Source organism: Chitinophagaceae bacterium (assembly GCA_016713085.1).
Lineage (GTDB): Bacteria > Bacteroidota > Bacteroidia > Chitinophagales > Chitinophagaceae > Lacibacter.
Map to the genome: position 1 here is coordinate 1,731,029 of JADJPV010000001.1, position 57,671 is coordinate 1,788,699.

Below are 57,671 nucleotides of genomic sequence, written 5' to 3' on the forward strand. Positions count from 1 at the left end.
TGTGTTGGAAATTGTTTATACAGTTTATACATCAGCAGCATATCATCGCCACTGGCAATATGATCCACATCTTTAAAACCATTCACTTTATAAAAGGCGTCTTTGCTGTAACAGAGATTAGCGCCATTACACATGCTGTGAAAACCGGCAGCAACTGATGCTCCCGTAATTCCCTGCAGACTTAAAAAGTCCAGCGACTGAAATAATTTAATGAAAGAGCTTTCTTCTTTCATGGCCACAGGTGCCGCAATAAAAACAATAGGCTGTTGTTCAATAATAAAAGCAAAGTTGAGTAGCCAGTTAGCAGGAACAATACAATCAGCATCTGTTGTAACAATGTATTTCCCTTTGGAATGCTCAACACCAATTTCAATCGCTTTCTTTTTATACGAGTTGATCTTTTCTTTTACCACATCTTTCAATTGTATAACTTTTACTCCTGCAAATTGCTGTGCAGTTGCGACTGTTGCATCATCACTGAAATCATCCATCACAATTACTTCATACAGGTGTTTGGGATAATTCAGTTGCTGAATAGATTGTAAACAGTCAGCAATATTTTTTTCTTCATTACGTGCCGGTATAAGAATGCTGAAACTGGTTGCCGGCTGAAAACTGGCTGAAGGTTTTGTAAGTACAAGTTTCTTCCACCAGCTTTTATACAGTAAAAGCAAAATGGTATAAGGAATCAATAAAAAAATGCTGATCAGCAACCAGAGCATGGGTGCAAAATAATCATTCATCGTTCAGCAGCGAAATAATGAAGGCGGCATGTTTTTCCGTCAGTAACCGGTGACCGCTTTGCAACTCATGCACATGAATCCATTCTTTCGATTCTTTCTGAAAGCGGTATCCATTCTTTGCTGGAATAACACGGTCATATGATCCAAATACAAGGTGAAGGGGAATTCTGTGTTCGGCAATATTTCTTTTTATCTGCTGCAGATTGGGTCTGAACTTCCGCATGGTTGTCCAGATGCGGTAAAGATCATCTCTCACTTTCTTTTCATCAATGTAACGGTGCACATACTTGGCTACACCGCTGTTTACCCATTTTCTGCGGTTCATCTGGTCAATAAAAAAGCCAAACCAGTGGGGATGCTGCATGGTGTATTTAAACAAACCATTGCCGAGCCATGTTTGGGTTGCCAGCCAGTACCAGCCATTAACGTTTAATCCATCCGGAGCCAGTAATACAGCTTTTTCTATTTTCTGCGGAATGCATTCCAGCAAACTCAAGCCAACCCTTCCTCCCATGCTGAAACATAAAAGATGAATGCTGCGGTGGTTAAAATCAGGGATCATCTGTTCAAGCAAACCAATGAATTCTTTTACAGGGAAAGTGAGCTTGTTCTTCCATTTTGTTTCTCCATGCCAGGGAAGATCAATAGCATAGATGGTGTAAACATCACTGATATATTTTTCAAGAAAGGAAAACGTTTCAGCTTCTTCACCAAATCCATGCAAACAGAGCAAAATCTTATTGCCTTTGCCACCTGTGAGGTAAGAAAACGAAGACTGATTATATGAAATGTATTGACGTTCCAAGTAAGTATTCGCTAAATTAAAATTAAAAGTGCGAACAGATTCTTATTTAATGATTCCTGAAATTAGATTTGCACTCATTTATGGCCCGTAGCAAAAGAAAAATATCTAAGACTCTTCCCTGGATCATTATTATTCTTGTTTTTTCAACAGGAGGTTTTTTGGTTGGCCGTAACTGGTGGCTTGAAAAACAGGCTGGTTTGATCCGTTACAGGGAGTTTGGCATTCCCATTCCTTCCAATTACAGTTTGCATGGAATTGATGTAAGCCGTTATCAGCAGATTATCAATTGGGATGCGGTAAAAGCCATGAATGTGCAGGAAACGAAAATTCATTTTGCTTTTATTAAGGCAACGGAAGGGAATGACAATACTGACTTCTATTTTAAACGTAACTGGCGTAAAGCAAAAGATGCTGAAATGATTCGGGGAGCCTATCATTTTTTTATAGCGTCAAAGGATGGTACCATGCAGGCAAGAAATTTTATCAATAAAGTAAAACTGCAAAGCGGTGATCTGCCACCGGTACTTGATGTTGAACAGACGAATGGCGTGAGTAAAGCCATTTTACAGCAACGGGTAAAGGCATTTTTATATGCCGCTGAACTGGCCTATGGTGTAAAGCCTGTTATTTATACCAATGCCGATTTTTACAAAGCTTATTTAAGTGAAGAGTTTGATGACTATCCGTTGTGGGTGGCGCATTACCTGCGGCCTTCTGAACCACGCATCAGCAGGGACTGGCATTTTTGGCAGCATAGTGAAAGAGGCAGGGTGAATGGTATTTCCGGTAAGGTTGATTTCAATGTATTTAACGGCGACAGCACTGATTTTGCAAAGCTTCTGATGAAATAACTATTTTTGTAATTATTAAAATTAAAACACATGAAGAAATTGTTTGTAATCGCAACCTGTATTTTCCTGGTAAACATTGTTGGTGCTCAAAATAAAACGGCTAACAGTATTGACTATAAAACAGCAGTTGGTATAAAATTGTGGAGTGGTGCAGGTATAACATTGAAAACATTCATCAGTGAAAAAAATGCATTGGAGTTTATCGGTTACTTTGACCGCTATGGTACACGCATTACAGGTTTGTATGAAATACATGGCAATCTTACTACCGAGGGAGGGTTAAAATGGTATATTGGTGCAGGCGCACATGTGGGTTTATACAGGGAGTAACAGCAGTAGGTATTGATGGCGCAGTTGGTTTGGATTATAAATTCAGTAACCTGCCGGTGAACATTGCACTTGACTGGCAGCCCAGTCTTGAATTTGGGAGTGGCGATAGAAATGGGTTTCATGGTAACTGGGGCGGACTTGCTGTACGTTATACATTGTAAAAAATAATTCTGCAGAAAAGCTGTTGTACAATTTGTACAGCAGCTTTTTTATTTGCTTAATTTGTACACCTAAACGAATGTAGTATGAGTGGGATGGAACCTGAAGTGCAGGAATTTTTGAAACGGATTGCACAAACCGTATCAGTAAGTTTATTATTCTTTCTGTTGCACATGACCGTTGGTATTTATTTTAACTGGGCTTTTTTTGAAGGCAGCCCACGTATTGGTAATATCATTTACTATCTTGTTTTTCTTGCATCACTTGCCGGGTTGATTTATTTTTATTACAGGCTGTGGAAGGGGAAATTATAATTGTTTTAGCCAGCTGGATTATTTCTATTTGGCTTTCGTTGCGTCGCACACTTGTACGCTTTGTATTCTTATTCATTGCAAAAAATCGCATACATTGAAGAGCTGGCTTCTGCACTCAGGATTCAACTCTTTTAGCCTTTTTTCTTACGTAAAGCATACATAATTTTAAAATGACTAACCCAAATAACAAGTACAGCAATCCATTTAATAAAAAGTATAAATAAGGATGATCTTTGAATAAGTATCCTGGGATTTCAAAAAAACCTATATCAATATGCCAGCCTTTTTTTGAATTGCCTAGTAGAGTTAACCCATAAACCAGTAAAAGGCTTACCAGTGAATTTAACCAATGAAATCCATATTTGCGTATTTTATAACCTGAATAAATGGATACAATAATTAAAGTAATAACCCCGGCAAATCCTGACATAATAATGAGACTTGTAAAACTAACCAGATCAATCCCACTTACCTCCATTGATTCTTTTGGGTCAGAACTGACTAATGCATTAACAATTTTTATATCAGCAAGAAAAACTAATTTCTGAACAGCTAAGGATAATAATTTAAGAATAATACTAAGTAGCAATACTACAATAAGATTTAGTTTGTATTTACTAAATATAGTGAGCATCCAAATAAATTAGTTTTTATCTCCCGGATTCAAAATCACCGGCGTATTTCCCTTTCCCATAATTATAATCTTTGCATTGGGTGATTTGCTTAATTCAAGATTTGCTTTAATACTTTCATACTGCAATTGCCTGTCGGTTAAGCTTTCGCTGATGATGCGCTGGTAATCGGCAATACCCTGTGCTTCCACACGCTTACGTTCAGCTTCCTGTTTTTCTTTTTGTAATACAAACTGCATTTTCTGCGCATCCTGTTCAGCATTGATCTTTTGTTCAATGGTTGCTTTTACGCTGGCAGGTAAAGTAATATTGCGTACAAGCAGATTTTCAAGAAACAATCCTCTTTTTTTAAAATCATCTTCAATGTTTTTAAAAATGCGTGATTGAAATTCATCACGCTTGGTTGAATACAACGCTACTGCATCGTAATAAACAGCATTGTCCCTGATACGTGTACGGGTAAGCGGACGAACAATCTTGTTTTCATAATCTTCTCCTGTTTCTGAAATTAGCTTTGGAGCATCAACCGGAATTACACGATATAAGACAGACAGATCAATGGTTACTTCCAATCCATCAGCAGTAAGCACCCGGATAGCATCATCGCTTGCTTTATTTCCTTCGTCATGTACACCACTCATGGTATAGTTGAGCGTTTTCGTATCCATTTTAATTACTTCAACTAACGGATTCACAAAGTTCAATCCGCTTGGCAGAGTACGGCTCTGCACTTTCCCAAATAGTTTTTGAACTCCAACATATCCTGCATCAATCTGCACAATACAGGAAGTAAGAAGTCCTATCAGTATAACAACAAATCCAAGTGTGCGGATCAGTTTCCCGAATTTCTGAAGCGGACTGTCAGCTTTTGCCACAGCAAAGCCAACTGCAACGGCAATCAAACCAAGAATAAGGAGGAACATAGTATGAATATTTAGTGATATCGTGAAAGTGCAACAAGGTACAGGAAAGAAAATCAAAAAAACATGATCTTCAACTGCTGTGATCGGCAACAATCAACCACTGTCCTTTAATTTTTTTGAACAATAAGGTATAATGACCGCCAATATCACCATCCTTATCTCTTTTTAAATGCCATTTGCCAATTACATAGTATGCATCGGGAGCAAGTTTTGTGAGTTTCACAATATCAAAACTCAGTTCGCCCATGGCATCCATGTCGGGATAACTTTTGCGGTAGTTGGCCAGTGTTTGATCGTAGCCATAAGTAACACCGCTTTTGCCGATAAACATCAGCGAGTCGCTTTTCCAGTAACCATTCATTTATTATGAAATTACGCAAAAGCAGAAATGCTTTGCTGAAAAAGAAAAGCGGCTCATTGAGCCGCCTTTCTTTTTAATTGTTTCCCCATTTTTTCTTTTTGAGGAATTCAATACTTTTTTTAATAGATTGCTCTTCAGGCATGGTGTAAGCTTCCTGCTCAACAAATGCATATTTTAAGCCTGATAGTTTTTTCTCTGCAAAAATGGGAGCAAAGTCAATCGTACCATCGCCAACCTGTGTACTTTCCTTATCGCCTTTGGAATTGGTGGTCATATCTTTTACATGCCACATGGTAAATCGGCCGGGATATTTCTTAAACCAGTCAATTGGTTTTTCTCCGGCAAACACAACCCAGTAAAGATCAAACTCAAAATCAACCATACCCGGATCAGTTTGTGTTAACAGCAATTCTAAAAACTGTTTTCCTTCATCTACTTTCTTAAACTCAAAATCGTGGTTATGATAGGCCAGTTTCATTCCGGCAGCCTTTGTAAGCTCAGCAGTTTTATTGATTGCTTCAAGATATTTTTTAAATCCATCCCCATTCCTGTACTGATCATTTGTATACGGAACTGTTACATACTCATTACCCATAATGGTTGCAGCTTCTGTAATGGCTTTCCATGCATCTGTATTTCCATTAATCACTGAGTCAGGTATTCCGTAATGTCCGCTGGGCGATGTTAATTTGTTTGCATCAAACATGGCTTTAAATTCTGTTGGCGTTTTTCCAAAGAACGTTTTGCCATCAAATCCGTACAGTTCAATCTGGTTATAGCCTGCTTTGGATATATATTCAATTGTTGATGTAAGATTCTTGCTGACATCGTTGCGGACAGTATATAACTGAAGTCCGTATTTTTTTTCAGCTGCAGGATCAGCACAGGAAACCATAGGTAAGCCTGCCAGAGAAAAACCCGCTGTTAATGCTGCTGAGGTTCTTAAAAATTCTTTACGGTTGTAAGACATAATCGTTTGATATTTCATTCCGTCTGACGCCCTCATCTGACGGAATTGTTAGAATTGTTTATGCATCAAACGAGGGCGTCAGATGCGGCAGTTCATTTCTTATTCAGCCCATGCTTTATCTCCTTTTGCATAAGGGAATGCACCATCATATTTACCCGGTACAGGAATATGACGTAATGTTTCTGTCATTCCTGTTTTGGAAGTAAAGAAACCCATCAGTGTTAACTGCTTCATCATTGTATAATAATGGCTGGGCGATCCCTCAAACTCTGTTTGATCTTTCCAGGCAAGTGTACTGTTTTTCTTTTCATGTTCTTCACGCAGAGGCTTATCCGTTTCATTGCGTTTTTCATTGAATTCTTTTGCTTCTTTTTCAAGACTGATCAATAAATCATGCCGTTGTTCTGGAGTAGATTCCATAAATGATTTGCTGTGCATTTTGTTACAGGCCTCATCCAGAGCTTCAATACCTTTCATGAAAGCAGTCTGTTGTTTTTCTGTATAACAATCGGTCACCATTACTTTCATAAACTCACCAACCTGTGCTGCCTTTGCACCAGGTGTTGTTGTGGCGGGAATAATGGTTTCACTTACTTCATCAAGCAATGCAATATTGGAAGCGGTAAAACCTGCTTCAGCTTTCGTACCTGTTTTACAGCCATTCAAAAAAAAGCTGCCACCAATTACCGCTCCACCTGTAGCTAAAGCCACCATTTTTAAAAGCTCTCTGCGATCCATAGTATTTATTTTAAACGTTTAAAATTAATATCAAACAAATTCAATCTATCGGTTTTTCAAATTCTATATTCACATTGTAATCTCAAGATACCAAGCTCCCCTTTAGGGGTTGGGGGCTTAGATATTTCCTTTTTTTAATTCCTTCACTGCAAAGTCAGCAGCCCTTGCTGTTAATGCCATATAAGTTAAAGATGGGTTTACGCAGGATGAGCTTGTCATACATGCTCCATCTGTAACAAATACATTGGGAGCATCCCATACCTGGTTATTGCCATTCAATACAGAAGTTTTTGAATCATGGCCCATACGTGCAGTTCCCATTTCATGAATCCCATGCCCCATAGCATGACCTGAGTCATAGGTGTTAATATTTTTTACTCCACCTGCTTCAAGCATCGCTACTAGTTCTTCTTTTATGGCAGCACGCATTTTTATTTCATTTTCTTTCAGTTCTGCATCCATTGCCAGTACCGGTAATCCCCATTTATCTTTTACTGTTTTATCTAACGAAATTTTATTTTCATGATAAGGAAGTATTTCACCAAAGCCAGTTGCCCCCATTCTCCAACTGCCAGGTTCTGTTAATGTTTCTTTTAACTGATTGCCGATATTCATTTCTGCAATTTCTCTGCCCCACCCATGTCTGCCTGCACTGCCCTGGTATCCGAAACCTCTTAGAAAATCTCTTTTTTTATCGCCGGGAATATTGGCGAACCGTGTAATATAAAATCCGGCAGGACGACGGCCATATTCTGTTTTGTCTTCATAACCATCAATATCGCCGCCGGCACCAAGGTTATAATGATGATCCATTAAATTATGACCAAGTTCACCGCTGCTGCTGCCCAAACCACCCGGCCATATATCAGTGGCTGAATTAAATAACAACCAGGTTGAATTTAATGCCGAGGCGCAAACAAAAATTATTTTGGCTTTGTACTCGTAGGTTTTATTGTCCATTGTATCCAAAACTTCAACACCTGTTGCTTTCTTTTTGTCTTTATTGTACAGAATTTTTGTTACCAGTGATAAGGGTCGTACAGTGAGGTTGTTTGTTTTCATTGCTGCCGGAAGGGTAGAAGATTGTGTACTGAAATATCCTCCAAACGGACAGCCCTCCCAGCAACGGTTGCGGAACTGGCAATTGGTTCTTTCATTATGTGGCACGGTAATATTGGCTACACGACTGTTGATTAAATGACGTTCCCCTTTATAAAAGCTTTTAATCTTTGCGGCTACATCTTTCTCAATTAAATTTAATGGAACCGGTGGCATAAATTGTCCATCAGGTAAATAAGGCAATCCTTCCAATGAGCCACTGATGCCTGCAAATTTTTCTACATGATCATACCAGGGTGCAATGTCCTTATAGCGGATGGGCCAGTCAACACCAAAACCGTCTTTTGCATTGGCTTCGAAATCAAGATCGCTCCAGCGATAACTATGCCTGCCCCATAAAACAGAACGGCCTCCCATGCGGTAAACCCTCCACCAGGTAAATGGTTTTACTTCCGTATAAGGAGAATCTTTTTCATTGGCCCATGCATCCATCACTCTTTCATTCGCTGCCCATCCACGATGAATAACTTGATAATCCTGTTTTTGCTGTTGCGTTGTATCACCCCGGTGCTCAAATTCCCATGGCATTTTTTTGGCAGAGTTATAATCTTCGATGTGTTTATGTTCGGCACCACGCTCCAGCATCAATACCTTCAGCCCTTTTTCACAAAGTTCTTTTGCTGCCCAGCCGCCACTGATTCCGGAGCCTATAACAATTGCATCATATGTATTATCTGCCATGCTGAATAAATTGATTATTTACATGCTTAAAGATTTCCTTTCTTTAATTCCTTCACAGCAAAATCAGCAGCTCTTGCTGTTAATGCCATATAAGTTAAAGATGGATTTACACAGGAGGCACTGGTCATACATGCCCCATCAGTAACAAATACATTCGGTGCATCCCATACCTGGTTATTGCCATTCAGTACAGATGTTTTAGGGTCACGACCCATACGTGCAGTTCCCATTTCGTGTATACCCATACCAACTGCATATCCATCATCGTGTACTTTTACATCTTTAACTCCCGCAGCTTCCAGCATTTCTTTTGCATCGTTCATCATATCAATCCGCATCTTCTTTTCATTTTCTTTAATCTCTGCATTGAATGAAAGAACAGGAAGGCCCCATTTATCTTTTACATTTTTATCGAGTGTGATTTTATTATCATGATAGGGAAGCATTTCACCAAAACCGGTAATGTTAATTGACCAGTCATCATTTGGTTCACTCATTATTTCTTTCAGATTTGCTCCAATTGTTAATTCTGCCACATGCGATCCTCTGCCACGCCCGGCACCGCCCTGGTAACCAAAGCCACGCAGGTAATCTCTTTTGTCATCATAAACATTTCTGAAACGTGGAATATAAATACCGGTTGGTCGGCGTCCAAAGAGATACTTATCACTGAAACCCTCCACTTTACCACCGGCACCGCAACGGAAATGATGATCCATTACATTATGTCCAAGTTCACCACTGCTGCTCCCTAATCCGCCTTCCCAAACATCAGTAGCAGAATTCATTAATATCCATGATGAGTTTAATGCAGAAGCACAGACAAAAACAATCTTTGCTTTATACTCATAGGTTTTGTTTGATTCTGCATCAATGATTTCAACACCGGTTGCTTTCTTTTTGTCTTTATCGTATAAAATTTTTGTAACAATAGAAAACGGACGGAGTGTAAGATTTCCTGTTTTCATTGCAGCAGGTAAAGTAGCAGCCTGTGTACTGAAGTAACCACCAAACGGGCAGCCTCTTGCGCAACGGTTCCGGTATTGACAATTCGTTCTTTCGTGATGCGGCTGTGTAATATTTGCACTGCGGCCAATAATAAGATGACGCATTCCTTTATAATGTGCTTCCAGTCTTTTCTTTACTTCTTTCTCTGCACAGTTAAGTTCCATGGCCGGCATAAAATCTCCGTCTGGTAAAACATCCAAACCTTCTTTGCTCCCCTGTATACCTGCAAATTTTTCTGCATAACTATACCACGGAGCAAGTTCATCGTAACGGATGGGCCAGTCAACAGCAATGCCTTCTTTGGCATTGGCTTCAAAATCCCATTTGTTGAAACGGTAACTCTGTCTGCCCCACATCAATGAACGGCCGCCTACATGATAACCACGAAACCAGTCGAAACGTTTTTCTTCTGTATATGGATGGTCAATATCACTGCACCACCAGTCAAGGGTCATTTCATTTAATGGGTAATCCCTTTTCAGTTTGGGATAATCTTTAATCATTTGCTGTGTACGTCCGCCACGGTGTGGAAACTCCCATGCATCTTTAGTGGTACTTGTGTAATCAACAATATGTTTTACATCCTGACCACGTTCCAGCATAATTACTTTGAGACCTTTTTCTGTGAGTTCTTTGGCGGCCCAGCCCCCGCTGATTCCTGACCCAATTACAATGGCATCATATTCGTTAATCTCAGGCATACTAAAAATTTATAGTTTGAATTATTGTTTCTTGTTTGCGGCCTCTCCTCCCTTCCTCCTCTCCGGTAGAGAGGAGGTGGTGCAGTATTTCTTTATTCAACTTTTTATCTTCCTCATCAACTTAATTTCTTTCCTCATCTAATAACAACGATTATAAATCATGTTATTACTTACAACAAGAAAGGGCTGTGCCTGGCAAGTCCTCCTTTGGGGGATTTAGGGGGCCAGCCTTTTACACATCACACCTCTTCACCGCATCTTTCAACGCTGCAATCTTTTCTTCTTTTGTTTTTCCTGTTGGTATATATTCCTGTGCTACATATCCTTTATATCCTGTGGCAAGTATGGCTTTCATAATGGCAGGATAATAGAGTTCCTGTGTTTCATTGATTTCATGTCTACCCGGTACACCTGCTGTATGGTAATGACCAAAGTACTGGTGATTGTCAGTAATAGTTCGGATAATATCTCCTTCACTGATCTGCATATGATAGATATCATACAGAATTTTGAAGTTAGGCGAACCAAGACGTTTACAGAGTTCTATCGTCCATTTAGTATTATCAGCCATATAATCAGGATGATTCACTTTGCTGTTGAACACTTCTATCTGGATGATCACATTATGTTTTTCTGCAAGTGGTATAATCTGTTTCAATCCTTCCACACAATTCTGCAAACCTGTTTCATCATCCATTCCATTTTTATTTCCACTGAAGCAGATGAGGTTTTTATAACCCGCTGCGGCAACAAGAGGAATAGCTTCAGTAAAATCTTTAATTAGCTGCTCATGAAACTTTTTATTGTTCCAGCCTTCTGTTAAACTGATTTTACCTGCAGTGTAACACATAGAACAGGTGATGCCATGCTTTTGCACTGTTGGCCAGTCTTTTGGTGGAAGCAAATCAATGGCAGAAAACTTTAATTTTTTTACGACTTCACATAATTCATCTAATGAAATGAAATTATAGGTCCAGCTGCAAACAGAATGATTGATATTCCCTTTGAGTTTAAAATTTTCTTCCTGTATATGTTCAATTCCTGCAAACACGTTTCCTGTAGTTAAGGCAACAGAAGTTGCTGCCAGATTTTTTAATAATGTTCTTCTCGATGACTGTTGCGGCATAAAAGCAATATTTCAGATTGATTATAATTAAGCTGTTGTTAAGCTTGGCTTGCTTTTACCACGCATATAAAAATACAATCCTGCAAATGCAACTGTCAGGATGATGGGTATAACTAAAGTTGCATTGATAATTTCAGGGCCTGCAGTAACTTTTGCTGCTGCTAAATTGTTGGCCATTTCTGTACCGGGAGCAGCAGAAATATATTCTTTCAGTGATGCTCCTGTCGGTAGTTTCTTTTCTAATAAGCGATCGTAAAAGCTGCCCATGAACTGTGTATAGATCCACACAGCCAGCATACCTGCCCCTCCCATTAAGTTTAAACCAACAGCACCGGTTTTGGGTAAGTACTCTGATACAAAACCAAGCATGGTAGGCCAGAAATAACACACACCCATTCCAAATATAATTGCTCCGAAAAAAATCATGTTACCACCCGAATGCCCCAGCAGATACAATCCCACAACAGAAAGACAGGCTGAAATAAACAATACTCCCTGCGGTGCAAGACGATGTACAATTGGTCCCGCAAATGCCCTGCCCACAACCATCACACCTGTAGAAACAGTTAACACTAAAATGGCATTATCTGTTACGTTTCGCAGCAATACATCAATCCACTGTCCGGTAAATAATTCAGTGATGGCGGTTCCAAACATGCAAAGGATCATAAAAATAAACAGTGGGTTACCAAGCGATTTGTACATAGTTCCGGCTGATACACCACTTGCCACACGTTCTGTAACAGGAAATTCCAATTTTGAAAATAAATAACCATACAGTAACGCAGGTATGAGCATTACACCTACCTGAACCTGCCAGTTAAGCCCGATTTTAGTAAACAGGAAAACGATCAGTGTGCCAATCACAATTCCACCGGGGAACCAAAGATGAAAATGGTTGAGCTTGGTTGTTTTATTTTCAGGAAATAATGAAGTAACAAGGGGATTACAGGCAGCTTCTACCGTTCCGTTGGCAATACCTATTAATAAAGTAGAAATAAACAGCGACCAGAAACCAGTTGCAAATACAGTTAACACGATACCGGCCAGGTGAAAGATAAAAGCCATCACCAGTAATTTCTTCATACCAATTGTGTCTACAATCATACCGCCAATGATAACGGCTAAAGGAAAACCCCAGAAAGCAGTTCCGGCAATGGTTGCCAGCTCTGATCCGTCTAAACTGAACTTGGTACCTAACTCATTTAAGATACCTGCTCTTATACCAAAAGACAAAGAGGTTACTAATAGTGCAAGACAACTGGCAATAAATAATTGGTTGCGTTTATCAGAATTCATTTTGCAATCGTTTAGTGGTTGGTTGAAGCGAAAACTAAATTTAGGAGTTTTATCAATTCATCAGCACAAAATATGATAACTGTCTGTAGCAAACGTTTGTTATCAATATCTGTAAAATCAATTTTTGTTTTTTGATTTAACTGCTATCTTTAAGACCTTCAAATCAATTGCCTGTTATGGGAGATTTTCAGATAAAAGTTCAACCGAAAAATTACGATGTTGTCATTGTTGGTTCGGGTGCAGGTGGCGGCATGGCTGCCTATATGCTTAGTAAAGCTGGATTAAAAGTGTGTTTGCTGGAAGCCGGTGTCATGTACGATCCGCAGAAAAATGTTACTCAGTTAAAGAATCCATGGGAAAGTAAACGTCGTGGAGCAAGTACAAAGTTTCGCCCCTTTGGCGATTTTGATGCCTGCTATCACGGATGGGAAATAGAAGGCGAGCCCTATACCAAAGCAGAAGGTACACAATGGGATTGGTGGCGTGCACGTATGCTGGGCGGAAGAACCAATCACTGGGGAAGAATTTCATTACGCTTTGGTCCCAAAGATTTCAAACGCAGAAGTATTGATGGTTTGGGTGATGACTGGCCGATTGGATATGCAGATATCAAACCTTATTACGATCGCATTGATCAGCTCATTGGCATTTTTGGTACCAATGAGGGATTGGAAAATGATCCGGATGGATTCTTCCTTCCCCCACCCAAACCAAGATTGCATGAGCTGATGATTAAAAAAGGAGCAGTTGCAGCAGGCGTAAAAGTAATTCCATCCAGGTTATCCATTCTCACTAAAAAATAGAAAGCACAACAGAACGTGGTGCCTGCTTTTTTGCGCACAGTGCGGCAGAAACTGTAGTATGATGAAAGCCGATTTTTCATCTACCAATGTATTAATCTATCCTGCATTGCAGACGGGAAATATAGATGTGGTTGCCAATGCCATGGCAAGAGAAGTGCTTACTAATAAAGAAGGATTGGCAACAGGAGTAAGTTATGTAAGCAAGGAAGATATGCAGGAGTACAAGGTAAATGGTAAAGTGGTGATTCTTGCAGCAAGTGCCTGTGAAAGCGCAAGATTATTACTCAACTCAACCTCACAACGTCATCCAAATGGATTGGCCAACAGCAGCAATGTAGTGGGTAAATATTTACATGACAGTACCGGTGCTGCAATGGGTGGTGTATTGCCGGAATTGTTTGGCCGTAAAAAATACAATGAAGATGGAGTAGGTGGAGCACATATTTATTCGCCCTGGTGGTTAGATAATAAAAAGCTTGATTTTCCAAGGGGATATCACATAGAATATTGGGGAGGTATCAGTCAGCCGTCTTATGGTTTTGGGTCTGATATTCAAACTTATAATGGCAAATATGCAGTAGCCGGTAAACAGAAAGAAGCAGGTGGCTATGGAGCATCTTTAAAAGAAGACTATCGTTATTTCTATGGTGCTGGTGTTGGTATGGCAGGAAGAGGAGAAGCAATTCCAATGGAAAGTAATTATTGTGAAATTGATCCAACCGTTGTAGATAAATATGGTATTCCTGTGTTACGCTTCAATGTAAAATGGAGCGATCATGAAATTAATCAGGCCAAACACATGAAAGAAACTTTCCGTGAAGTGATGCATAATATGGGAGCAGTGATTACATGGGGTAATGATGGTCCGGAAAATAATTATGGATTGGAAACACCGGGAAAAATTATTCATGAAGCAGGAACAGTACGAATGGGGAACGATCCGAAAACCAGTGCCTTGAATAAACATAACCAGGCGCATGATTGTAAAAATTTATTTGTGGTTGATGGCGGAGCATTTGTAAGCCAGGCGGATAAAAATATTACCTGGACGATTCTTGCTTTAAGCATGCGTGCAAGTGAATATATTATTGATGAGTTGAAAAAAGGGAATATATAGAGCCCATCCCGACCTTCCCCGAGGGAAGGCCATCTATGCACAGCCCTTGCTTGATGTAAACGTTAACTAAAATCAGGAGGGTTTAATGATGATGACTTAAGGACGTAAGATGAAATGCTGAATTAATATTGTTGAACAAATAAAAAAATGCCCGGCCTCCCTCTCTATGGGAGAGGGAATGAGGGAGAGGCTTCATTATGAAAAGAAGAGATTCCATAAAAGCTATTCTTGTTGGTACTGTTGCAAGTTCTGTATTGGTGGATGCATGTAAATCAGCAGATGAAAAAACAAAACCGGTTGAACAGCCAGCTGCCAGTACTATTGACCGTACAAAGGAAGAAGCCGAGAGAGAAGCAAAGCTGATGGCAGAAACTTTTTTTACCACACATGAACTGGCTACCATAGCTGTGCTGAGTGATATCATTATTCCAAAAGACGCCATAAGTGGAAGTGCAACCGAAGCAGGTGTTCCTGATTTTATTGAATTCATTGTAAAAGATATGCCGCAGCATCAAACTCCCATGCGTGGTGGTTTGCGCTGGCTGGATATGGAATGTTTTGAACGTTTTCAGAAAGCATTCAAAGATTGCGATGCCAAACAGCAGATTGAAATGGTGGATGAAATTGCTTATCCAGAAAAAGCAAAACCTGAAATGAAAAGAGGTGTTGCTTTCTTTTGATGCGCAACTTAACAGCATCTGGTTTTATACTTCACAGATCGGTGTAAAAGATCTTGGCTATGCTGGCAATACACCCAATCAATGGAATGGAGTGCCTGATGATGTACTGAAACAATACGGCATGTCTTATTCTGAAAAAGAACTGAAAGAATGTATTTCATTTGACAAATAATCAACCGATGAGTAACAAAAAAACAAGAAGAGATTTTTTACGCACTTCTTCTCTGGCAGCAGCAGGTTTCTTTATTGTTCCGAGACATGTATTGGGAAAAGGATTTGTTGCTCCAAGTGATAAACTGAATATTGCCGGCATTGGTGCAGGTGGAAAAGGTGCTGGCGACCTGGCAGAATTTGCAAAAAGCCCGAACGTAAATATCGTTGCCTTCTGCGATGTGGATGAAGCACAGGCAGCAGGTTCAGTGAAACGTTTCCCCAATGCAAAATTTTATTACGATTACAGGGAAATGCTGGAAAAAGAAAGAAACTATATCGACGCAGTTTCTGTTTCCACTCCCGATCATACACATGCTATTGCAACAATGGCAGCTATGCAGTTAGGCAAACATGTATATGTACAAAAGCCATTAACGCATGATATTTATGAAGCAAGGATGTTAACACAGGCTGCCAAACGTTATAAAGTAGTAACACAAATGGGCAACCAGGGTGGCAGTGGTGATGGTGTGCGGTTAATGAAAGAGTGGTACAATGCAGGATTGATTGGTGACGTAAAAAAAGTACAGGCATGGACCAACCGCCCGGTATGGCCGCAGGGCATGGCCAAGCCAACTGGAAATTTTACAGTACCTGATAAATTCAAATGGGATCTATGGCTGGGCACAGCGAAGTATGAAGAATTTAATCCTGCCTATCATCCTTTCAACTGGCGTGGCTGGTGGGCTTACGGTACAGGTGCATTGGGCGATATGGCCTGTCATGTAATGGATCCTATCTACCGCATTCTTCCAATTCTTTATCCCAATGAAGTGGAATGCAGTGTGCCGAATCAATTTACTGCAGCTTGGACAGAAGCCGGATACATTGACAGTTGCCCACCTGCATCGATCATTCATTTGAATTACCCAAGAAAAGATAAAAAAGGAAATATAAAAGTAACCTGGATGGATGGTGGATTATTGCCGCAACGTCCGGAAGAATTACTACCAGATGAACCAATGGGTAATTGGGATGGTGGTGTCATCTTCGAAGGAACAAAAGGAAAAATGATGTGCAGCTGCTATGGTGCCGACCCCGTATTACTTCCAACAAAAAGAATGAAAGAAGTTAATCTTCCGAAGAAAACTTTAAGGCGTGTACCCGAAGGACATTATTTACAATGGGTGAATGCATGTATTGACGGTTATGGCAAAGCAGAATTAAGTTCACCTTTTGAATATGCAGGTCCGTTTACAGAAAGTATATTGATGGGCAACCTTGCTATCAGATCATGGATGATGAAAAATCCAAACCTGAAAGGATGGGAAGATAAATATCTCGGCCGCAAAAAATTATTGTGGGATGCTGCCAATATGAAGATCACGAACTTTGATGAAGCTAACCAGTTTGTAAAAAGAGAATACAGGAGTGGTTGGTCAGGGTTGGGTGTATAATTTTGAAAGCAGAAAAAAAAACAAGTGATTCTTTTTTTAAATTCCCCCCCCCAGGGGGAGAAAAAAAACCCCCCCCCGGGGGGGGGGCTTATGAACAGAAAACTTCGCATGGCCATGATTGGTGGCGGTAAGGATGCATTCATCGGTGCCGTTCATCGTTTGGCAATGAATATGGATGGACAGGTTGAACTGGTTGCAGGTGCATTAAGTATTAACCCCGACATAGCTGTTGAATCAGGAAAAATATTGTTTCTTGATGAAGACAGAATTTATACTGATTATAAAGTGATGCTTGAAAGAGAGGCTGCTATGCCAGCTGATAAGCGCATTGATTTTGTAAGTATTGTTACGCCCAACTTTGTTCACTTTCCTCCGGCGATGATGGCATTGGAAAAAGGGTTTAATGTAGTAATTGAAAAGCCCATCACCTTTACGTTAGATGAAGCGAAACAACTCAAAGCAAAACTGAAAGAAACAGGATTGAGTTTACTGCTTTGTCATACATACACTGGTTATCCAATGGTGAAGCAGGCAAAACAATTGGTGAAGAGCGGTGCATTAGGTAAAATTCGTAAAGTGTATGTTGAATATCCGCAGGGTTGGTTGAGTACATTGTTAGAAAGTGCTGGCAATGCACAGGCAAGCTGGAGAACAGATCCGAAGAAAAGCGGCAAAGCAGGTTGTATGGGTGACATTGGAACACATGCGTTCAACTTAGCTGAATATGTAACAGGACAGGAAGTAACTCATCTTTGTTCAGATATTAATATTGTTGTTGAAGGAAGAATGCTTGATGATGACGGAGCAGCTTTTTTAAAATTCAACAATGGCGCAACAGGTGTACTGATGGCAACGCAAATTGCAGCAGGTGAAGAAAATAACATTAAGATTCGTGTGTACGGAGAAAAAGGCGGATTGGAATGGAAACAGGAAGATGCAAATACACTGTTAGTAAAATGGCTGGATAAACCCACAGAGATTTACAGAACAGGAGGTGGGTATAACAGTTCCTTTGCCGCACATAATTCAAGAACTCCTGCCGGTCATCCCGAAGGATACCTCGAGGCCTTTGCTAATCTCTACAGGAATTTTACATTAACTGTAAGAGCAAAGATCAACGGAGAACAACCAAAAGAAGAATGGCTCGACTTTCCGGGAGTAAATGAAGGAGTAAGAGGAATGGCTTTTGTCGATAATGTGATTGAAAGCGGATTGAGTAAAGAGAAGTGGAGAGAGTTTACCCTAAATCCCTAAAGGGACTTAAACAGTTGCAACTCTTTTCAAATCTTTATAATAGACATTCAACTGTTGAATTTCTTTTCATCAGTTCATTCATAAATTAAAAGTAAAAAGTCCCTTTAGGGATTTAGAGTATGAATACAATTAAAGGTCCTGCAATATTTCTTGCACAGTTTATGGGCGATCAACCGCCCTTCAACAATCTTGAAGATATCTGCAAATGGGCAGCATCCTTAGGTTTTAAAGCTATCCAGATCCCCACATGGGAAAGCAGGTTGATTGATTTAAAACTTGCTGCTGAAAGTAAAACCTATGCCGATGAACTGAAAGGAAAGATCAACAGTTATGGTTTGGAGATTTCCGAATTGAGTACGCATTTGCAAGGACAGTTAGTGGCAGTACACCCTGCTTATGATATTATGTTTGATGCATTTGCTCCTGACGAAATGAAAGGCAATCCTTCTGCAAGGCAGAAATGGGCTGTGCAGCAATTAATGTATGGAGCAAAAGCATCACAGAACTTAGGATTGAATGCACATGCAACATTCAGCGGCTCATTGTTATGGCATACATTTCATCCATGGCCGCAACGGCCTGATGGTTTGGTGGATGAAGGGTTTAAGAATTAGCAAAAAGATGGTTACCCATCTTGAATCAATTTGATGAATGCGGTGTAGATGTTTGTTATGAAATTCATCCTGGTGAAGATTTGTTTGATGGTATTACCTATGAAATGTTTTTAGAGAAAGTGAATAATCACAAACGTGCCTGTTTATTATATGATCCATCGCACTTTGTATTGCAGCAGTTAGATTATCTGCAGTACATCGATTTTTATCATGAGCGTATCAAAGCATTTCATGTAAAAGATTCAGAGTTTAATCCTACAGGCAAACAGGGAACATTTGGCGGTTATCAAAGCTGGATCAACCGTGCCGGCCGATACCGTTCACCGGGCGATGGACAGGTTGATTTTAAAACCATTTTCAGTAAACTTACACAGTATGGGTATAAAGGCTGGGCAGTAATGGAATGGGAATGCTGTTTAAAGCATCCTGAAGATGGGGCAAGAGAAGGAGCAGAGTTTATTAAAAACCATATCATCCGTGTTACAGAAAAAGCTTTTGATGATTTTGCCGGAGGCGAAAGTAATTCTGTAACAAACAGAAAGATTCTGGGACTTGATTAACTACCTTGCAGAAAAATTATTACACTTTAAAATAAAACAGATGAAACAGATTTTATTGACATCAGCCATTGCACTTACACTGATTGCATGTGGTGGAGCAGGTACAGAAAACAAAGAAGCAGTTAAAGAACAACCAAAGGAAGCAGCACCGGCAGCAGCAGCTGATCCGACAGCAAACCCTGATTATGAAAATGGATTGGTACTGGTTGCTCAAAGCGACTGCCTTACCTGTCATAAAGTAGATGAAAAACTGATTGGCCCTACTTACCGTGATGTTGCCAATAAGTATGAAAATACAGAAGCCAATGTAAAGATGCTGGCTGAAAAAATAATCAAGGGAGGTACCGGTGTTTGGGGACAGGTAGCAATGACTCCGCATCCTGCAGTAACACCGGCAGATGCCGAAACGATGGTTAAATATGTTCTCTCACTTAAAAACAAATAAGCATGCTCCGTTCACTTTTAATAGTTGCATCTGTCAGTGGACTTTTTTTTTCCTGTAATAATGCAGCGGGTGAAAAAAAAGCGGAACAAACTGATTCAACAGCAGCTGTAACAAATGTTTCTGCTTTATCTGAAGAAGAAACAAAAGATGGATGGGTTTCTTTGCTCGATGGACAGTCTTTAAAAGGCTGGCATAAGTATGGTGGAAAGCCTGCCGGCAGTGCATGGAAAGTTGAAGATGGTGTATTGCATCTTGACGCATCGAATAAAGAAAACTGGCAGATCAGGGAAGGCGGCGATATTGTAACAGATGAAGAGTATGAAAATTTTCATTTGAAACTGGAATGGAAAATTGACACCTGCGGTAACAGCGGTGTAATTTTTTATGTGCATGAAGACACAGTAAAATATCAATGGCCATGGATGACCGGTCCAGAAGTGCAGGTGCTTGATAACAAATGCCATCCGGATGCAAAGATTATCAAACACCGTGCAGGTGACTTGTACGATATGATTACTTCAACACCGAAACTGTAAGGCCTGCATTGGAATGGAACCTGATAGAAATTAAAAGTTTGAATGGAACACTGGAATTATATCTCAACGGAACAAAGGTTGTAACCACTACCATGTGGGATGAAGGCTGGAAAAAAATGATTGCGGGCAGTAAGTTTAAATCAATGAAAGATTTCGGAACTTATAAGAAAGGAAGAATTGGATTGCAGGATCACGGCAATAATGTGTGGTTCAGGAATATTAAGATTAAGAAGTTGTAATCATTACATAATAAAAGAGGGCTGGACCCGCCCTCTATAAGGGGGAGGGTAAAAGACGCTGTCTTGTTTTGGCCCTGGCCGCCAAGAAATGTTGTTTAGTTTCTTCTGCATCCCTCCTTTTCCTGGTGTTTTTACCCATCCTGCATCACAACACGTTAATAAACTCAGTGAGTTGATTTCCCTTCAGCATTCCCTGAGAGAGTAAAGCAAGATCAGCGAGGTTGTGCACCATTTCTTTTCCTGTTTCTTTATTCGCTAAAATTTTTCTGTACAACGGATGATTGCCGTTTACAGTTAATTCAACTTCATCAGGCATGGATGCATAGAAGCTGCCCATTGGTCCGCCCATTTGTCCCATTTCTTTCATGCGGCGCATCATTTCCGGTCTTGTTGCAATTACCGGTGGTGAATCCAGACTCAAACCTTTCACTTCAACATTGAGATGCAGATCAGCAGCCTGAATGTTGAATAGTTCTTTCAGTTGTGTTACTTCATCTTCAGTCAATACACTTTTAATTTCATCCTGTTTGTCAATAAGATTATCTGTAATATCTGCATCAACACGTTTGAACTGTACATTCTCCCATTTCATTTCCATATGGCTGATGAAAGCTGCATCAACCATCGTATCAAACAGCATTACTTTGTATCCTTTTGCTTCAGCTGCTTTAATGAATGTATTCTGCTGTTCAGGTTGAGTTGAATAAAGCAGTACTAACTTACCTTCTTTTTTTTTTTGTAACACCTCAGCAACAGCCTTGTATTCATCAAGCGTATAAAAATGTGAGGAGCTTTCCTGTCCTCCCCCCACTGGGGGAGTTAGAGGGGGCTTCTTTTTCATAATATGAAACTTCCCGGCTTTTTCTAAAAACTTATCATCAGTCATCATGCCGTATTTCACAAACAGTCCGAGGCTTTCCCATTTTTCTTCAAAACCTTTGCGGTCGTTCTTAAAGATCTCTTCTAATTTATCAGCCACCTTTTTGGTGATATGTGCATTGATCTTTCTTACGTTTGGATCACCCTGCAGATAACTGCGGCTTACGTTTAACGGAATATCCGGGCTGTCAATAACACCATGCAGCAGCATTAAAAATTCAGGAACAATATCTTTCACCTCATCTGTTACAAATACCTGGTTGCAGTAAAGCTGAATTTTATCTTTCTGAATTTCATAACTCTGTTTGATTCTTGGGAAGTATAAAATCCCGGTAAGATTAAACGGATAATCCACATTTAAATGGATCCAGAAAATTGGCGGTTCACTGAAGGGATATAATTCTTTATAAAAATTCTGGTAATCTTCTGCAGTCAGTTCAGATGGTTTCCTGATCCACAGCGGATGCGTATTGTTTATCTGTTCTTCTTCAAAGAAAATAGGAACAGGTAAAAATTTGCAGAAACGTTTCAGGATTCCTTTTAAACGTTCATCGTCTAAAAATTCTTTGCTTTCCTCATCCACATAAAGAATAATATCAGTACCACGTTCGGTTCTCTGTGTGGTTTCCTCTAATTGATATTCGGGGCTGCCGTCGCATTCCCATCTTACGGCTGATCCTTCTTTAAAACTTTTGGTGAAGATTTCCACCTTCTTACTCACCATGAACGAAGAATAAAAACCCAGACCACACTTACCAATGATAGCATTTTCGTTTTGGCCCTTGTATTTCTCTACAAATTCTTCTGCTCCTGAAAAAGCAACCTGGTTAATGTATTTCTCCACTTCCTCAGCCGTCATGCCAACACCGTTGTCGGAGATGGTAATGGTGCCTGCTTCTTTGTTCAGCTTAACTGTTACTTTCAGTTCGCCCAGCTCACCTTTTGCTTCACCGATGGAAGAAAGGGTTTTGATTTTCTGCGTGGCATCCACTGCATTGCTCACCAGTTCACGGAGAAAAATTTCATGATCGCTGTAAAGAAATTTCTTAATGATGGGGAAAATGTTTTCCGTTTGTACACGTATACTTCCTGTTTGCATAAAATCTGTTTAGGCCGCAAGGAACAAAAAAAGTACCAGTACACAAGATTGTGACAGATTGACAACCGAATTCATAGTTTTTATACCCAATCTATGAAAGGATAGCTTAGAGGAAAAGGAATAATTAAAACAATCTGATTTCCTTGCCAAACATTGCTTCATTAACCAGCTGCTGACAAGCTTTTTTAAAAGTAGAAGAATCAGTGTAACAAGCAACACTTCGAACAATATTAAATTTTCCATTGGCATTAGCTTCCAGATTAAATCCTGCAGCATCATTAGGAACACTTTTACACCAATTATCGTATGGTAGCTTCCAATAGCCTGATTCATTTATCTGGGTAACCAATTTTATATAAGTTTTTGTAGAAATGAGATACCTTTTAGTGCTATAGGCAAAGGATCTTTACCGAAAATTGTGGATTTTTCCAATAGTTTTCGATAATATGCAGGGTCTGTCAATTGAGGATGTACCTTTTTGATTGAGTCGAGATATTTTCTTTTCCAGATATTAGTAGTTGTATCATGAAAAGGGAAGTATCGTTCTAATAGAACAAAATGTTGTTTTTCAATCCGATTAAGTTTTGAAGTATCGGGATAAGGATCCGGATTACCCTTTAATCCTTCTTTGACTATTATTTCATTTGGCTTGAGAGTAATAATAATAGGTCTCATACTGCTTAATGAGCCATCAAAATATGTTAAACGAAAAACAGTTGTTTTTTCTGGTTTTAAGCTGATGTTTGGTTCATCAAAGGATTTGTAAAAGTGATACCCCCAATATGCAATTTTTATTGAATCCTTAGAAGACATGGAATCTTTCAGAGGATACCAGCAAAAATCCGAATCGTCGTCAGTTTGTGTTTTGATATAGCTATAGCCACCTTCAGGAAAATGTATAGCAGCAGGCTTGTTAGAATTACAAGCTGCAATTATCATTATACATCCAAATAGTACCAAATGTCTCATAATGTTAGGTATATAAATGTACAATGTGCTGAGCATTAATTTTTATTACTTGTCATATTGGTGAATAGAATTGTTGGCGGACAAGTGAGTGACACAACAACCGATGCCATTTGCACTTCAGTTTGCCACCTGAAATTGATTCTTCTTTCAAACCCTCTCCCTGCCTGATTTTACGTACATTTGCGGCTTCAAATTTTCGGACATTATGATCAGTGCAAGAAATATAACCCTCTCTTATGGTAAGCGTGTTTTGTTTGATGAAGTGAATATCAACTTCACCAAGGGGAACTGTTACGGTGTAATTGGTGCCAATGGTGCCGGTAAGAGTACCTTTTTTAAAAATCCTGAGCGGCGAAATTGAGCCGAACAAGGGAACAGTGGAAATAACCCCCGGCGAACGCATGGCGGTGTTGAAGCAGAACCACTTTGAATTTGATGACCAGACTGTATTGAATACTGTGCTCATGGGCCACAAAAAAATGTGGGAAGTGATGCAGGAAAAGGATGCCATTTACATGAAACCCGATTTCAGTGAAGAAGATGGAATGCGTGCAGGTCATTTGGAAGCTGAATATGGTGAAATGGGTGGATATACTTCTGAAAGTGATGCAGCCAGTTTTTTGAGCGGACTGGGTATAAAAGATGAGTATCTCCAGAGTTTGATGAAAGAGATCCCCAGTAACCTGAAAGTTCGTGTGTTGCTGGCGCAGGCTTTGTTTGGTAATCCTGATATTTTGTTGCTGGATGAACCGACCAACGGATTGGATATTGAAACAATCGGTTGGCTGGAAAATTTCTTAGCCGACTACGAAAATGTTGTACTGGTAGTAAGCCATGACCGTCACTTTTTAGATTCAGTTTGTACGCATGTGGCCGATGTTGACCGGGCAAAAATTAAAACCTTTACCGGTAACTATAGCTTTTGGTATGAAAGCAGTCAGCTGATGACAAAGCAGATGGGCGATAAGAATAAGAAGACAGAAGAAAAGCGCCAGGCTTTGATGGACTTCATTGCACGGTTCTCTGCCAACGCATCCAAGAGTAAGCAGGCAACATCGAGAAAGAAAGCATTGGAGAAATTGACCCTTGATGAAATTGAACCATCGAACAGAAAATATCCCGGCATTATTTTTCAGCCATTGCGTGAAGTTGGTAACCAGATCCTGCATGTAGAAAAATTAAAGAAAACGGTTGATGGCCGTGTACTGTTTGATAAAGTAAACTTCACCGTAAATAAAAACGATAAGATCGCTTTTGTAAGTAAGGATCCACTGGCTGTTACACATTTCTTCAATATTATTAATGCAGAAGAAATTGCCGATCATGGAAGTTATGAGTGGGGAACAACTATTACCAAAGCGTTTTTACCGGTTGAGAACAATGAGTTCTTTAAAGATGGAAAAACATTGATGGATTGGCTGAGGGAGTTTGTTCCAAGCCATGTTACTGATGCAGATGAACCTTTCCTTCGTGGATTTTTAGGGAAAATGCTGTTCAGTGGTGATGATATCATGAAAAAAACCAATGTGCTGAGCGGGGGAGAGAAAGTACGTTGTATGATCAGCCGAATGATGATTCAGAATCCGAATGTGATTATTCTTGATCAGCCAACCAATCACCTCGATTTGGAAAGTATCCAGGCTTTCAACGAACAGTGTATTGATTATAAAGGTGTGGTATTGCTCACCTCGCATGATCATACGTTCATGCATACAACGGCCAACCGTATTATAGAATTAACTCCGAACGGTATCATTGACCGCCTCATCAGCTTCGATGAATACCTCGAAGATGACCGGGTACATCAGCTGCAGCAGGAGATGTATGGCGGTAAAGTAATGGCATAAGAAAACGTTATCAAATCATAAAATCCCGAAACAATCGGGACTTTTCTGTTTGGGTATGCTTACAATCCCCTATCTTTGCCCCGTTATTTTGAGTTATACAGTGTTATGTAAGTGAATCGTCCTATCTGCTACGCACAATCTGCTAATAGTTAGTCAATTTTTACGCCTCGTATTTGCTCAGATTTTTTTCAAATTGTTTAATATTTACAAACATGAACATTTATGTTTCAAACTTAAGCTTCAACGTTAATGACGATGACTTAAGAGGATTTTTCGAAAGCTATGGTGAAGTATCCAGCGCTAAAGTAATTAACGACAAATTCACCGGTAAAAGCCGTGGTTTTGGATTTGTTGAAATGAGTGACGATGCTGCTGCTAAAACAGCCATCGGCGAATTAGATGGTGGTATGGTTGAAGGCCGTGCTATCAAAGTAACAGAAGCTAAGCCACGTGAAGAACGCACAGGTGGTGGTGGTGGTGACCGTCGTCCTTCTTTCGGCGGAAACAAAAGCTTCAGCAACAACCGTTACTAATCTGGTTAAGCACAAGTTTAGAGTCATCTCGAAAGAGATGGCTTTTTTTATGTCCTTTTTTCAGCAGGGTGAAACGAAATATCTTTACAAAAAAACACAATGAGCAACCTGGTACAGGAATTTAATGACTACCGCACAAAAATGAATGAAGTAATCCTGAGTAAGGACAACCTCGTCATCAAACGCCTCTGGAATTTAGATACAAACACGTATGCAGAAGGAGCCTTAGACACAAAAACCAAGGAAATGCTTGGTTTAGTGGCAAGCATGGTGCTTCGCTGCGATGACTGCATAAAGTATCATCTTGGTAAAAGTCATGAACTGGGCATTACCACCGAACAGATGTACGAGATTTTTGCAGTGGCCAATATTGTAGGCGGAACCATCGTTATACCTCATACAAGAAGAGCCGCTGAATACTGGGAAGAATTGACCGGTACAAATCAATAACAACTTAAAATTGCCCGTTTGCAGTTGATTTTCTGCTTAAATTTGTTCTAATATATTCTTATGTCTGAAATAACAACATTGCCTGCCCTTACCGCAAAGGATTTTGTAACCGACCAGGAAGTTCGCTGGTGCCCCGGTTGCGGTGATTATTCCATCCTGGCACAGGTTCAAAAGATCATGCCTACCCTTGGAATTCCCAAAGAAAACATTGTGATTGTGAGTGGAATTGGCTGCAGCAGCCGTTTCCCGTATTACATGAATACGTATGGTATGCATTCAATCCATGGCCGTGCAACAGCAGTTGCCAGTGGTTTGAAAGCCGCACGCCCCGACCTGAGTGTATGGATTGTTACCGGTGACGGCGACAGCTTAAGCATCGGTGGTAATCATACCATTCATTTGCTGCGCAGAAATTTTGATGTGAATGTGCTGCTGTTCAATAACCAGATTTATGGTTTAACCAAAGGACAGTATTCACCTACATCAGAAGAACATAAAGTAACAAAGAGTACACCGTTTGGCAGTATTGATCATCCGTTTAATCCATTGGCATTAGCCATGGGTGCGGATGCAACATTTATTGCACGCAGCATGGACCGTGATCCCAAGCATTTACAGGAAGCATTGCTTCGCAGCCAAAAGCATAAGGGCGCCTCCTTCCTGGAAATCTATCAGAACTGTAACATCTTTAACGACGGTGCTTTTGAAATTTTTACGGAGAAGGGAAGCAAGCCTGAAGAAACATTGTTCCTTGTACAGGGCGAACCATTGGTATTTGGTGCAGCAAAAAACAAAGGCATTAAGTTAGATGGGTTTAAACCTGTTGTTGTGAATTTAGAAGAAGGCCACAGCAAAGATGATCTATGGATCCATGATGATCATGATTTTTACAAAGCACAAATATTAGTACGCATGTTTGATGATCCACGCAAAGACATGCATCTGCCAAGACCTTTCGGTGTATTTTATGAAACCGACAGAGCCTGCTACGAAGATTCAATGAAACTCCACATTGATGAAGTAATTGCCACAAAAGGCAAGGGCAACCTTGATAAGCTGCTGAAAGGAAATGAAGTGTGGGAGATTAAATAATACGCAGAAAACTTACTGATACAGGGAGGCGTTGGCCTCCTTTTTTATTCCCGCTGTGGGGTATTGACATTGGTTTTAAAAAGAAATAACTTTCTGAAACAAAACCTTATCTGTATGGGAGAATTCTTCAAACAACTCATCACTAGCAGCAATACGCCCTGGATTGTTGGGATCATTACCGCTGCTATTACCGGCATCTTTTCACTGAGAAAAGTACGCTACGAAAAAAGAGAGGAAAACAATAAACTCCGGGAAGATAAAAAAATGGAGAGTGAAAAACTCCGTTATGAAAAGCGCCTGGAAAAATTTAAAGAAACCAATGAAAGCCTGTTTAAAGATAAAAAACAGGAAGTGCTGGCAGCCATTGCAACGCTCAGCATTTTTAAACGTGATCCTGAGTTTGAAAAAAATACCATTGATGTGCTGTTGAGCAGACTGTACACGGAACTTGACTATGACATCATTAATTCCATTCTTACAACCTTAATACAGGAAAGTGACCGGGAAGAATTACTGTATATCGCAGATGGACTGCAGGACATAAACCGTAATTTCTTTGTAAAAGAATCGCCCATGAATCAGCGTATCAGTGATATTAATACTGCTATCAAAAGTATCAACAGAAGCAGGAAGTTATTTGAAGATGATTTGGTTGCGTATGAGCTGCAGGAGAAAGAAAAGAAAGTGGAGTATGAATTATTCCTGTCCAACAAAGACAATGTGATTAAAAAGTATAATGAAGATTTCAGTGAATTGTTTGCTTACCAGAAATACCGGCATATCTGGCATAAACAGGTTAGTGCTGATGCTTATGCCACTTTTATGCGGAAGGCATATCTCGCCAATAAGAAAGCAGAATTGCACCTGAAACTTTTTCAAAACGATTTCAATTATGTGTACATGGCCGAAGTAAAGACTACAAGTACATCCATTGAAAGAAGTGCATTTGGTAACAGCACTTTTGTAAAAGTGGTGCTTGATCAGATTCATTCTTACCGGAATTCATTTGTAGGTTCACAGCTGTTTCAAACCTCGTTTAAAAATGGGGCAATGAAAAATACTGTCTTCTCCAATGTAAAATTTGAAGATGTGATTTTTGAAAACATTGAATTTGAAAACTGTAGTTTTTATACGGCTGATTTTAAAACCACATCCTTTATCAATTGTACCGGGCTGAAGCAGGAACAGTTCACCAACTCTCTCCGGTTTGATGAGTTAAGCAAATTTCCTGAAGGGATTACGATTGAACATAATGATGATTACCTCAAACGGATAGAACAGGTTCCTGCAACAGAACCTTCCAATGGAACAACCGTTTAAAACAAATCAGACACCTGACTGTTAACTGTTTCAAATGTAACAGTTGCATTTCCGTTCTATTTCCTAACTTGGCTTTCTTAAAAGATTGCCATATGATTCGGAGTAAAATTGCCGGTATTGGAATGTATGTTCCTTCGCATGTTGTTACCAATAATGATCTTACTAAACTGATGGATACAACAGACGAATGGATCCAGGAAAGAACAGGTATCCAGGAAAGAAGGTATGCTCACCGTACAGAAGAAACCACCACTACCATGGGTGTTGAAGCGGCAAAGATTGCCATTGAACGTGCAGGTATTACTGAACAGGATATTGATTTTATTGTATTTGCTACGCTTAGTCCGGATTATTATTTCCCCGGCTGCGGTGTGCTGTTACAAAGAGCCATGAAGATGAAACAGGTTGGGGCGCTGGATGTACGGAATCAATGCAGTGGCTTTGTATATGCACTTTCAGTAGCCGATCAGTTTATTAAAAGCGGTATGTATAAAAATATACTGGTGGTTGGAGCAGAGAAACATTCCTTTGGTTTGGATTTTACAACAAGAGGAAGAAATATCAGCGTCATTTTTGGAGATGGGGCAGGTGCTGTTGTATTACAGCCCACAGAGGATTCAAACCGTGGGATACTCAGTACACATTTACACAGCGATGGAGCAGATGCTGAAATACTGGCCATGTATAATCCCGGCACACATGCCAACCACTGGAAAGAAAATTTAGCAAGCTTTAATGAAGCAGATATGGCTGATATGTTTTTGAGTCATGCAATGATTGATAATGCTGAGCTCTTTCCAAACATGGATGGTCCGACTGTTTTTAAAACTGCAGTGGTGAAATTTCCGGAAGTGATCATTGAATCCCTTACTGCGAATAATTATCAGCCATCAGACCTTACCTTGCTGATTCCGCATCAGGCCAACTTACGCATTGCACAGTTTGTGCAGCATAAATTAAAATTAAGAGATGATCAGTTGTATAACAATATTCAAAAGTATGGCAATACAACAGCTGCATCAGTTCCAATTGCTTTATGCGAAGCATGGGAACAGGGAAAAATCAAAGAAGGTGATCTCGTTTGTCTCGCAGCATTCGGCAGCGGGTTTACATGGGCCAGTGCATTGCTGAAATGGTAATACAGTTTGGTTTGAACTATGCAATCAGGAAACATTATTCATACGGCCCATTTATTTCCATTGCTCGATGAAAAACTCATCAGCTTACTTCGTTCCTTAACAATTGAAGAATGGAATCAACCCACCATAGCAAAGCTGTGGACGGTAAAAGATATTGCTTCACATTTGTTAGATGGAAATATCCGCACACTATCACTGGCAAGAGATCAGCACCGGGTAGAACTAGACAGAATAATCAACAGTTACCGGGATCTTGTTGATTATCTTAATCAACTCAATGCAGATTGGGTAAAAGCAACCAAACGGATGAGTCCGCAGCTGTTAACTAATCTTCTTGAAATAACAGGCAAACAATGTTCAGCTTATTGGCAGCAGGCAGATCTTTTTACAGATGCCTTTTTTTCTGTTGCATGGGCTGGCGAGCAAACATCAAAGAACTGGTTTCATATTGCAAGGGAATACACGGAAAAATTTATTCATCAGCAACAGATCAGGGAAGCAGTGGGTAAGCAGGAGTTGTTCACCAAAGAATTATTCTATCCATTTATTGATACATTCATGCAGGCACTGCCTTATACATTCAGAAATACAGCTGCCGAAACAGGTACAACTGTTCAGGTTACAGTTAGCAGTGATATTGGCGGTGACTGGTTTGTAAATAAGCAGGAAGCGGAATGGGTATTGGTAAATGAAACAGAAAATGAAATTGCAGCACAGGTAATCATTGACCCACAAACAGCATGGAAATTATTTTCAAAAGGAATTACACCAGCAGAAGCAAGAAAAAAAGTAACAATTCATAAGAATGAAACGTTAGGAGAAGTGGCTTTAACAATGCTGTCGGTAATGGCCTGATGAAATTATTACGAATGAGCTTCTGCAGAATAGTAAAAAAATCTATCTTCAAATAACAGTTGACCATTCATTAAACACAGAACATATGAAATCATTTGCACTTTTTATTGCTCTTCTTATCTGCGGCTCAGTTTCTGCTCAGTTAAATATCGATTCATTACGTCAGCAGTATAAAACAAAAACAATGCGGATCGGAAATGGGATAACAATTGATGGATACCGTGTAGGAAAAATGGAAGTACAGAACCTGATGGTGATTTCTCCGGAAGCAGCCAATTACTATAAATTGTATTTGAAGAATAATAAAACAGGCACTATTCTTCCGTTTATTGGTTTGGCTGCATCAATCAGCGGAATTATCGTTCAGAAAAATAACCGCACAGCAGGCGTAATTATGGTTTTATCAGGAAGTACTATCAGTGCTGTTGGATCTATATTCAGGACAATTGCCAACCGTCACCTGCAAAATGCTGTATGGACCTATAACCGTGATGTATTATACCCGGTAAAATAATCTTTGCATTTATTCCGATAATCACAATTAGTTTTGCGACGCATGAAGCGTCGCTTTTTATTTTTACTAAACCCACGTGCCGGTGTTCAGAAAGGGCTACCGCTATCACAACTCATTCAGCAGAAATGTGAAGCAGCCGCTGTTTCGTTTACAATTGAACATACACGTGCTGATGCAGATTATTCCATACTGAAAGAAAAAATCATCGCAGAACAAATTACTGATGTGATAATTGCCGGTGGTGATGGAACCATCAGTGCTGTTACAGCAAGCCTTCGGGAACTCCCGGTAAATTTGGGCATTATTCCAAGAGGTTCAGGAAACGGATTAGCATTGGCAGCAGGCATTTCAAAAGACCCGGTGAAGGCTTTAGATATTATTCTCAATGGAACAGCACAGCCTGTAGATGGGTTTATGATCAATGATCATTTTTCATGTATGCTGAGCGGGATAGGATTTGATGCGCAGGTGGCACATGATTTTGACAGGCAATCAAAACGTGGCTTCTGGAAATATACAAAACTGACATTAAAGAACTTGGCTTCTATCAAGCCATATTCATTTAAGATAAAAGCAAAGAATATTGATCTTTCGCTAAAAGCTTATTTCATCAGCATTGCCAACAGCAACCAGTTTGGCAATCATTTCACTATTGCACCTAAGGCAAGTTTACAGGATGGTCTGCTTGATATCGTTGCTGTTGAAAAAAGGAACCTGTTCTCAGTTCTCCTGCATATAGCATGGCATATCCGCTTCGGAACCTTTACGCTTGATTTTAAAAAGAGAGGCGGTATTACTTACTTTCAAACTTCTGAGTTGATTATTCAAAACCCGGAGCTGGCACCTTTTCACATAGATGGTGATGGGAAAAAAACGGCAACTCAATTTAAAGTGAAGGTTATTCCGGCTGCTTATTCCTTACTGATGCCCTGAGTCTGTTGCGTTGATTGCTGAAGAGCAATGATCTGTTTGAAGATGGATTGATTCCCTTCGGTAAATACTGCATATGCAATATCTTTTTTCTCCCTTGCTGTTAAATGAAAACTTAAAGCAGCTCCTTTCTTATTTTCCTTTGGCTGATAGATAAATGTAAAGCGGTGAAGCGGTATAGAGTACTTCGAATAACTCACCATACTTTCCTGCATATAATCCTGTACTTTATAAAAATTGTATTGCAGTGTTGTTACCGGTTTATACAGAATATCTCCAATACTTGGTTCTGTCAAATCTTCATTCCATTCACCTTTTTTACGGTCTCTGATCTGAATAAAAATTACACCTGAAGTGTTTGCTTTGATCCAGTCATTAAACACATGCAGAAAGCGCAATGTAATTTCCTGACCGTAATTATCACGCAATCCTGCATCCATCACATCAACAATGGGTTTTGTTGGTAACCATACATTGGGCAGTACATATGGAAAAGTTGCATTCATACGTAATGCTGAAAGTATACGGATATTATATGGATCAAGATCTTTAAAGAAGGCTGAATAATCAATGGCATCCGGCTCTGCATTGATGCCTCTTACACTATCATGCTGTGGCCGCATTAAAAAACTGATGGGCTGACTGCAGATCATCAGCTTTCTTCCATCCTGCGAAACGGTCGAACCAAACAAACCAATCGGAACTCTTGCAGCAAACTCATCTTCTTTATAATCAATCAAACGGTCATTTAAAATACTACCTGTATTGTAATTGAGCTGCTGTTCAAAAGAATAACCCCTGTCTTTTACATAACGATAGGGCCCAACAGAAAATTTTTGTGCAGGTGTTATCAGGTCTCTTGTTACATAAGCTGAGAAAATAGGATTGAGCAGATCCTTCGCAATATTGGCTGAAATAGTCGCCGTGCTGAAATCAACAGTTGCACCTTTTTGTTTCTGACGGTACAGTTCACGGTAATAGGTTGCGCCTAACATTCCTCCCGACGCACCGGAGAAAAGAAATGTCTTCTGCATTAGTTTCCCCTTCAGTAAACTGTCTAACTCACTCATTACATTTACTGTAAATGTTGCAGAGCGGTTGCCGCCACCACTCACATTTAAAATATAAATGAATGGTTTTTCTTCCTGCTGATTACGCTTCCAGTTTTCTAAAACCTGTATCATGTGTAGACTGTCTTTCGACATTTGTTCAGGAGTACAGATCTTCAGCATGGAGGTAAGTGAATATTCCGGGCGGCTTTTCCTGTCTTCATAATTCAAACCAAAAGCTTTGTTGCGGATATCAATATATTCATAACGAAAAGAAAATTAAACAGGAAGATCAGTATCAGTGCAACCGGCACACTCCATGTATCAAGCCAGTAAGCCAATGCACCTGATGCCGCAATCAGGATAGCAAAAAATACAAAGATGCTTGCTGCAGCAGGTAATTGCAAAGAGGGGCGATCTAAAAATAATCCATAGATAATCAGGAACAGGAATGCTAAAAGGATGGCCATAACAGCAGCGAAATGATGCCGCTTAAAAATCATATCGAGGAAAATCTTGCTGTAATGTGAAACATTTCTTGTTTGTCTGAAACTGGTGAAACCGGTTAAAAAATATTTAACAGTGATAACAGGATCATGCTCATGTGCAATGGGGATGGGTTTAAATTTTTCCCTGAACTGCTGCGGATTGCTGAGCATTGGCTGCATGTTACGGAGAATAGCCTTCTCTGAGCCATAAAAATACAGAATTGAAAAAAGAATAAACAACACAAGCCCAGACAGAAATCCAAGCACGATAAAAACAATTTCACCTGTACTCATCAGTTCTTTAAACTTATCAAAGCGAATAATCTGAATAAAATAGTTGATGAGAAACAACAGGGGAATACCCGCATTGTTGATGCAATATTTTAGAAAGGGTTTGGAGGTTGTGGCCAGAAACGTAAAGTAATTGCTGAATAATATAAACGTGGTGATGTTCCAGCTCATCATAAAACCACCAAATGCAACACCAACAAAAAAGGAACTGAAAAAATTAACTTCACCGAGATATTCTGGAGAAAGAAATAAGGAGTCGGCACCAAAATGATTCATAAAACCGCCGCTGGTTGCACTTGCTAATAAAAACCAGAACAGCAGCATCAACTGATATTTTCTGAAATGCAGAAAGATCAGTTGTACGGGAAACGAGTACCATATGCCAAGCAGGTATTTCTTCATCAGGGATAAGTTACAGAAAAGAACGGATTTTCTTACTTAACGCTGCACGACAGAAGATGATTGTGTGGATTATTTTCTCCTGATAAGATAAAGTACCCATGTAAAGCTCAGCAGCAGGCACATACCCACCAGCTGATGCAATTGTGCCACCCATTCAAATAGTCCCCATTTGTTGGGAATAATTTTGGCAGATGCCAGAACAGAAACAATGCCAAGTATAACCTGCAGCAAAACCAATGCAAGAGGAATAAACCGTGTAACCTGGAACAGATCTGAGCCTTTTACTTTCAATGTGCGGAAGTACCAGATCACAATTAGTATACTCAGCAGGTAAGCTAAGCCACGGTGAAAGAAATGAATCTTGATTTTGTTTTCAATAAAATTAATGAGCCAGGGCGAGTCTTTAAATAATGCAGCAGGGATCCATTCATTGTTAATCATGGGCCATGTGGCTGCTGCGGTTGCCGCTTTATGTCCGGCCATTAAGGCACCAAACAATAATTGCACCACCAGCAATACAAGTAATACCATGGTAAAGTTGAAGGCACCTGCATGTTTAGTGATCTGTTCTTTTTTCACTTTTAACTGCAGCAAAAACCAGAACGTATAAGAAAGCAACGCCATTGCCAGTATGAAATGCAACGCCAGTCTTGTTGGTTTTACATACACAGCATCACCCACCAATCCGCTTGCAACCATAATCCAGCCAACAGCTCCCTGTAAAGCGCCGAGTAAGAACAAAACGATCAGTGGTTTTACCATTTCCTGTTTGAACGATTTACGTACAAGAAAATAAATAAAGCCAACAGCAAATACCATTCCCATCATTCTTGCCCATAAACGGTGAAACCATTCCCAGAAAAAAATGAATTTAAAATCACTCAGGTTAAAATCAGTATTGAGCAGTTTAAACTGCGGAGTGGCTTTGTATTTATCAAATTCCTGCAACCAGGCTGTTTCATTTAGAGGAGGTAAACTGCCGGTAACAACATCCCACTCTGTAATGGATAAACCGGAGCCGGTTAAACGTGTAATACCGCCCAGCAGAATTTGAATGATGAGCATAAAAACACCAAAGAGTAACCAGTTGCTGACGGCTTTGCGGGAAGAGGAGGTTTGCATCATAACGCATGCAAAGGTAGGAGAGGAATGATTTCAGATTCCTCTCCTTTTGTAATTAATCAGGCAGTGGCCAAACTGAGCAGTTTGCTGGTTTCGGCCTCACATGCTTTCCATAATTTATAACCTCCTGAAAGGTTCGATACTCTCTTGAATCCGTTTTGTTTCAAGATACGCTGGGATAAGTAACCTCTTAAACCTGCTTCGCAGTACAGACGTATGTTTTTATCTTTTGGAAATTCATCAAGCCTGTTCCTGATTTCATCAAGAGGAATATTAATGGCCGAACCAATGCTTCCCTTTTCATATTCAGGCTTTGTACGGACATCAATCACTATATCATCCTGATCAAAGTTTTCAAACTCATTCCAGTAAAATATTTTCAAACGGTTCAGCAGCAGGTTTTCTGCCACAAAACCAGCCATGTTTACGGGATCTTTTGCTGATGAATAAGGAGGAGCATAAGCATGTTCAAATTCAATGAGCTCGTAAATTGTTTTACCCTGCTTAATAAATGATGACATAATATCAAGGCGCTTATCAACCCCATCATATCCTGCAATCTGTGCACTGAGCAAACGGCCATCTTTTGGTGTAAATGCAATTTGAATAGTCATTTGTTTTGCTCCGGGATAATACGCTGCATGTGATCCGCTGTGAATCGTTGAAACAATATGATCAATATTTGCAGTCTGTAAATGTTTCGATGCAGTGCCCGCTGTACCAACAGTCATATCAAATACTTTTACAATTGCTGTATTAATAGAGCCTTTATAAGACTGTACATTTCCTTCCACAATATTGTTTGCACAGATGCGCCCCTGTTTATTGGCCGGCCCTGCGAGGTAAGTGATCATTGATTGATGAGTAATGGGGTTTTCAAATTCAATAGCATCACCAACTGCATAAATATCAGGATCGGAAGTTTGTAAAAATTCATTTACCCAGATTCCTCTTGCTGTGCCGATTTTTAAACCTGCCTGTACAGCAAGTCTTGTATCAGGACGTACACCAATGGAAAGAATCACCATATCAGCAGTTAATACTTCACCATTGTTTAAGGAAACTTCTATCTGCTCACCAATCTTTGCAAAACCAGTAACGGCTGTCTTTAAACGTAGATCAACTCCTTTGCTGCGGATATGCTGCTGAACGATGGCTGCAATCGGATAATCAACAGGAGCCATTACCTGGTTGATCATTTCAATAACGGTTACTTCCAAACCAAGATCACGGAAATTCTCAGCCATTTCCAAACCAATAAACCCTGCACCGATCACCACTGCTTTCTTTACCTGTTTCTTTTGAACATGTGCTTTGATGAAGTCTGTATCTTTTACATTTCTTAAAGTAAAAATGCCATCACTGTTAATGCCCGGTAACGGTGGGCGAACAGGTTCTGCGCCGGGTGAGAGAACTAATTTATCATAAGTCTCTGTATAAACTTTTCCTGTTGATTGTTCAACAGCAGTAATTGTTTTGTTTGCAGGATCAATCGCTGTTACTTCAGTAGTTACACGAACATCAATATTGAATCGCTGATTAAATGCTGCAGCTGTTTGCACAAACAATTTATTTCTGTCTTTAATTACATCGCCGATATAATAAGGCAATCCGCAGTTAGCATAGGAAATATATTCTCCTTTTTCAAAAATGATAATCTCTGCATGCTCATCGAGTCTTCTTAACCTTGCTGCTGTGCTGGCTCCACCGGCAACGGCACCTACTATTACGTATTTCATGATATTAGTTATTTCTTAATTCTATTTTTTATCTGCAGCAAAAGTAGAGTGAGAAAAAATTGAAATGTGTGACTTTAATCATACGGAAACATGTTCTGAAACCGGCTGGAAACGCAGAAAAAACCAACAATATTAGAAGTAGAAAAACAGACGTATGGTGACTTTAATCACACAAAGAAAATTTAGCTGAAAGATTTGCCAGCATTGATTTTTTTAATGATGAGAGTCATAGTGCAGGCGCATTTAAATCATCAAAACTGGAAGTTGCCTGATCGAATTTTACATCATAATCAATCATATAAAAAAAACAGCATGAAAAATCTTGTTATACTCGGAGCCGGCACAGCAGGTACCATGATGGCAAATCATTTACACAGTGAGTTGAAACAACCCGATTGGCATATCACTATTGTTGACGAACGGGAAGAACATCATTATCAACCCGGATATCTATTTCTTCCGTTTGATATTTACACTCCAGAAGACATCATTAAAACAATTGAAGAGTTTATACCGAAAGATGTGGAGTTGATCAAACAAAAGATCAACCGCATTGTACCGGCTGATAATAAAATTGAATTAAGCAGCGGAAAGGAATTAAACTATGATATACTGATCGTTGCTACAGGTGCTAAGATTGCTCCTGAAGAAACAGAAGGTATGCAGGGTGAAGAATGGCAGAAATCTGTATTTGATTTTTATACGTTTGAAGGTTCATTGGCTTTGCGTAATAAATTAAGAGACTGGCAGGGTGGTAAACTCGTTGTACATATTACCGAGATGCCGATCAAATGCCCGGTAGCACCATTGGAGTTTGCGTTCCTGGCAGATTCGTTTTTCAAACACAAACATATGCGTGAGAAAGTGGAGATCACTTATGTTACTCCATTAAGCGGAGCTTTTACAAAACCAAAAGCTACAGCGGCTCTTGAACATTTACTGCATGATAAAGGAATCAATATTGAAAGTGATTTTGCCATTGAGCATGTAGATAATGAAAATAAAAAGATTGTTGATTACGGTGGAAGAGAAATTCCCTTTGATATTCTTGTAACCGTTCCTACCAATAAAGGCGATGAATTAATGGAACGTTCAGGTATGGGTGATGATCTGAACTATGTGCCAACACATAAAGCAACCCTGCAATCGAAAGAGTATGCGAATGTGTTTGTTCTGGGTGATGCAAGTAATATACCTGCATCCAAGGCAGGATCAGTTGCACACTTTGAAGCAGAGATCTTAACTGAGAATATTCTCCGTTATGTAAAGGGTGAACCGTTAAAAGAAGAATTCGATGGCCATGCCAACTGCTTTATTGAAACAGGTGGTGGCAAAGCATTACTCATTGATTTCAACTATACGCATGAACCTGTTGAAGGAAGTTTCCCTTTTGCGGGGATCGGCCCACTACGTTTGCTCAAAGAAAGCAGGATGAATCATATGGGTAAACTCGCCTTCCGCTGGATTTACTGGAATGTATTATTGAAAGGAACGCATATACCTTTTGTGTCAGCAACAATGAGCGAAAGTGGTAAACATTACAATTAAACAAATCAATCAATAAAATAAACGTTATGGAAAAAACAATTGCAGGTAAAACAATTACCGTAAACGAAGAAGGTTACTTAACTGATTTCAGCCAATGGGATGAAAAAGTTGGTGAAGAATTAGCTGCAGAAGCAAATATCAGTTTAACCCCAAGACATTGGGAAGTAGTAAAGTATTTACAGAACGAACAGAAGAACCAGGTAGCACTGAGTATCAGGCGTATTGGTAAAAGCGGTTTGGTTGACATCAAAGAATTTTATGCTTTGTTCCCTCATGCTCCGTTAAAAACGGCGACTAAAATTGCAGGAATTCCTAAACCCGCCAGTTGTATTTAATCAAATAAAAACTTTCACTCATGAACGAAAATAAAGGTGCCATTAAAAAGATGATGATCATCTTATCAAAGGCAAGTATCGAAAATGTGTATGCCGCATTTGTATTGGCAAACGGTGCACGCATGGAAGGTATTGAATCAGAAATCTTCTTTACTTTTTTTGGACTGGAAGCTGTACATAAAAAAAGAATGGATAGTCTGCATGTAGCAACAGTAGGCAACCCGGCTATGCATATTCCAACAATGCTGGGAGGTTTACCCGGCATGGAAGCTTTTGCAACTTCTATGATGAAAAAGGAAATGGAGAAAGTAGATATGCCTGAAATACCGGAGTTCCTGGATATTATGTCTGCATCAGGTGTAAAAATGTGGGCCTGTAAGCTTGCTTTTGATATGTTTCACTATAAGAAAGAAGATTTATACGAAGGTGTGAACGATATCATTACTGTTGGAGATTTTTATAAGAAGAGTGAAGGGGAAGGCGTACACATGCTGTTTATTTAACAGGGCAGCAAATTACACATCCACTTGTACTTGCTTATTGAATAGATAATTTCAGGAAAATAGCTTAATCATATTTCAGAATATGTAAGCTATTTTTTTGTGCATATATGAAACTGAAACAAAGTTGTCTTTACAAATAGACGGAGATTCTGACAGCTGCCAATCAATTGAATGACTGTCTCATTAAATTGAAATTTTAAAAATAACGTTTATGAAAAAAGTAGCAGTAGTAACAGTATTAGGCATGTTGCCTTTTATTTTATCAGCACAAACAGGTCATATTATGCAGGGAATTGGAGCAACAAATATGTCAATGGGGGGAGCTTCAACAGCACAGCCAATTGATATTAATGGAGCTTTGCAATGGAACCCCGCAGGAATATCTGCCTTTAGTTCAAAAATATTTTCCGCTAATGCAGGGTTGTTTTATTCTTCACCTGAATTGTCTTCAACGGTTCCTACCCCAGGCGGACCAATGAGCGGTGTTACAAAAGATGATAGAGGAGTTTCGGTAATGCCTGCACTGGCAATGGTATGGGGAAACAAGAAAAGTAAACACACTTTTGGAGCGTCTGCATTCGGAATCAGCGGTTTTGGAGTTACTTTCCCCCAAAGTAATACCAATCCAATTAACATGCCTCAGAGTTCAGGCGGTTTTGGACGTATTCAATCTGATTATCAACTCATGCAGGTTGGATTGACTTATGCATACAAGCTTACTGAGCAATTGTCAATTGGTGCTGAACCAACATTTAATTATTCATCATTGAAACTGGCACCAAACCCATTATCATCACCCAGCCAAACCCTTGGATATCCAGTTAGCAACAAAGCAACAGCTTTTGGTTTTGGAGGTCAGGTTGGTATATTTTATAATTCTGGAACAGGAATTAAGCTAGGCGCTGCTTATAAAACAAAGCAATATTTCGGCAGCTTTGATTTTACCAACACCTACCTGGATGGAAGCAAGGCTCCTGATGTGAAATTTAAAATGAATTATCCTTCTATTTTATCAGGAGGAATTGGATATTCAAATAAAACGATTGATGCTGCTCTTGATTACAGATTTGTAAACTATAAAAGTACAGAAGGGTTTAAAGAAAAAGGCTGGACGAATACATATTCTGTTGCCGGATTTGGCTGGAAAAATATGTCGGTCATTTCAGCAGGTCTTCAGTATAAAGGGGTAAAAAATTTCCCAATCAGGATTGGATATACATATAATTCAAACCCAATAACCAGTGAACTCGCATTTTTCTCTACTCCGGCAACTGCTGTAATTAAAAATGCATTTCAAATTGGTTGCGGGTATACATTCAACAAACATTTTAACCTGAATGCTGCTTATCATCATGGTACCAGCAGCGGTTCAGTAAGTGGCCCTTTATTAAGCCCTATGATGCAAAGTGCTTCAAATGTATATGGAGCTATTCCAGGAAGTAATGTATCCTATAAAATGACAACTGACCTGATTATGTTAGGAATTAATTATTCTTTCTGACAGGATCTGTTGTAAAAAGAATGCCGGAAATTTTCCGGCATTCTTTTTTAAAGAAGTCTTCTTCTTTCCTTTTGAGATTTTATAATTAATTTCCTGCTTTAATATAACTCCAGCCTTCTTCCTGTTTTGTTGCCAATTCAAGAATGGCCACAGGAACAACCACAGCTTCAGGAATAACTCTCGACAGATCAATATTTCTTCCTTTCAGTGAATTATTACATACACGGAACATGACTCCTTTTTTATGCAGCGCAAGGATCTGTTCTTTAAAATAGCCGGTATCTTTCAACAGCGCATAAACTGAATTGCCATGAAATACCACTTCTATTTTAGTGTCAGGTGCTGCGGTAATTACATTGTTAAGCTGTTTATACAAACCCCTTTGCATGGCCGTATCGGCCTGTGCCATATCCCACACAATTTTATGCTGTGCATGTGATGAAGTAATTGTAAGAAATGTAACTGCAAGCAGAATAAGAATTCTGAGAATTTTCATTTTTTTGTCTGAAAATACGAACAGTCTGCTCAATGTTTGTTTTTTTCTCTTTATTCTTTAATTGGACCAAAGGGATGATCAATTGGTTTCTTTGAAATATCGGGCCAGTCTTTTGTGAGATTTATTGCTGGTCTTGGTTGTGAATTTACAAATGGAGCAACATGCCAGGCCTCTTCATTGCTTAATTGTGGCAAATTATAAACAGCTTCAAAGGGCATATTGTTTTTTACATACCCTGCAAATCTTGACAGGCGAAACAAAGCTGCTCCTGTATTGTAACTATGCTTTTCCCATACAGGAGAATATGGATAAGATATTCCATTTTTTCTTGTATAATAAGGAATTTGGCTGGCGGAAGTTCCTACCCAAACTGTTTGGTAAACCGAAGAATCAACAGTTGTTTTGTTCGCATCAGTTTCTGAACAACTGAATTATGAAACTGCTATAAAAAGAACTGCAACTGATAACACCAGGAAGGTTCTGTTTTAAAACGTGAATAAATGCGGTTTAATGTGGCAGCTTCTCTCTGAACTTTCCATAAACAAAAGTGCCTGCAATAGCGCTCAGCAAAGTAATAAATATTACGGTAGCACCTGTGCCGATCTGGGCAAATAATGGTCCCGGGCATGCACCGGTTATTGCCCAGCCAAGACCAAACAGTAAGCCACCATATACCTGTCCTTTATTAAAATTTTTGGTAACGAAAACAATCGGTTCACCATAAATAGTTTTGATTTTGAATTTCCGGATGATGAAAACAGAAATCACTCCAACAACAACTGCTGAACCAATAACACCGTACATATGAAAACTTTGCAGCTTAAACATTTCCTGAATACGGAACCAGGAAATAATCTCTGCTTTTACAAATACAATTCCAAACAGCACACCAACAAATGCGTATTTAAAATTATACCACCAGGGATGTTTTAATTCTGATTCATTGAAACAGACTGCATCCAATGAACGCATTTCAAAATCTGTATCGGCAGCAAGAAAATCCTGGTGCTTTTTTTCTATTGTCTTTTCTGATTTACCTGTTTTTGTTTCCATGATAATAATCAGAGTTTTAAAATAAATGGTAAGATGAGATTTGCCATAATAAAGCCACCAGCCATAAAACAAATGGTTGCCACCAACGAAGGCCATTGCAGGTTGGATAAACCCATAATCGAATGACCACTCGTGCATCCGCCGGCATAGCGTGTTCCAAAACCAACAAGGAATCCGCCGCCAACCATCAGGAGCAATCCTTTTACTGAGAATAGTACTTCCCAATTAAATAGTTGTGCAGGAACCATTCCGTTAAAATCAGTAATACAATATTGATTCAGTTCGGTAACAAGCCCTGGATTAACTGCAACAGGGTTGGGGTTTTGCAAAAGCCATGCTGCAATAAAGCCACCCAGCATAATTCCTCCAACAAAAAGAGATTCCAGGCTTCTTTTTTCCAGTCGTAGCTGAAGTAAGGGATTTTGGTTGGTAAACAGGCAGCACAAATATGCCGCAGTGAGGATGAGATGCCGAAGGTTTTGTTGCCAATCAGCAGAAGAGCCGGCACAGTTAACCCAATCAATGGCCCGGCAACATACCAGGGCCAGGGATTCCTGAGCAATTCAAATAAGTTCATAAAAACTAAGTTCTGTTTTTTTTAGCAAAAAACAGAACTCAGTTAATTGATCGAATAGGTTTTTCTTTATTTATTTGTTTCTGTTGTTTCTTCTTTTGAGGACTTAAACATCTGGTTCAACAGCATACCCATGAAAGCAAAATAAATAACGCTTCTTACCGGGCTGGAAGTGATTAAACAAGTTCCATCGCAGCCAAAATACTTCCAGTAAAAATAGCCGGATATTCCACCAACAACCAAACCGGGTACATACCAGATCCAGTTATTATACCACTTCTTCATATTCTATTGGTTTAGTTGATTCCTGATTTTTTGACTGTGATTTTGCAGGTACTGCACAACCACCAACACCGCAGCAACCCATATTAAATACAGCTTGCACAAGCAGAAGACCACCCATCATCCACAGTACATTATTGTGATATAGAATTCCCTGTACCAGGGCTGCAATTCCTACTACCAATCTGAAAACTCTTACCCAGTTCCAACCTTTGAGTAAATCCATTCTTAAGAAATTTTATTTTGCAGGCCGCCCCATGAACCGCCATTGTATGCTTCAACTCCTGCCTGTTTTAAAATACTTGCGGCAGAGCTGCTTCTCATACCGCTTGCACAGCAGGTAATAACCGGCTTCCCTTTTTTCTTCAGGTCATTTACTTTCTGCCCAATTATATTAACAGGAATATTTAATGACCCTTTTATGTGGCCACCTTTATACTCCTGGGGAGTTCTTACATCTACAACTACTGCTCCATCGGCAACCAATGCTTTATAATCTGTGCCAGGTCCAAACAATTTTTTAATAAAACTCAACATGATTCATTTTAGTTTTTAAGATTCATAATAGAATAAATTCCGCCTGCATCATAAATATTTTCAATGCCAACCTGCTTCAGGTAAGACGCTGCGCTGTTACTTCTTGCGCCAGACATACAGTACACAACGATTGGGTTTTTAATCTGTTTCAACTCATCTACTTTCTGAGTAATTACATTCAACGGAATGTTTTTTGCTCCGGGAAAATGTCCTGATTGAAATTCACCTTCTGAACGAACGTCAATAATTGTTGTTTGGGGATTGTTTACGATTTCTTTTAGTGTCATTTTTTTAATTTAAGTATTGTTATAAAATTTTCAGATATTTTTCTCAGAACACCTGTTCAGATTTATTGAAAGAAAGGAGACTTAGATTCTGAATAAGTCTCCTTTTATTTTGCCTTAAACTTTGCTGCTTATAAAAGTGTGGTGGGACAAACGTAATCAGTTACTTTAAACTTACCTGTTTGTTTCAGCTCTTTAAAACCACCTCTTACATCAATCAGGTTGTCGTATCCACGGGCTTTGAGAATTGAAGCAAAAACCATGGAGCGGTAACCGCCTGCACAATGCACATAGTAGGTTTTATTTTTATCCACCTTCAGCATGCTTTCATTAATATAATCCAGGCTTGCATTTTCTGCATCAACTAAATGTTCGCTGTTATACTCGCTTTTCTTACGCACATCCAGGATATTTGTTGCGGGATCTTTTGCAAGAATGCCGACAAGTTCATCGGCAGATACCCGTTGAATGCTATCAATTTCTTTTCCTGCATTTTGCCAGGCATTAAAACCTCCTTTGATGTATCCAATTGAATGATCATAACCAACACGGGCAAGTCTTGTTACCACTTCTTCTTCACGTCCTTCGTCTGTTACCAGCAGAATTTCCTGTTTTACGTCAGGGATCATTGCACCAACCCAGGGAGCAAAATTGCCATCGATACCAATATTAATAGAGTTGGGAATAAAACCTTTTGAGAAAACTTCTGCATCTCTTGTATCTAAGATCAACGCACCTGTTTCATTTGCTGCAGTTTCAAATGCTTCCGGGCTCAAAGCCTGTGTACCACGTTTCAGCACATCATCAATACTGTCGTAACCCTGGATGTTCATCAGCACATTCAACGGGAAATATTGTGGAGGAGGAGTTAATCCTGTGAGCACTTCTTTCATGAAAGCTTCTTTCGTCATTGGTTGCAACGCATAGTTGGTTGCCTTCTGATGACCCAGTGTGTCGGAAGTTTCTTTGCTCATATTCTTGCCGCATGCACTGCCTGCACCGTGTGCAGGGTAAACAATAATATCATCAGCCAAAGGCATGATCTTATTATGAAGTGAATCATATAAATGAGCTGCCAGTTTATCCTGTGTTAATTCTGCAATTACTTTCTGCGCAAGATCAGGACGGCCAACATCGCCGATAAATAATGTATCACCTGAAAAGAGAGCAACATCTTTTCCGTTCTCATCCTTCAGCAAATAACAGGTTGATTCCATTGTATGACCGGGAGTGTGAAGGATCTTAAAACTGATCTTACCCACTTTAATTTCTTCACCATCTGCTGCAACGTGTGCATCAAAATTTGGTTTGGCTGTTGGGCCATATACAATTGTTGCCCCTGTTTGTTTTGCTAAATCAAGATGACCGCTTACAAAATCAGCATGAAAATGTGTTTCAAATACATACTTGATTTTAGCATTGCTGTTCATTGCTTTCTGCATGTATGGTTTTACTTCACGCAACGGATCAATCACCACAGCTTCACCTTCACTTTCGATGTAGTAAGCACCCTGTGCCAAACAACCGGTATAGATCTGTTCTATCTTCATATTGATGTTTATTTTTAGTATTAATTGATTCAGCAAATTTGCAACTTCTGCAAGCCGTGAACTATGACTTTAGTCACATTGAAAAACTGGTTTTGTTAAATTGTTTTTTACCTGTGTTTATGCCTTGCCCGTTAAAATTTTATTCCAGTACAGCCAGGGTAATCCTCTTTTCTTTAACTGGTACATACTCCATCTTTCTTTACTCTGATCGAATGGAAAGGTTTCCATTGGCTGATTGTTATAATCAAACTCAGCTAAAACCAATTTGCCGTAACCGGTAAGCAAAGGGCAGGAAGTATAACCTGTATAACTCGAAGTCATCGGTTCTTTTTTAACAGCCGACAACAGGTTTGCCACCAGCACCGGAGCCTGTTTGCGGATGGCAGCACCCGTTTTTGAAGTAGGAAGCCCTGACGCATCGCCAAGTGAAAAAACATTCTGATATTTTACATGCTGAAGTGTGTTCGCATTTACATCAACCCAACCTGCTGCATTTGCAAGCGGACTGTTCATTACAAAATCAGGAGCACTTTGCGGTGGGGTAACATGAATCATATCATAATCAACCCATGTTTCCACATCTTTATTTGTTTCTCCAAAGCCCACAAACCTTGCACGTTTGTTTACTGCATCTATCTCTTCGAGCCGCTCCATGAAATTCAGTTTAATGCTGCCTCTTTCAACAACTTTTAAGAGTGTGTTTTCATATACAGGTACTGCAAACAATTTTGCTGCACCGCTCCAGTATTGTATGTTGCATTTATCTAAGATGCCCTGTTTGCGAAAATAATCTGCAGCCATATACATGATCTTGTGTGGGGCACCTCCGCATTTTACGGGCGTATGCGGATTATGAAAGATAGCTTTGCCGCCTTTAAAATTTTTGATACACTCCCATGTATAAGGAGCGGTTGCAAAACTGTAATTACTGCAAACGCCGTTTTTCCCAATTGCTTCTTTCAGTCCTTTTATTGCACCCCAGTTTAATTGAATGCCGGGAGCAACAACCAGGAAATCATACGTAAGATTTTCTCCATTATCTATCTGTACAGTATTGCTGTCGGGTAAGAGTGTAACAACTTTTTGCTTTATCCATCTAACGCCTTTTGGCATTACATCGGCTTCATTCCGCTCAGTATCTTTTATGTCAAAAGCTCCGCTTCCAACAAGAGTCCAGGCTGGCTGATAGTAATGTTTGTCTGCAGGATCAATAACAGCAATGTCAAGTGATTTGTTTTTGCGCAGTAATTGTGCGGCTACCGAAATACCGGCGTTACCTCCGCCGATAATAATAATTTGATGTTTAGATGGCATGGCATATTGTTTTGAAGAGGGAAAATAGATTTGTTTCCACTTGCCCGGAGTAACTTATATCACAGAGGGCTAATCTTCAACCAATATTTTAATGAAAGAACAATTCTTTAACAAGTATAAATACAGCCATAGCAATTACAAAGCCGGCAAATATTTTTTTCAACAGTCTATTGTCGATTTTTTTGGAGAAATAAGTTCCTGCAATAACCCCAACAATTGCTAACGCAGTGGTCAGCAGAAGTAAATTCCAGTTAAAGGAAAATTGTTTGATGCTGAATAAAAACCCAAAGATGGAATTGATAGCGATAATTTGTAAGGATGTGCCGATAGCTTTTTTCATCGACAGATGCAGGATGAGCACCAGTGCCGGTATAATCATAAACCCGCCGCCTGCACCCAATAAACCGGTGATGAAGCCAACAAGCAAACCGGGGATAAGGAGTGAAAGCGATTTGTATTGCTGCACTTCTTCTTCCTCAGCTTCCGTTTCTTTTTTCGGGCTGACCATAAAAAAAGAAGCAACGAGCATCAGCACAGCAAACACAATCATTAAAAAACTTCCCCGCTGCACCGCATAGCCGGAGATATGGAACACAGTTTCAGGAATGATGGGCAATACAAAATGCCGTGCAATGAAAATGGAGAAGATAGATGGTATTCCAAACAGGGATACGGCTCTGAAGTCAACCTGTTTGTACATGTATGATTTAATACCGCCGACAAAACTGGTTGCACCAACAATGAACAGTGAGTAGCCTGTTGCAAGTACAGGTTCAACATTAAAAAGGTAAACCAATACAGGTACGGTTAGGATGGAGCCACCGCCACCGGTAAGACCCAATGAAAGACCAATTAAAATGGATGCGATATAACCAACTATTTCCATGATTGCAAATGTGAGTCTATTTCCTGCAAGTTGGGTTATTCAGATGACAAAGCAAAGAGATCAGATATTCTTCAGCTCAATAACATTGCGGTGTAAGTCCAGCATTCCCTTTTGTTCCATCTTTTTCAGCAGCCGGGATATTACTTCTCTTGATGTATTGAGTTCATGTGCAATTTCCTGGTGGCTTATTTCGATTGTGTTTGTATGCTGTGCTTCTTTTGCCCGTTTTAAATAAAACTCCAGCCGCTCATCCATGCTTCTGAAGGCAACATTATCAAGCGTAATAAGGAGCTCATCAAAGCGTGCACGGTAGGTTTCAATTACAAACTGGTACCAGCTTTTATATTTACTCATCCATTCACTCATGGTATCAACCGGTACCATCATCACTTCTGTTTCATTCACTGCTTTTGCCATGATAGGGCTTGCCTCATGTTTGGCAGCACAAACCATGGAGAGTGCACAAGCTTCGCCGGGTTTGAGGTAGTACATGAGAAATTCGTTTCCGTCATCATCTTCCCGGTAAATTTTAATGAGACCGTTTAACATGAGCATGGTGCTGCGGATAAATTGCCCCTTCCGCATCATTATTTCATTGGCTTTAAAAATTTTGAATTCGCCGGTTTCTTCAATTTCATTGATGAGACCTTCTTCGAAGAGCGGATAATTGCTGCGCAGCAAATTGTCGCTTAGTTGCGTAATACTCATATACAAATGTTGAACTTTATTTTGGTTTTAAAAAGTTCCCTTTGAGAGGGGATTTAGGGGTGGGTTTCAAAGAGGCCCCTTATTTTTGATGTTAAATGTCATTACTTTCATTTTACCAGGATGAGTTAACCGAAGCCGGCTGTGATGAAGCGGGCAGGGGTTGTTATGCCGGACCAGTCTATGCAGCAGCTGTGATATTACCAAAAGACTTTTATCATCCGTTGCTCAACGATTCCAAGCAGGTAAAAGAAAAAGACAGGGATAGTTTGCGGCTGATCATTGAACAGGAAGCCTTAAGCTTTGCTGTAGCAAAAGTGGAAGCAGCAGAAATTGACCGGATCAATATACTTAAAGCATCGTTCAAAGCCATGCACCTTGCATTGGATGAACTCAAACAAAAACCTCAATTGTTATTGATTGACGGTAACCGCTTCATTAAATACAAACGGACTCCACATAAATGCTTTGTAAAAGGCGATGGACGCTTTGCCTCCATTGCCGCCGCCAGCATTTTAGCCAAAACTTACAGGGATGAATACATGCTGAACCTGCACAAAGACTTTCCGCAGTACAACTGGGAACGGAATAAAGGTTACGGAACAGCTGAGCACCGCAAGGCCATTGAAGAGTTTGGTTTATGTGTACACCACCGCATGTCGTTCAATATTCAGCCAAATCAGGAAGAAGAGCTTTTTCAGCAGTAGTTTAAACTTTTGCTTTAGTGCTCCGTCATAGATTGGATTATTAACAGCAAAAAAACTAAACATTTACACATGAAAACTAAATTATTACTCCTGTTCATCCTCCTCTTTGCAGGCATTAGTATAACTGCATCAGCACAGGTAAAACAGACAAGAAAACATCATGCTTACGGGCATCATCTTCGCCAGGGAAAAATAACCAAGGGTGAAGCCATTCATTTACAAAAAAAGAAGCAGCATATCCGCCGTGATATCCGCATGGCCAAACGCAACGATGGTAAAATTGGGCCAATGGAAAGAAAACATATCAGAAAGGAAATGAGGCAGTATAAAAGACAACGTCATATTGCGGTACATAATCGCAGAACAAGAGGATAACATTCTTTTTCGCAACATACATAACGCTCCGGTTTTTCCGGGGCGTTTTTTATTCCGCCCATTCACCCAATCCTTCCCTGATAACAACCGGCATTTCTTCTGTGCAATCAACAATGGTAGAAGGAGTCATGCCGCCAATACCACCATCCACAACGAGGTCAACTAATTTTTTAAAGTTTTCCTGCATCAGTTCGGGATCAGTATATTCTTCCACCATTTCTCCAGGCAACGAAGCACTCAAAATAGGGTGACCCAGTTCCTGCACAATGGTTCGGGCAATGAGATTATCTGGCACACGCAAACCAATAGTATCTTTTTTACTTTTTAAAATCCTTGGCACTTCTTTACTGGCAGGCAGAATGAATGTATATGGGCCGGGAAGATGTTGTTTCAATAAGCGGTATAAAGGAGTGGAGATGCTTTTTGTATAGGTACTCAGATCGCTCAAATCGTTACAGATAAATGATAACTGTGCTTTCTGCGGATCAACATTTTTAATTCGGCAGATGCGTTCGATGGCTTTCTGCTGAAAAATATCACAACCCAAACCATAAATGGTGTCGGTTGGGTAAATGATAATGCCCCCACTTTTCAAACAGTCAATAATTGTTTTGATCTGCCTCGGCTGCGGGTTAAGAGGATGTACATGCAAGAGCATGTGTTAAAAATAAGAATTTAGGGGGATGAATTTTATGATATTGATTTTATTATAATTGCGGCAGTTCATTTATATTTAATACTTCAATATACCAGCCGCTTTTATGCAACTAAAACCGATTGATACATATGATCAGCTCAGTGCGGAACAATTCCGTAAAGACTATTATCTAACCGGCAAACCTGTTATCATTAAATCACTGGCTAAAACCTGGCCAGCGTTTCAGAAATGGGATTGGAATTTTTTAAAAGAAGTGGCAGGGCATCACCGTGTGGGTATTTATAATAATATCAAAAGCGATGCCTATACACCCATTAATACAGCCGATGATTATAAAACCTTTGGAGAGTATATTGATATAATTTCGAAAGGCCCTGCAGCATGGAGGCTTTTTCTTTTTAATATTTTTGATCATGCACCGCAGCTCACACAGGATTTTACCTGGCCGGAAGAATACCTGACCGGCTTTGTAAAAAAATACCCGATGCTGTTTGCAGGAGGTGCATCTTCCATAACACATATGCATTTCGATATTGATCTTTCACATATCCTGCATACACAGTTTGTTGGTCGTAAACGGGTGCTGTTATTTCCTTTTGAAGAACAGTACAAACTGTACCGAAAGCCATTTGAAGTACTGAGCCTTGCTGATTTCAGCCGCTACAGTGAACAAAATGGCAATCCTGATTACAATACATTCCCTGCCATAAAACACGCAACCGGATTTGAAGCCGTGATGGAGCATGGCGATACGCTGTTTATGCCTGCCGGTTGCTGGCATCATATGGAATATATAGACAGTGGTTTTGCTATGAGCCTTAGGGCTTTACAAGAGGGAGTTGTTCCCAAACTCAGGGGTGTATGGAACTTATTCGGAATGAGGAGTATTGATACCATGCTGAAGAAAACAGCCCCGCAATGGTGGTATGCCTATAAAAAGAAAAAGGCCTTTGAAGCGGCTGATAAAGTACTTTCCTGATGTATTTCTTAACAGTGCTTGCAAATTCAAGAACTGCGCTCTATATTGCAACCCATCACATCTGTTTCCTGTTATTACCCATTTCCAATTTCCCTTGCATAGCTTTCTTTCTCTCCATATCCAGCTGATGAACTTTTCGTTCGGCCTGTAAGTGATTACAACAAATATTCTTTTATGATGGATAACTCCATGAAACCAGTTTTCTGAGAACAACGATTTTTTTGTGGTTTCAGAGGTAAGCAAAAGGGCCCAGGATTTCTATCCGGGCCCACTTTTTTATGCTGTATTTTTTTATCAGCTGATCTTTACCACCCTCTTTTCTTTCCTGCTTTGTTCCGCAGCAAATCCCATTAAATGACTTTCAATGGAAGCATCAATGGTGGAAGTTAAAAGAGAGGCATCATTCTTTGCAATAGCCTCTACGAAGTTTGCAGCTAAACGCCAGTCGCCGCCCCCATGTCCATCTGTTGCAGTTTTCCATTCTGTTTTTTTGCGTGTTTGAAAATCGGTATGCACAAAACTGGTCATATCACCAACCACATCACCCAAACTTCCCATCACTCTTGTTCTTCTTCCTTCATAAGAAGTAAAGGCTTCCATACTGAAGCTGGCTGTTACTCCACCGTCGAACTGAATGTTTGTGATATAATGATCGGGCTGATCATTATCCATTTTATAAACACACCTGCCGTAGTTGGTTGTTTTCAACTGTTCAAGTACATAGGCCGCCTGCTTATCTTTTTCTTCCGGCAAATCGAACACATAATTGCGGCCACGTTCACGGTAATAAATTTTTAAAGCAGAATAAGGACAGCTTGCTTCCACTTTGCATCCATCGCTGCAGCGTGCTGTACTTCCTTCGGGTGCATTGGATTGATTGAACCAGCTGAGATCGCCCATAGCATGAATGCTTTTGCTTTGTTTGTCAAGCATCCAGCGGAGAATATCCAGGTCATGACAACTCTTTGCAAGAATGATCGGTGTTGTTTCTTTACTGTTATGCCAGTTGCCACGCACATAAGAATGACTCATGTGAATGTGTTCAATCGGCTCCAGGTGCTGTACACTCATTACTTTACCCAGCACGCCACTTTGTATAATTTTACGCAGCTCAACAAAGTAAGGAGCATAACGAAGCACATGACAAACGGCAACGATTTTTCCTGTTTTCTTGGTCATGGCTAAAATATCACGGCATTCTTTTTCACTGGGAGAAATAGGTTTTTCAAGCAACACATTGTAACCCATTTCCAATGCTTTCATACAGGGACCGTAATGCAGGTTATCAGGAGTGGTGATAATAATCGCATCAGCGAATTTTGGTCGTTTAAATACATCTTCCCATGTAACAAAACGGTTTTCATCTTTGATGTTATGTTTTTTTGCATAACGTTCATTACGGATGGCAATTGGTTCAGCTACACCAACAATATCCAGCTGATCAGGATATTGCAAAGAAAAACCACCGTACACATTGCCACGGTTTCCTGCACCACATGTGATGGCTGTAACTGGTTTATCAAGTTGTAAACTGTTGCTGAAATCGGGGAGTATAATTTTTTCGCCCAGTTCATTGGTTGCCCATGATGAGAGTGGTAATACTGTTCCACCAATGGAAATTCCCAATGCTTTTAATACATCCCGGCGTGATAAAGGAGACATAAGCTTTGATATTAATGAGTAAAGAATTATTTATTGCTGAATTGTTTTCATCCGCAGTACATCCATCATAAATTTAGTGATCTCTGCTTCCACTCCCTGGTAATCGTTTGATTTTACATAACTCCCCAGCACATGATCACCTGTATTCGGCATCGCCAGTTTTCTTTTCAGTTCAGGAACTGTGCCAAGCTCGTCAAACATTTTCAGCATAGCACTAACCTTCACCACACTATCCTGGTGCACATCATCTTTGTAATAATACAGCATCAATGTGGGTTGTTTGATTCGGACAAATGTTACCGGGTTCATAGTTGTTTCTAAATATTCCTGCAGATTTACAATTGCCTCCAGGCGATAATGTGAGTTCCAGTATTTTTTGTAAATGTCCCGTTGATCTTTTGTGGTATTATAGTTGGATCCTTTAACGATTCTTGCAATCTGCAAACCCCATGGATTATTCGCCAGCCATGCATTGGGATCTTTAATAGCGATATTAGGCGATAGCAAAATAAGTGCAGCAATCTCCGGGTAATTAGCGGCGAGCTGCAATGCATTTGTGCCACCGGTTGAAGTGCCCATGATGATAACTTTACTGCCAAGTTCTTTGCCGATAGCATAAGCCTGCTTCACCGTTTCCCAGTATTTTTCAGCAGTAAGATTCATGAGTTCTTCTGTAGTGTCAATTCCATGTTCTGCCAGTCTTGCTAAATATAAATTGCAGCCGAACTTTTTGGCAATGCTTGTATGTACCGGGTCACCTTCTTCCTGTGAGGCAGAAAAACCATGCAGGTAAACAATAGCATATTCTGTTTTTTGTTTCGCTGAATCATTGGCCCAGATGATTCTTGCTTCGTTCTCCGGTTTTACTTTATGCTGTGCTTCGTTTTGTTTGATATATGCTTCTAATGCAACAGCATCAGCAGGAACAGAAGGCAAATTATTTGTATAAGTGGGGGATGATGGTCTCGGCCCAAGGAAATAGGCAACAATCAAAACAATCAGGACAATGAATACCCATTTCAGCAATCGTTTAATGAACTTCATATGCAGGTGGTTGATGTCTTAAAATTACTGTTTTGGAAGAGATGTTGAGCAGCTGTTGCAGTTTTCAGCAAAAAAATAATTCTTACCATCTTTCTTCACTGCTCTGATCAGCAGCAGATGCAGTAAACTCAGCTCTTGTTTTTATTTTCTGTACCTGCCGGTCAATAATTAGCTGGGCAATCAGTGAAGCAGCATTTTCACCTTCATGTGCCTGCAGCAGCTGTTTCATTTTTGCTTCGTGTACATCAATGCGGTAGAGATAGAAGATGAGTTTTTCAAAATCGGTATTGATGAGCTGGTTGATGTATTGAGTGAGTTCTTCTTTTAATTCAGACAGAGAAATGTTTTCCGGAAGCTCCAGTGAAAGCTCTTTGTTGAGCAAAGGGATGATATCATGATTCGGATCACTCACCTGACTTGTCTTTCTTTTTATTATAGAACGTAAACAGTACTGTTAACACAATTGCCATGATTGCACTTTTAACGAGAACGGAGGCAATGGTTGTATCTGCTTTATTTGCTATCCATATTAAAAAGCCATAGTTAATTAATGCAACAATAATAAAATTAACCAGAAGCAGAATGAAAAACTGAATGATTTTAACCGGGTTCATTTGAATTGTTGTCTAAAGTTTATTTTCCATCACACCTGTTCCAAACAACGCAAAATCATATTTTACGGGATCGTTCTTATCTAAGGTACGGAGATTGGCAGTGAGTTCCAATGCTGCTTCCCAATCATTTTGTTTGCGGTGAAGAAGCCCATACTGCCGGGCAACTCTTGATACATGCACATCCAGCGGACAGATCAATTGGGAAAGCTGAATATTTTTCCAGATGCCGAAGTCAACACCTTTCTTATCATTACGAACCATCCAGCGCAGGTACATGTTCAGTCTTTTGCAGGTTGATTTTTGCAGGGGCGATGAAACATGTTTCTCTGTTCGTTTCAGATGTTCATGAGCAAAGAAATTGTGTTTGAACTGATTCAATCCTTCTTCCACGGTCATTCCATTTTTGGGAAAGAAAGCAGTTTCTAATGAATCATACTTTGAATAATGCTGCTGAAAAAATTCAATGAAGTAGTACAGATCATCAGCGTTAAATGTGCGGTGCTTAAATCTGCTTAATTTTTTCAATCGATCAGAATCATAGTGAAGACAAAATGCATGCGGCTGCATTTCCATTAACTGCATCAGTTCTGTTGATTTGTTGATGATAGTGGTACGGTTGCCCCATGAAAAAATTGCAGCAAAGAATCCTGCTATTTCAATATCCTGCTGCCTGGTAAACAGGTGAGGAATAGAAATGGGGTCATCTTTAATGAAAGAAGGTTGATTGTACAAATCAACCTTCTTATTGAGAAATCGTTTTAATTCTTCCTGTTTCATTACCCAATCGCTTTGGCTAAATCAGCAATCAAATCATCTGCATCTTCAATACCCACACTTAAACGGATGAGTGAATCACTCAAGCCATCCTTGATTCGTTTTTCTCTCGGAATACTTGCATGCGTCATACTTGCAGGATGATTGATCAAACTTTCAACTCCACCTAAACTTTCAGCTAAAGAAAATAAATGAGTGGATGATAAAACACGTTTGGCTTCTTCCACACTGTCGTTCTTTAATTCAAAACTGATCATGCCGCCAAAGCCACGCATCTGTTCTTTTGCAATGGCATAACCCGGATGATCCGTAAAGCCCGGCCAGTAAACCTTCGCCACTTTCGGATTTGCTTTCAGCCAGTGTGCAATCTTTTCACCGTTCTCACAATGTGCTTTCATTCGTACCGCAAGTGTTTTAATTCCACGCAGCACCAAAAAACAATCCATTGGTCCGGGAACTGCACCGCAGCTTTTTTGAATGAAGTATAATTTTTCACGAAGCTCAGCATCATTCATCACCAGGCAACCCTGGATCACATCACTGTGTCCGCTTAAATATTTAGTAGCCGAATGCATCACAATATCAGCACCAAGATCTAATGGATTTTGCAGGTAAGGCGAAGCAAATGTATTATCAACACAAAGCAAAGCGCCAGCCTGTTTGGAAACAGCAGCAATGGCTTTGATATCGGTGATATTCATCAATGGGTTGGTTGGTGTTTCCAGCCAGATGAGTTTTGTATTAGCCGTAACAACTGCTTTTACATTCTCCGGGTTGGTAGTATCAACATAAATAAATTTGATTCCGAATTTTTCAAACACTTTCATGAACAGCCGGTATGTGCCACCATACATATCACTCGCTGCAATCACTTCATCACCCGGGCTTAATAATTTAATTACCGCATCAGTTGCAGCAACACCACTGCCAAACACCAAACCAAACTGACCGTTTTCAATGATTGCAATAGCTTCTTCCAAAGCTTTACGTGTTGGGTTCTGACTTCTTGCATATTCAAAACCTTTGTTTACTCCCGGCGCTTCCTGCACATACGTACTTGTTTGATAAATTGGTGTCATGATTGCACCGGTTGAAGGATCGGGATGAGCACCGGCATGAATAACTTTTGTATCGAGTTTCATTCTGTATGTTTTATCTCGTCTGACGCCCACGTCTGACGAATTGTTATGAACTGTTTTCGCCATCCGAAGTTGGCGTCAGATCACGGATTGCTACGATGAGGATTTAGAAAAGATTCGCCGCACAGAAATAGCGCCAGTCGTCATTATTAACAGCATGTGCTGCTTTGGCATGGATGGGTTGCTGTAATACATTGGCACGAATGATCTTTTCAGTTACTAATTTCTTCCTGCTTTCCATCAGCAGTTCAGTAAAGCTCGGCGTATGCATCCATTGCTGCTGCGGGGGTTCATAACCTACCTTATCTGTTCGGTAAACAATGGAAGATGGTAAGACCTGCTTCATACTTTCACGCAGAATGTATTTGGTAAAGCCGTTATGAATTTTATAATGCGATGGTAATGAAAAAACAAACTGTACCAATTCATGATTCAGAAACGGCAACCGCACTTCTCTTCCATGTGCCATACTGTTACGATCGGCATAGCGGAGTAATTCTTCCAGGCCAAACTGCATGGTATTGTAATAAAGCAGATCATTCAGCTTGCGGACGATTGGTTTGAAGATGGCGTGTTTATTGATATGTTCTTTGAAATAAGCAGCATCAATACCAGCACCGAATTTGATTTCTTTAAATGCTTTACTTTCCAGTTGTACAGCAGCAATCTCCGGAAACCTTGCTGCGATTTTATTCTTCCAGCTCCATTCAAACGGAATGTTGTTTGTTGTTAATGCTTTCATCTCACGACTCACAACTGACGACTCCCGCCTCTTCACTTTCTCCTGTAAAAACCAATGAATATATTTATAATAA

58 protein-coding genes and 6 pseudogenes (2 of these 64 running past the window's edge) are annotated in these 57,671 nt (G+C 39.8%); 26 read left to right on the top strand and 38 right to left on the bottom strand.

All coding sequences use genetic code 11. The features are described 5' to 3' along the window. Both IPK31_08405 and IPK31_08410 read right to left on the bottom strand, forming a co-directional pair. A protein-coding gene (locus IPK31_08405) for a glycosyltransferase (protein MBK8087952.1) crosses the window boundary here: on the bottom strand, positions 1-743 show its 5' portion. Its footprint begins 406 nt before the window's first position; only the first 743 of its 1,149 coding nucleotides appear in the window; the start codon lies at positions 741-743; its stop codon lies off the left edge, out of view. Next, complete coding sequence (locus IPK31_08410) at positions 736-1,548, bottom strand: alpha/beta hydrolase (GenBank protein MBK8087953.1); 813 nt, start codon at positions 1,546-1,548, stop codon at positions 736-738. The genes IPK31_08405 and IPK31_08410 overlap by 8 nt, the downstream gene beginning before the upstream one ends. 80 nt (positions 1,549-1,628) lie before the next feature. On the opposite strand from IPK31_08410, the gene IPK31_08415 reads away from it, so the two are divergent. The 3 genes from IPK31_08415 (at position 1,629) to IPK31_08425 (ending at position 3,202) form a co-directional block, all read left to right on the top strand. Then, entirely contained in the window at positions 1,629-2,399 is a 771-nt protein-coding gene (locus IPK31_08415) for a glycoside hydrolase family 25 protein (GenBank protein ID MBK8087954.1), read from the top strand. Between the two features lie 30 nt (positions 2,400-2,429). Then, positions 2,430-2,729 carry a hypothetical protein gene (locus IPK31_08420; protein ID MBK8087955.1) on the top strand — a complete coding sequence of 100 codons (300 nt, stop codon included), beginning with the start codon at positions 2,430-2,432 and terminating at the stop codon, positions 2,727-2,729. A gap of 245 nt (positions 2,730-2,974) precedes the next feature. Further along, positions 2,975-3,202 (top strand): hypothetical protein, encoded by a 228-nt coding sequence (locus IPK31_08425; protein MBK8087956.1) that lies wholly within the window; start codon positions 2,975-2,977, stop codon positions 3,200-3,202. Positions 3,203-3,317: 115 nt separating this feature from the next. Here IPK31_08425 and IPK31_08430 read toward each other — a convergent pair whose 3' ends face one another. The 9 genes from IPK31_08430 to IPK31_08470 form a co-directional block, all read right to left on the bottom strand. Then, positions 3,318-3,836 (bottom strand): hypothetical protein, encoded by a 519-nt coding sequence (locus IPK31_08430; GenBank protein MBK8087957.1) that lies wholly within the window; start codon positions 3,834-3,836, stop codon positions 3,318-3,320. Positions 3,837-3,845: 9 nt separating this feature from the next. Continuing rightward, entirely contained in the window at positions 3,846-4,757 is a 912-nt protein-coding gene (locus IPK31_08435) for a prohibitin family protein (protein ID MBK8087958.1), read from the bottom strand. 70 nt (positions 4,758-4,827) lie between these two features. Then, positions 4,828-5,118, bottom strand: coding sequence for a DUF4440 domain-containing protein (locus tag IPK31_08440; protein ID MBK8087959.1), 291 nt, complete (start codon positions 5,116-5,118; stop codon positions 4,828-4,830). Positions 5,119-5,191: 73 nt separating this feature from the next. After that, a complete protein-coding gene (locus tag IPK31_08445) occupies positions 5,192-6,124 on the bottom strand; it encodes a sugar phosphate isomerase/epimerase (protein MBK8087960.1) in 933 nt (310 codons plus the stop codon). A gap of 63 nt (positions 6,125-6,187) precedes the next feature. Further along, on the bottom strand, positions 6,188-6,826 hold the full coding sequence (locus tag IPK31_08450; GenBank protein ID MBK8087961.1) for a gluconate 2-dehydrogenase subunit 3 family protein: 639 nt from the start codon (positions 6,824-6,826) through the stop codon (positions 6,188-6,190). Positions 6,827-6,943: 117 nt separating this feature from the next. Next, positions 6,944-8,626 (bottom strand): GMC family oxidoreductase, encoded by a 1,683-nt coding sequence (locus IPK31_08455; GenBank protein ID MBK8087962.1) that lies wholly within the window; start codon positions 8,624-8,626, stop codon positions 6,944-6,946. 26 nt (positions 8,627-8,652) lie between these two features. Further along, complete coding sequence (locus tag IPK31_08460; protein ID MBK8087963.1) at positions 8,653-10,335, bottom strand: GMC family oxidoreductase; 1,683 nt, start codon at positions 10,333-10,335, stop codon at positions 8,653-8,655. A 232-nt stretch (positions 10,336-10,567) separates the two neighbouring features. Beyond that, the gene (locus tag IPK31_08465; protein MBK8087964.1) at positions 10,568-11,461 is read right to left on the bottom strand and encodes a TIM barrel protein; all 894 of its coding nucleotides are present in this window, start codon (positions 11,459-11,461) and stop codon (positions 10,568-10,570) included. Between the two features lie 27 nt (positions 11,462-11,488). Continuing rightward, on the bottom strand, positions 11,489-12,760 hold the full coding sequence (locus IPK31_08470) for an MFS transporter (GenBank protein MBK8087965.1): 1,272 nt from the start codon (positions 12,758-12,760) through the stop codon (positions 11,489-11,491). Positions 12,761-12,936: 176 nt separating this feature from the next. On the opposite strand from IPK31_08470, the pseudogene IPK31_08475 reads away from it, so the two are divergent. The 7 genes and pseudogenes from IPK31_08475 (at position 12,937) to IPK31_08505 (ending at position 20,618) form a co-directional block, all read left to right on the top strand. Then, positions 12,937-14,680 (top strand): annotated as a pseudogene (locus tag IPK31_08475) (GMC family oxidoreductase). A 197-nt stretch (positions 14,681-14,877) separates the two neighbouring features. After that, positions 14,878-15,532: pseudogene (locus IPK31_08480) on the top strand (gluconate 2-dehydrogenase subunit 3 family protein). 7 nt (positions 15,533-15,539) lie between these two features. Next, positions 15,540-16,970: a Gfo/Idh/MocA family oxidoreductase gene (locus IPK31_08485; GenBank protein ID MBK8087966.1), complete on the top strand. Its 1,431-nt coding sequence runs from the start codon at positions 15,540-15,542 to the stop codon at positions 16,968-16,970. Between the two features lie 90 nt (positions 16,971-17,060). Further along, positions 17,061-18,224 carry a Gfo/Idh/MocA family oxidoreductase gene (locus tag IPK31_08490; GenBank protein MBK8087967.1) on the top strand — a complete coding sequence of 388 codons (1,164 nt, stop codon included), beginning with the start codon at positions 17,061-17,063 and terminating at the stop codon, positions 18,222-18,224. Between the two features lie 119 nt (positions 18,225-18,343). Further along, positions 18,344-19,398 (top strand): annotated as a pseudogene (locus IPK31_08495) (sugar phosphate isomerase/epimerase). 40 nt (positions 19,399-19,438) lie between these two features. Beyond that, positions 19,439-19,843: a c-type cytochrome gene (locus IPK31_08500; protein MBK8087968.1), complete on the top strand. Its 405-nt coding sequence runs from the start codon at positions 19,439-19,441 to the stop codon at positions 19,841-19,843. 2 nt (positions 19,844-19,845) lie between these two features. Continuing rightward, positions 19,846-20,618, top strand: a pseudogene (locus tag IPK31_08505) (DUF1080 domain-containing protein). A 145-nt stretch (positions 20,619-20,763) separates the two neighbouring features. Here the strand turns inward: IPK31_08505 and htpG are convergent. The 3 genes from htpG to IPK31_08520 all read right to left on the bottom strand — a co-directional run bounded on the left by htpG (position 20,764) and on the right by IPK31_08520 (position 23,565). Next, positions 20,764-22,596 carry a molecular chaperone HtpG gene (gene htpG / locus IPK31_08510; protein MBK8087969.1) on the bottom strand — a complete coding sequence of 611 codons (1,833 nt, stop codon included), beginning with the start codon at positions 22,594-22,596 and terminating at the stop codon, positions 20,764-20,766. A 124-nt stretch (positions 22,597-22,720) separates the two neighbouring features. Next, positions 22,721-22,945, bottom strand: a complete 225-nt coding sequence (locus tag IPK31_08515; GenBank protein ID MBK8087970.1) for a hypothetical protein — start codon at positions 22,943-22,945, stop codon at positions 22,721-22,723. Positions 22,946-22,947: 2 nt separating this feature from the next. Then, positions 22,948-23,565: a hypothetical protein gene (locus IPK31_08520; protein MBK8087971.1), complete on the bottom strand. Its 618-nt coding sequence runs from the start codon at positions 23,563-23,565 to the stop codon at positions 22,948-22,950. 205 nt (positions 23,566-23,770) lie between these two features. Here IPK31_08520 and IPK31_08525 point away from each other — a divergent pair. The 9 genes and pseudogenes from IPK31_08525 (at position 23,771) to IPK31_08565 (ending at position 32,248) form a co-directional block, all read left to right on the top strand. After that, positions 23,771-25,412 (top strand): annotated as a pseudogene (locus IPK31_08525) (ATP-binding cassette domain-containing protein). 212 nt (positions 25,413-25,624) lie between these two features. Then, entirely contained in the window at positions 25,625-25,945 is a 321-nt protein-coding gene (locus tag IPK31_08530; GenBank protein MBK8087972.1) for an RNA-binding protein, read from the top strand. A 99-nt stretch (positions 25,946-26,044) separates the two neighbouring features. Beyond that, complete coding sequence (locus tag IPK31_08535) at positions 26,045-26,395, top strand: carboxymuconolactone decarboxylase family protein (protein ID MBK8087973.1); 351 nt, start codon at positions 26,045-26,047, stop codon at positions 26,393-26,395. Between the two features lie 60 nt (positions 26,396-26,455). Then, positions 26,456-27,487 carry a 2-oxoacid:ferredoxin oxidoreductase subunit beta gene (locus tag IPK31_08540; GenBank protein ID MBK8087974.1) on the top strand — a complete coding sequence of 344 codons (1,032 nt, stop codon included), beginning with the start codon at positions 26,456-26,458 and terminating at the stop codon, positions 27,485-27,487. Between the two features lie 114 nt (positions 27,488-27,601). Then, positions 27,602-28,807, top strand: coding sequence for a pentapeptide repeat-containing protein (locus tag IPK31_08545; GenBank protein MBK8087975.1), 1,206 nt, complete (start codon positions 27,602-27,604; stop codon positions 28,805-28,807). A 92-nt stretch (positions 28,808-28,899) separates the two neighbouring features. Further along, positions 28,900-29,946: a ketoacyl-ACP synthase III gene (locus IPK31_08550; GenBank protein MBK8087976.1), complete on the top strand. Its 1,047-nt coding sequence runs from the start codon at positions 28,900-28,902 to the stop codon at positions 29,944-29,946. Positions 29,947-29,979: 33 nt separating this feature from the next. Further along, positions 29,980-30,801 (top strand): maleylpyruvate isomerase N-terminal domain-containing protein, encoded by an 822-nt coding sequence (locus IPK31_08555; protein MBK8087977.1) that lies wholly within the window; start codon positions 29,980-29,982, stop codon positions 30,799-30,801. Positions 30,802-30,886: 85 nt separating this feature from the next. Continuing rightward, a complete protein-coding gene (locus IPK31_08560; GenBank protein ID MBK8087978.1) occupies positions 30,887-31,315 on the top strand; it encodes a hypothetical protein in 429 nt (142 codons plus the stop codon). A 42-nt stretch (positions 31,316-31,357) separates the two neighbouring features. After that, on the top strand, positions 31,358-32,248 hold the full coding sequence (locus IPK31_08565; GenBank protein ID MBK8087979.1) for a YegS/Rv2252/BmrU family lipid kinase: 891 nt from the start codon (positions 31,358-31,360) through the stop codon (positions 32,246-32,248). Here the strand turns inward: IPK31_08565 and IPK31_08570 are convergent. The 4 genes from IPK31_08570 to IPK31_08585 all read right to left on the bottom strand — a co-directional run bounded on the left by IPK31_08570 (position 32,227) and on the right by IPK31_08585 (position 37,336). Continuing rightward, positions 32,227-33,477, bottom strand: a complete 1,251-nt coding sequence (locus IPK31_08570; GenBank protein ID MBK8087980.1) for a hypothetical protein — start codon at positions 33,475-33,477, stop codon at positions 32,227-32,229. The two genes, IPK31_08565 and IPK31_08570, sit on opposite strands and share 22 nt — an antisense overlap. Positions 33,478-33,521: 44 nt before the next feature. Further along, positions 33,522-34,475 (bottom strand): hypothetical protein, encoded by a 954-nt coding sequence (locus IPK31_08575; GenBank protein ID MBK8087981.1) that lies wholly within the window; start codon positions 34,473-34,475, stop codon positions 33,522-33,524. Positions 34,476-34,544: 69 nt separating this feature from the next. Next, positions 34,545-35,597 carry a COX15/CtaA family protein gene (locus IPK31_08580; protein MBK8087982.1) on the bottom strand — a complete coding sequence of 351 codons (1,053 nt, stop codon included), beginning with the start codon at positions 35,595-35,597 and terminating at the stop codon, positions 34,545-34,547. Positions 35,598-35,656: 59 nt separating this feature from the next. Continuing rightward, complete coding sequence (locus IPK31_08585; protein MBK8087983.1) at positions 35,657-37,336, bottom strand: FAD-dependent oxidoreductase; 1,680 nt, start codon at positions 37,334-37,336, stop codon at positions 35,657-35,659. Between the two features lie 312 nt (positions 37,337-37,648). Between IPK31_08585 and IPK31_08590 the strand changes: the two genes are divergently transcribed. From IPK31_08590 to IPK31_08605, 4 genes are all read left to right on the top strand, one after another. After that, entirely contained in the window at positions 37,649-38,884 is a 1,236-nt protein-coding gene (locus IPK31_08590; protein ID MBK8087984.1) for an FAD-dependent oxidoreductase, read from the top strand. A 26-nt stretch (positions 38,885-38,910) separates the two neighbouring features. Further along, positions 38,911-39,219, top strand: coding sequence for a TusE/DsrC/DsvC family sulfur relay protein (locus tag IPK31_08595; protein MBK8087985.1), 309 nt, complete (start codon positions 38,911-38,913; stop codon positions 39,217-39,219). A 20-nt stretch (positions 39,220-39,239) separates the two neighbouring features. Then, entirely contained in the window at positions 39,240-39,722 is a 483-nt protein-coding gene (locus tag IPK31_08600) for a DsrE/DsrF/DrsH-like family protein (GenBank protein MBK8087986.1), read from the top strand. 211 nt (positions 39,723-39,933) lie between these two features. Further along, a complete protein-coding gene (locus IPK31_08605; GenBank protein MBK8087987.1) occupies positions 39,934-41,223 on the top strand; it encodes an outer membrane protein transport protein in 1,290 nt (429 codons plus the stop codon). 85 nt (positions 41,224-41,308) lie between these two features. On the opposite strand, the gene IPK31_08610 is transcribed toward IPK31_08605, so the two are convergent. From IPK31_08610 to IPK31_08665, 12 genes and pseudogenes are all read right to left on the bottom strand, one after another. After that, positions 41,309-41,719 carry a DsrE family protein gene (locus tag IPK31_08610; GenBank protein ID MBK8087988.1) on the bottom strand — a complete coding sequence of 137 codons (411 nt, stop codon included), beginning with the start codon at positions 41,717-41,719 and terminating at the stop codon, positions 41,309-41,311. Between the two features lie 50 nt (positions 41,720-41,769). Then, positions 41,770-41,937 (bottom strand): hypothetical protein, encoded by a 168-nt coding sequence (locus IPK31_08615; protein ID MBK8087989.1) that lies wholly within the window; start codon positions 41,935-41,937, stop codon positions 41,770-41,772. A gap of 289 nt (positions 41,938-42,226) precedes the next feature. After that, positions 42,227-42,772, bottom strand: coding sequence for a YeeE/YedE family protein (locus IPK31_08620; protein MBK8087990.1), 546 nt, complete (start codon positions 42,770-42,772; stop codon positions 42,227-42,229). An 8-nt stretch (positions 42,773-42,780) separates the two neighbouring features. Continuing rightward, a pseudogene (locus IPK31_08625) lies at positions 42,781-43,349 on the bottom strand (YeeE/YedE family protein). Positions 43,350-43,415: 66 nt separating this feature from the next. Next, positions 43,416-43,631: a hypothetical protein gene (locus IPK31_08630; GenBank protein MBK8087991.1), complete on the bottom strand. Its 216-nt coding sequence runs from the start codon at positions 43,629-43,631 to the stop codon at positions 43,416-43,418. Continuing rightward, on the bottom strand, positions 43,615-43,854 hold the full coding sequence (locus IPK31_08635; protein ID MBK8087992.1) for a hypothetical protein: 240 nt from the start codon (positions 43,852-43,854) through the stop codon (positions 43,615-43,617). Before IPK31_08635 ends, IPK31_08630 begins: the two co-directional genes overlap by 17 nt. Positions 43,855-43,856: 2 nt before the next feature. Further along, positions 43,857-44,165 (bottom strand): rhodanese-like domain-containing protein, encoded by a 309-nt coding sequence (locus IPK31_08640; protein ID MBK8087993.1) that lies wholly within the window; start codon positions 44,163-44,165, stop codon positions 43,857-43,859. An 8-nt stretch (positions 44,166-44,173) separates the two neighbouring features. Continuing rightward, on the bottom strand, positions 44,174-44,452 hold the full coding sequence (locus IPK31_08645; protein ID MBK8087994.1) for a rhodanese-like domain-containing protein: 279 nt from the start codon (positions 44,450-44,452) through the stop codon (positions 44,174-44,176). Between the two features lie 128 nt (positions 44,453-44,580). Then, on the bottom strand, positions 44,581-45,999 hold the full coding sequence (locus IPK31_08650; protein ID MBK8087995.1) for an MBL fold metallo-hydrolase: 1,419 nt from the start codon (positions 45,997-45,999) through the stop codon (positions 44,581-44,583). A 117-nt stretch (positions 46,000-46,116) separates the two neighbouring features. Beyond that, complete coding sequence (locus IPK31_08655; protein ID MBK8087996.1) at positions 46,117-47,313, bottom strand: NAD(P)/FAD-dependent oxidoreductase; 1,197 nt, start codon at positions 47,311-47,313, stop codon at positions 46,117-46,119. Between the two features lie 88 nt (positions 47,314-47,401). Beyond that, on the bottom strand, positions 47,402-48,199 hold the full coding sequence (locus IPK31_08660; protein MBK8087997.1) for a sulfite exporter TauE/SafE family protein: 798 nt from the start codon (positions 48,197-48,199) through the stop codon (positions 47,402-47,404). Positions 48,200-48,259: 60 nt separating this feature from the next. Next, the gene (locus tag IPK31_08665) at positions 48,260-48,907 is read right to left on the bottom strand and encodes a Crp/Fnr family transcriptional regulator (GenBank protein MBK8087998.1); all 648 of its coding nucleotides are present in this window, start codon (positions 48,905-48,907) and stop codon (positions 48,260-48,262) included. Between the two features lie 95 nt (positions 48,908-49,002). Here IPK31_08665 and IPK31_08670 point away from each other — a divergent pair, with 95 nt between their 5' ends. Further along, a complete protein-coding gene (locus IPK31_08670) occupies positions 49,003-49,611 on the top strand; it encodes a ribonuclease HII (protein ID MBK8087999.1) in 609 nt (202 codons plus the stop codon). Positions 49,612-49,680: 69 nt separating this feature from the next. Next, positions 49,681-49,986, top strand: a complete 306-nt coding sequence (locus tag IPK31_08675) for a hypothetical protein (protein ID MBK8088000.1) — start codon at positions 49,681-49,683, stop codon at positions 49,984-49,986. Between the two features lie 49 nt (positions 49,987-50,035). Here the strand turns inward: IPK31_08675 and IPK31_08680 are convergent, their stop codons facing one another. Further along, a complete protein-coding gene (locus IPK31_08680; protein ID MBK8088001.1) occupies positions 50,036-50,644 on the bottom strand; it encodes a threonylcarbamoyl-AMP synthase in 609 nt (202 codons plus the stop codon). A gap of 103 nt (positions 50,645-50,747) precedes the next feature. Here IPK31_08680 and IPK31_08685 point away from each other — a divergent pair, with 103 nt between their 5' ends. Then, positions 50,748-51,623, top strand: a complete 876-nt coding sequence (locus tag IPK31_08685) for a cupin-like domain-containing protein (GenBank protein MBK8088002.1) — start codon at positions 50,748-50,750, stop codon at positions 51,621-51,623. A gap of 294 nt (positions 51,624-51,917) precedes the next feature. Here the strand turns inward: IPK31_08685 and IPK31_08690 are convergent, their stop codons facing one another. The 7 genes from IPK31_08690 to asnB all read right to left on the bottom strand — a co-directional run. Continuing rightward, positions 51,918-53,285 (bottom strand): Gfo/Idh/MocA family oxidoreductase, encoded by a 1,368-nt coding sequence (locus tag IPK31_08690; protein MBK8088003.1) that lies wholly within the window; start codon positions 53,283-53,285, stop codon positions 51,918-51,920. Between the two features lie 30 nt (positions 53,286-53,315). Then, positions 53,316-54,329, bottom strand: coding sequence for an alpha/beta hydrolase (locus IPK31_08695; protein MBK8088004.1), 1,014 nt, complete (start codon positions 54,327-54,329; stop codon positions 53,316-53,318). A gap of 82 nt (positions 54,330-54,411) precedes the next feature. Next, the gene (locus tag IPK31_08700) at positions 54,412-54,741 is read right to left on the bottom strand and encodes a hypothetical protein (GenBank protein ID MBK8088005.1); all 330 of its coding nucleotides are present in this window, start codon (positions 54,739-54,741) and stop codon (positions 54,412-54,414) included. Then, positions 54,734-54,943, bottom strand: coding sequence for a hypothetical protein (locus IPK31_08705; protein ID MBK8088006.1), 210 nt, complete (start codon positions 54,941-54,943; stop codon positions 54,734-54,736). The genes IPK31_08700 and IPK31_08705 overlap by 8 nt, the downstream gene beginning before the upstream one ends. Before the next feature lie 12 nt (positions 54,944-54,955). Then, positions 54,956-55,720 carry a TIGR02757 family protein gene (locus tag IPK31_08710; protein MBK8088007.1) on the bottom strand — a complete coding sequence of 255 codons (765 nt, stop codon included), beginning with the start codon at positions 55,718-55,720 and terminating at the stop codon, positions 54,956-54,958. Then, on the bottom strand, positions 55,720-56,859 hold the full coding sequence (locus tag IPK31_08715) for a cystathionine gamma-synthase (protein ID MBK8088008.1): 1,140 nt from the start codon (positions 56,857-56,859) through the stop codon (positions 55,720-55,722). Before IPK31_08715 ends, IPK31_08710 begins: the two co-directional genes overlap by 1 nt. A gap of 103 nt (positions 56,860-56,962) precedes the next feature. Continuing rightward, positions 56,963-57,671: the final stretch of an asparagine synthase (glutamine-hydrolyzing) gene (gene asnB, locus IPK31_08720; protein MBK8088009.1), read on the bottom strand. Its footprint extends 1,169 nt past the window's final position; the window shows 709 of its 1,878 coding nt (coding positions 1,170-1,878); its start codon lies beyond the right edge, outside the window; its stop codon occupies positions 56,963-56,965.

Excerpts from the sequence above, each read along its gene's own strand:
- IPK31_08415 (MBK8087954.1), top strand. The coding sequence starts at position 1,629 with ATGGCCCGTAGCAAAAGAAAAATATCTAAGACTCTTCCCTGGATCATT.
- IPK31_08420 (MBK8087955.1), top strand. The coding sequence starts at position 2,430 with ATGAAGAAATTGTTTGTAATCGCAACCTGTATTTTCCTGGTAAACATT.
- IPK31_08425 (MBK8087956.1), top strand. The coding sequence starts at position 2,975 with ATGAGTGGGATGGAACCTGAAGTGCAGGAATTTTTGAAACGGATTGCA.
- IPK31_08430 (MBK8087957.1), bottom strand. The coding sequence starts at position 3,836 with ATGCTCACTATATTTAGTAAATACAAACTAAATCTTATTGTAGTATTG.
- IPK31_08435 (MBK8087958.1), bottom strand. The coding sequence starts at position 4,757 with ATGTTCCTCCTTATTCTTGGTTTGATTGCCGTTGCAGTTGGCTTTGCT.
- IPK31_08440 (MBK8087959.1), bottom strand. The coding sequence starts at position 5,118 with ATGAATGGTTACTGGAAAAGCGACTCGCTGATGTTTATCGGCAAAAGC.
- IPK31_08445 (MBK8087960.1), bottom strand. The coding sequence starts at position 6,124 with ATGAGGGCGTCAGACGGAATGAAATATCAAACGATTATGTCTTACAAC.
- IPK31_08450 (MBK8087961.1), bottom strand. The coding sequence starts at position 6,826 with ATGGATCGCAGAGAGCTTTTAAAAATGGTGGCTTTAGCTACAGGTGGA.
- IPK31_08455 (MBK8087962.1), bottom strand. The coding sequence starts at position 8,626 with ATGGCAGATAATACATATGATGCAATTGTTATAGGCTCCGGAATCAGT.
- IPK31_08460 (MBK8087963.1), bottom strand. The coding sequence starts at position 10,335 with ATGCCTGAGATTAACGAATATGATGCCATTGTAATTGGGTCAGGAATC.
- IPK31_08465 (MBK8087964.1), bottom strand. The coding sequence starts at position 11,461 with ATGCCGCAACAGTCATCGAGAAGAACATTATTAAAAAATCTGGCAGCA.
- IPK31_08470 (MBK8087965.1), bottom strand. The coding sequence starts at position 12,760 with ATGAATTCTGATAAACGCAACCAATTATTTATTGCCAGTTGTCTTGCA.
- IPK31_08485 (MBK8087966.1), top strand. The coding sequence starts at position 15,540 with ATGAGTAACAAAAAAACAAGAAGAGATTTTTTACGCACTTCTTCTCTG.
- IPK31_08490 (MBK8087967.1), top strand. The coding sequence starts at position 17,061 with ATGAACAGAAAACTTCGCATGGCCATGATTGGTGGCGGTAAGGATGCA.
- IPK31_08500 (MBK8087968.1), top strand. The coding sequence starts at position 19,439 with ATGAAACAGATTTTATTGACATCAGCCATTGCACTTACACTGATTGCA.
- htpG (MBK8087969.1), bottom strand. The coding sequence starts at position 22,596 with ATGCAAACAGGAAGTATACGTGTACAAACGGAAAACATTTTCCCCATC.
- IPK31_08520 (MBK8087971.1), bottom strand. The coding sequence starts at position 23,565 with ATGAGACATTTGGTACTATTTGGATGTATAATGATAATTGCAGCTTGT.
- IPK31_08530 (MBK8087972.1), top strand. The coding sequence starts at position 25,625 with ATGAACATTTATGTTTCAAACTTAAGCTTCAACGTTAATGACGATGAC.
- IPK31_08535 (MBK8087973.1), top strand. The coding sequence starts at position 26,045 with ATGAGCAACCTGGTACAGGAATTTAATGACTACCGCACAAAAATGAAT.
- IPK31_08540 (MBK8087974.1), top strand. The coding sequence starts at position 26,456 with ATGTCTGAAATAACAACATTGCCTGCCCTTACCGCAAAGGATTTTGTA.
- IPK31_08545 (MBK8087975.1), top strand. The coding sequence starts at position 27,602 with ATGGGAGAATTCTTCAAACAACTCATCACTAGCAGCAATACGCCCTGG.
- IPK31_08550 (MBK8087976.1), top strand. The coding sequence starts at position 28,900 with ATGATTCGGAGTAAAATTGCCGGTATTGGAATGTATGTTCCTTCGCAT.
- IPK31_08560 (MBK8087978.1), top strand. The coding sequence starts at position 30,887 with ATGAAATCATTTGCACTTTTTATTGCTCTTCTTATCTGCGGCTCAGTT.
- IPK31_08565 (MBK8087979.1), top strand. The coding sequence starts at position 31,358 with ATGAAGCGTCGCTTTTTATTTTTACTAAACCCACGTGCCGGTGTTCAG.
- IPK31_08570 (MBK8087980.1), bottom strand. The coding sequence starts at position 33,477 with ATGCTGAAGATCTGTACTCCTGAACAAATGTCGAAAGACAGTCTACAC.
- IPK31_08575 (MBK8087981.1), bottom strand. The coding sequence starts at position 34,475 with ATGAAGAAATACCTGCTTGGCATATGGTACTCGTTTCCCGTACAACTG.
- IPK31_08580 (MBK8087982.1), bottom strand. The coding sequence starts at position 35,597 with ATGCAAACCTCCTCTTCCCGCAAAGCCGTCAGCAACTGGTTACTCTTT.
- IPK31_08585 (MBK8087983.1), bottom strand. The coding sequence starts at position 37,336 with ATGAAATACGTAATAGTAGGTGCCGTTGCCGGTGGAGCCAGCACAGCA.
- IPK31_08590 (MBK8087984.1), top strand. The coding sequence starts at position 37,649 with ATGAAAAATCTTGTTATACTCGGAGCCGGCACAGCAGGTACCATGATG.
- IPK31_08595 (MBK8087985.1), top strand. The coding sequence starts at position 38,911 with ATGGAAAAAACAATTGCAGGTAAAACAATTACCGTAAACGAAGAAGGT.
- IPK31_08600 (MBK8087986.1), top strand. The coding sequence starts at position 39,240 with ATGAACGAAAATAAAGGTGCCATTAAAAAGATGATGATCATCTTATCA.
- IPK31_08605 (MBK8087987.1), top strand. The coding sequence starts at position 39,934 with ATGAAAAAAGTAGCAGTAGTAACAGTATTAGGCATGTTGCCTTTTATT.
- IPK31_08610 (MBK8087988.1), bottom strand. The coding sequence starts at position 41,719 with ATGAAAATTCTCAGAATTCTTATTCTGCTTGCAGTTACATTTCTTACA.
- IPK31_08615 (MBK8087989.1), bottom strand. The coding sequence starts at position 41,937 with ATGCCCTTTGAAGCTGTTTATAATTTGCCACAATTAAGCAATGAAGAG.
- IPK31_08620 (MBK8087990.1), bottom strand. The coding sequence starts at position 42,772 with ATGGAAACAAAAACAGGTAAATCAGAAAAGACAATAGAAAAAAAGCAC.
- IPK31_08630 (MBK8087991.1), bottom strand. The coding sequence starts at position 43,631 with ATGAAGAAGTGGTATAATAACTGGATCTGGTATGTACCCGGTTTGGTT.
- IPK31_08635 (MBK8087992.1), bottom strand. The coding sequence starts at position 43,854 with ATGGATTTACTCAAAGGTTGGAACTGGGTAAGAGTTTTCAGATTGGTA.
- IPK31_08640 (MBK8087993.1), bottom strand. The coding sequence starts at position 44,165 with ATGTTGAGTTTTATTAAAAAATTGTTTGGACCTGGCACAGATTATAAA.
- IPK31_08645 (MBK8087994.1), bottom strand. The coding sequence starts at position 44,452 with ATGACACTAAAAGAAATCGTAAACAATCCCCAAACAACAATTATTGAC.
- IPK31_08650 (MBK8087995.1), bottom strand. The coding sequence starts at position 45,999 with ATGAAGATAGAACAGATCTATACCGGTTGTTTGGCACAGGGTGCTTAC.
- IPK31_08655 (MBK8087996.1), bottom strand. The coding sequence starts at position 47,313 with ATGCCATCTAAACATCAAATTATTATTATCGGCGGAGGTAACGCCGGT.
- IPK31_08660 (MBK8087997.1), bottom strand. The coding sequence starts at position 48,199 with ATGGAAATAGTTGGTTATATCGCATCCATTTTAATTGGTCTTTCATTG.
- IPK31_08665 (MBK8087998.1), bottom strand. The coding sequence starts at position 48,907 with ATGAGTATTACGCAACTAAGCGACAATTTGCTGCGCAGCAATTATCCG.
- IPK31_08670 (MBK8087999.1), top strand. The coding sequence starts at position 49,003 with ATGTCATTACTTTCATTTTACCAGGATGAGTTAACCGAAGCCGGCTGT.
- IPK31_08675 (MBK8088000.1), top strand. The coding sequence starts at position 49,681 with ATGAAAACTAAATTATTACTCCTGTTCATCCTCCTCTTTGCAGGCATT.
- IPK31_08680 (MBK8088001.1), bottom strand. The coding sequence starts at position 50,644 with ATGCTCTTGCATGTACATCCTCTTAACCCGCAGCCGAGGCAGATCAAA.
- IPK31_08685 (MBK8088002.1), top strand. The coding sequence starts at position 50,748 with ATGCAACTAAAACCGATTGATACATATGATCAGCTCAGTGCGGAACAA.
- IPK31_08690 (MBK8088003.1), bottom strand. The coding sequence starts at position 53,285 with ATGTCTCCTTTATCACGCCGGGATGTATTAAAAGCATTGGGAATTTCC.
- IPK31_08695 (MBK8088004.1), bottom strand. The coding sequence starts at position 54,329 with ATGAAGTTCATTAAACGATTGCTGAAATGGGTATTCATTGTCCTGATT.
- IPK31_08705 (MBK8088006.1), bottom strand. The coding sequence starts at position 54,943 with ATGAACCCGGTTAAAATCATTCAGTTTTTCATTCTGCTTCTGGTTAAT.
- IPK31_08710 (MBK8088007.1), bottom strand. The coding sequence starts at position 55,720 with ATGAAACAGGAAGAATTAAAACGATTTCTCAATAAGAAGGTTGATTTG.
- IPK31_08715 (MBK8088008.1), bottom strand. The coding sequence starts at position 56,859 with ATGAAACTCGATACAAAAGTTATTCATGCCGGTGCTCATCCCGATCCT.